Annotated in this window: 50 protein-coding genes and 1 pseudogene (1 of these 51 running past the window's edge); 31 read left to right on the top strand and 20 right to left on the bottom strand. The window is 39.3% G+C overall.

Features of this window, described 5'->3' with window-relative positions:
• The 3 genes from ACINWC141_RS06430 to ACINWC141_RS06420 all read left to right on the top strand — a co-directional run.
• Nucleotides 1–862 carry the 3' portion of an AEC family transporter gene (locus ACINWC141_RS06430; RefSeq protein WP_009389453.1) on the top strand. The gene continues 44 nt to the left of window position 1, outside the view, so 862 of the gene's 906 nt are visible here — the last part of the coding sequence; its start codon lies beyond the left edge, outside the window; the stop codon is at nt 860–862.
• A 127-nt stretch (nt 863–989) separates the two neighbouring features.
• Entirely contained in the window at nt 990–2,006 is a 1,017-nt protein-coding gene (locus ACINWC141_RS06425; RefSeq protein WP_034677879.1) for a molecular chaperone DnaJ, read from the top strand.
• Nucleotides 2,007–2,189: 183 nt separating this feature from the next.
• Nucleotides 2,190–2,792 (top strand): hypothetical protein, encoded by a 603-nt coding sequence (locus ACINWC141_RS06420; protein WP_005309970.1) that lies wholly within the window; start codon nt 2,190–2,192, stop codon nt 2,790–2,792.
• Nucleotides 2,793–2,979: 187 nt separating this feature from the next.
• Here the strand turns inward: ACINWC141_RS06420 and ACINWC141_RS06415 are convergent, their stop codons facing one another.
• Nucleotides 2,980–5,877, bottom strand: a complete 2,898-nt coding sequence (locus ACINWC141_RS06415) for a valine--tRNA ligase (protein ID WP_009389393.1) — start codon at nt 5,875–5,877, stop codon at nt 2,980–2,982.
• 196 nt (nt 5,878–6,073) lie between these two features.
• Between ACINWC141_RS06415 and ACINWC141_RS06410 the strand changes: the two genes are divergently transcribed.
• Genes ACINWC141_RS06410 through ACINWC141_RS06400 form a run of 3 tightly spaced genes read left to right on the top strand, consistent with a single transcriptional unit; the run spans nt 6,074 to nt 8,067 of the window.
• A complete protein-coding gene (locus tag ACINWC141_RS06410) occupies nt 6,074–6,745 on the top strand; it encodes a hypothetical protein (RefSeq protein ID WP_005049899.1) in 672 nt (223 codons plus the stop codon).
• Between the two features lie 27 nt (nt 6,746–6,772).
• Nucleotides 6,773–7,579, top strand: coding sequence for an SDR family NAD(P)-dependent oxidoreductase (locus tag ACINWC141_RS06405; RefSeq protein WP_009389478.1), 807 nt, complete (start codon nt 6,773–6,775; stop codon nt 7,577–7,579).
• A 53-nt stretch (nt 7,580–7,632) separates the two neighbouring features.
• On the top strand, nt 7,633–8,067 hold the full coding sequence (locus ACINWC141_RS06400; protein WP_009389374.1) for a nuclear transport factor 2 family protein: 435 nt from the start codon (nt 7,633–7,635) through the stop codon (nt 8,065–8,067).
• Here ACINWC141_RS06400 and ACINWC141_RS06395 read toward each other — a convergent pair.
• The 8 genes from ACINWC141_RS06395 to sdsA all read right to left on the bottom strand — a co-directional run bounded on the left by ACINWC141_RS06395 (nt 8,064) and on the right by sdsA (nt 18,745).
• Nucleotides 8,064–8,498 carry a YbjQ family protein gene (locus ACINWC141_RS06395; RefSeq protein WP_009389602.1) on the bottom strand — a complete coding sequence of 145 codons (435 nt, stop codon included), beginning with the start codon at nt 8,496–8,498 and terminating at the stop codon, nt 8,064–8,066. The genes ACINWC141_RS06400 and ACINWC141_RS06395 overlap by 4 nt on opposite strands.
• Nucleotides 8,499–8,505: 7 nt before the next feature.
• Entirely contained in the window at nt 8,506–8,856 is a 351-nt protein-coding gene (locus tag ACINWC141_RS06390) for a YbjQ family protein (protein ID WP_009389613.1), read from the bottom strand.
• A gap of 108 nt (nt 8,857–8,964) precedes the next feature.
• The gene (adeK, locus tag ACINWC141_RS06385; protein ID WP_005036452.1) at nt 8,965–10,419 is read right to left on the bottom strand and encodes a multidrug efflux RND transporter outer membrane channel subunit AdeK; all 1,455 of its coding nucleotides are present in this window, start codon (nt 10,417–10,419) and stop codon (nt 8,965–8,967) included.
• A complete protein-coding gene (gene adeJ / locus ACINWC141_RS06380; RefSeq protein ID WP_009389482.1) occupies nt 10,419–13,595 on the bottom strand; it encodes a multidrug efflux RND transporter permease subunit AdeJ in 3,177 nt (1,058 codons plus the stop codon). Before adeJ ends, adeK begins: the two co-directional genes overlap by 1 nt.
• 12 nt (nt 13,596–13,607) lie before the next feature.
• Nucleotides 13,608–14,858, bottom strand: a complete 1,251-nt coding sequence (adeI, locus tag ACINWC141_RS06375; RefSeq protein ID WP_009389667.1) for a multidrug efflux RND transporter periplasmic adaptor subunit AdeI — start codon at nt 14,856–14,858, stop codon at nt 13,608–13,610.
• A 23-nt stretch (nt 14,859–14,881) separates the two neighbouring features.
• Nucleotides 14,882–15,508 carry a phosphatase PAP2 family protein gene (locus ACINWC141_RS06370; protein WP_009389661.1) on the bottom strand — a complete coding sequence of 209 codons (627 nt, stop codon included), beginning with the start codon at nt 15,506–15,508 and terminating at the stop codon, nt 14,882–14,884.
• Between the two features lie 184 nt (nt 15,509–15,692).
• Complete coding sequence (locus ACINWC141_RS06365) at nt 15,693–17,753, bottom strand: site-specific recombinase (protein WP_009389417.1); 2,061 nt, start codon at nt 17,751–17,753, stop codon at nt 15,693–15,695.
• Nucleotides 17,754–17,767: 14 nt separating this feature from the next.
• Entirely contained in the window at nt 17,768–18,745 is a 978-nt protein-coding gene (gene sdsA, locus ACINWC141_RS06360) for an All-trans-nonaprenyl-diphosphate synthase (protein WP_009389487.1), read from the bottom strand.
• A 443-nt stretch (nt 18,746–19,188) separates the two neighbouring features.
• Between sdsA and rplU the strand changes: the two genes are divergently transcribed.
• The 7 genes from rplU (at nt 19,189) to ACINWC141_RS06325 (ending at nt 24,976) form a co-directional block, all read left to right on the top strand.
• Nucleotides 19,189–19,500 carry a 50S ribosomal protein L21 gene (gene rplU, locus ACINWC141_RS06355; protein WP_004639133.1) on the top strand — a complete coding sequence of 104 codons (312 nt, stop codon included), beginning with the start codon at nt 19,189–19,191 and terminating at the stop codon, nt 19,498–19,500.
• A gap of 18 nt (nt 19,501–19,518) precedes the next feature.
• Nucleotides 19,519–19,776: a 50S ribosomal protein L27 gene (gene rpmA / locus ACINWC141_RS06350; protein WP_002116037.1), complete on the top strand. Its 258-nt coding sequence runs from the start codon at nt 19,519–19,521 to the stop codon at nt 19,774–19,776.
• A gap of 240 nt (nt 19,777–20,016) precedes the next feature.
• Nucleotides 20,017–20,712, top strand: a complete 696-nt coding sequence (gene lolA / locus ACINWC141_RS06345; protein ID WP_009389642.1) for an outer membrane lipoprotein periplasmic chaperone LolA — start codon at nt 20,017–20,019, stop codon at nt 20,710–20,712.
• A 115-nt stretch (nt 20,713–20,827) separates the two neighbouring features.
• On the top strand, nt 20,828–21,628 hold the full coding sequence (locus ACINWC141_RS06340; RefSeq protein WP_034677872.1) for an RsiV family protein: 801 nt from the start codon (nt 20,828–20,830) through the stop codon (nt 21,626–21,628).
• A 118-nt stretch (nt 21,629–21,746) separates the two neighbouring features.
• Nucleotides 21,747–23,018: a serine--tRNA ligase gene (gene serS / locus ACINWC141_RS06335; protein ID WP_009389694.1), complete on the top strand. Its 1,272-nt coding sequence runs from the start codon at nt 21,747–21,749 to the stop codon at nt 23,016–23,018.
• 67 nt (nt 23,019–23,085) lie between these two features.
• The gene (gene cysG, locus ACINWC141_RS06330; RefSeq protein ID WP_009389396.1) at nt 23,086–24,459 is read left to right on the top strand and encodes a siroheme synthase CysG; all 1,374 of its coding nucleotides are present in this window, start codon (nt 23,086–23,088) and stop codon (nt 24,457–24,459) included.
• 43 nt (nt 24,460–24,502) lie between these two features.
• Nucleotides 24,503–24,976, top strand: a complete 474-nt coding sequence (locus ACINWC141_RS06325; RefSeq protein WP_009389653.1) for a tRNA (cytidine(34)-2'-O)-methyltransferase — start codon at nt 24,503–24,505, stop codon at nt 24,974–24,976.
• A gap of 57 nt (nt 24,977–25,033) precedes the next feature.
• On the opposite strand, the gene ACINWC141_RS06320 is transcribed toward ACINWC141_RS06325, so the two are convergent.
• Entirely contained in the window at nt 25,034–25,414 is a 381-nt protein-coding gene (locus ACINWC141_RS06320; RefSeq protein WP_009389462.1) for a winged helix-turn-helix transcriptional regulator, read from the bottom strand.
• Nucleotides 25,415–25,530: 116 nt separating this feature from the next.
• Here ACINWC141_RS06320 and ACINWC141_RS06315 point away from each other — a divergent pair, with 116 nt between their 5' ends.
• Nucleotides 25,531–26,091: a flavodoxin family protein gene (locus ACINWC141_RS06315; RefSeq protein ID WP_009389312.1), complete on the top strand. Its 561-nt coding sequence runs from the start codon at nt 25,531–25,533 to the stop codon at nt 26,089–26,091.
• Between the two features lie 37 nt (nt 26,092–26,128).
• Here the strand turns inward: ACINWC141_RS06315 and ACINWC141_RS06310 are convergent, their stop codons facing one another.
• From ACINWC141_RS06310 to rpoD, 6 genes are all read right to left on the bottom strand, one after another.
• Nucleotides 26,129–27,514 (bottom strand): APC family permease, encoded by a 1,386-nt coding sequence (locus ACINWC141_RS06310; protein WP_009389722.1) that lies wholly within the window; start codon nt 27,512–27,514, stop codon nt 26,129–26,131.
• 266 nt (nt 27,515–27,780) lie between these two features.
• Complete coding sequence (locus tag ACINWC141_RS06305) at nt 27,781–28,965, bottom strand: iron-containing alcohol dehydrogenase (RefSeq protein WP_009389415.1); 1,185 nt, start codon at nt 28,963–28,965, stop codon at nt 27,781–27,783.
• Between the two features lies 1 nt (nt 28,966).
• A complete protein-coding gene (locus ACINWC141_RS06300) occupies nt 28,967–29,500 on the bottom strand; it encodes a hypothetical protein (protein ID WP_009389372.1) in 534 nt (177 codons plus the stop codon).
• A gap of 80 nt (nt 29,501–29,580) precedes the next feature.
• On the bottom strand, nt 29,581–30,234 hold the full coding sequence (lipB, locus tag ACINWC141_RS06295) for a lipoyl(octanoyl) transferase LipB (protein WP_009389634.1): 654 nt from the start codon (nt 30,232–30,234) through the stop codon (nt 29,581–29,583).
• A gap of 204 nt (nt 30,235–30,438) precedes the next feature.
• Nucleotides 30,439–30,726, bottom strand: coding sequence for a YbeD family protein (locus ACINWC141_RS06290; RefSeq protein ID WP_002116017.1), 288 nt, complete (start codon nt 30,724–30,726; stop codon nt 30,439–30,441).
• Between the two features lie 97 nt (nt 30,727–30,823).
• On the bottom strand, nt 30,824–32,704 hold the full coding sequence (gene rpoD / locus ACINWC141_RS06285) for an RNA polymerase sigma factor RpoD (RefSeq protein WP_034677868.1): 1,881 nt from the start codon (nt 32,702–32,704) through the stop codon (nt 30,824–30,826).
• Nucleotides 32,705–33,062: 358 nt separating this feature from the next.
• On the opposite strand from rpoD, the gene ACINWC141_RS06280 reads away from it, so the two are divergent.
• Together ACINWC141_RS06280 and ACINWC141_RS06275 are read left to right on the top strand one after the other, a co-directional pair.
• A complete protein-coding gene (locus tag ACINWC141_RS06280) occupies nt 33,063–33,269 on the top strand; it encodes a PA3496 family putative envelope integrity protein (RefSeq protein ID WP_002116495.1) in 207 nt (68 codons plus the stop codon).
• A 74-nt stretch (nt 33,270–33,343) separates the two neighbouring features.
• The gene (locus tag ACINWC141_RS06275; protein WP_009389389.1) at nt 33,344–33,868 is read left to right on the top strand and encodes a YecA/YgfB family protein; all 525 of its coding nucleotides are present in this window, start codon (nt 33,344–33,346) and stop codon (nt 33,866–33,868) included.
• A gap of 125 nt (nt 33,869–33,993) precedes the next feature.
• Here ACINWC141_RS06275 and trhO read toward each other — a convergent pair whose 3' ends face one another.
• Nucleotides 33,994–34,926 (bottom strand): oxygen-dependent tRNA uridine(34) hydroxylase TrhO, encoded by a 933-nt coding sequence (gene trhO, locus ACINWC141_RS06270; RefSeq protein WP_009389636.1) that lies wholly within the window; start codon nt 34,924–34,926, stop codon nt 33,994–33,996.
• Between the two features lie 111 nt (nt 34,927–35,037).
• Here trhO and ACINWC141_RS06265 point away from each other — a divergent pair, with 111 nt between their 5' ends.
• Entirely contained in the window at nt 35,038–35,523 is a 486-nt protein-coding gene (locus ACINWC141_RS06265) for a DUF1289 domain-containing protein (protein ID WP_009389337.1), read from the top strand.
• A gap of 81 nt (nt 35,524–35,604) precedes the next feature.
• Here the strand turns inward: ACINWC141_RS06265 and gltA are convergent, their stop codons facing one another.
• Together gltA and ACINWC141_RS20705 are read right to left on the bottom strand one after the other, a co-directional pair.
• The gene (gene gltA, locus ACINWC141_RS06260; protein ID WP_004789414.1) at nt 35,605–36,879 is read right to left on the bottom strand and encodes a citrate synthase; all 1,275 of its coding nucleotides are present in this window, start codon (nt 36,877–36,879) and stop codon (nt 35,605–35,607) included.
• 364 nt (nt 36,880–37,243) lie between these two features.
• Nucleotides 37,244–37,324, bottom strand: a pseudogene (locus ACINWC141_RS20705) (hypothetical protein); the annotation flags it as partial.
• A gap of 497 nt (nt 37,325–37,821) precedes the next feature.
• Here ACINWC141_RS20705 and sdhC point away from each other — a divergent pair.
• From sdhC to sucD, 10 genes are all read left to right on the top strand, one after another.
• Nucleotides 37,822–38,223: a succinate dehydrogenase, cytochrome b556 subunit gene (gene sdhC, locus ACINWC141_RS06255; RefSeq protein WP_003655453.1), complete on the top strand. Its 402-nt coding sequence runs from the start codon at nt 37,822–37,824 to the stop codon at nt 38,221–38,223.
• Complete coding sequence (gene sdhD, locus ACINWC141_RS06250; protein WP_003655454.1) at nt 38,223–38,588, top strand: succinate dehydrogenase, hydrophobic membrane anchor protein; 366 nt, start codon at nt 38,223–38,225, stop codon at nt 38,586–38,588. The genes sdhC and sdhD overlap by 1 nt, the downstream gene beginning before the upstream one ends.
• Nucleotides 38,589–38,600: 12 nt before the next feature.
• Entirely contained in the window at nt 38,601–40,436 is a 1,836-nt protein-coding gene (gene sdhA, locus ACINWC141_RS06245) for a succinate dehydrogenase flavoprotein subunit (RefSeq protein ID WP_009389358.1), read from the top strand.
• A 14-nt stretch (nt 40,437–40,450) separates the two neighbouring features.
• Entirely contained in the window at nt 40,451–41,161 is a 711-nt protein-coding gene (locus ACINWC141_RS06240; protein ID WP_005310066.1) for a succinate dehydrogenase iron-sulfur subunit, read from the top strand.
• A gap of 283 nt (nt 41,162–41,444) precedes the next feature.
• Nucleotides 41,445–41,573, top strand: a complete 129-nt coding sequence (locus ACINWC141_RS06235) for a hypothetical protein (protein WP_002116082.1) — start codon at nt 41,445–41,447, stop codon at nt 41,571–41,573.
• Between the two features lie 157 nt (nt 41,574–41,730).
• Nucleotides 41,731–44,571 (top strand): 2-oxoglutarate dehydrogenase E1 component, encoded by a 2,841-nt coding sequence (locus ACINWC141_RS06230; protein ID WP_009389715.1) that lies wholly within the window; start codon nt 41,731–41,733, stop codon nt 44,569–44,571.
• Nucleotides 44,571–45,761: a 2-oxoglutarate dehydrogenase complex dihydrolipoyllysine-residue succinyltransferase gene (gene odhB / locus ACINWC141_RS06225; RefSeq protein WP_009389500.1), complete on the top strand. Its 1,191-nt coding sequence runs from the start codon at nt 44,571–44,573 to the stop codon at nt 45,759–45,761. Before ACINWC141_RS06230 ends, odhB begins: the two co-directional genes overlap by 1 nt.
• A 61-nt stretch (nt 45,762–45,822) precedes the next feature.
• Nucleotides 45,823–47,256, top strand: a complete 1,434-nt coding sequence (gene lpdA, locus ACINWC141_RS06220; RefSeq protein ID WP_004789427.1) for a dihydrolipoyl dehydrogenase — start codon at nt 45,823–45,825, stop codon at nt 47,254–47,256.
• A 147-nt stretch (nt 47,257–47,403) separates the two neighbouring features.
• Nucleotides 47,404–48,570, top strand: coding sequence for an ADP-forming succinate--CoA ligase subunit beta (sucC, locus tag ACINWC141_RS06215; RefSeq protein ID WP_003655470.1), 1,167 nt, complete (start codon nt 47,404–47,406; stop codon nt 48,568–48,570).
• A 14-nt stretch (nt 48,571–48,584) separates the two neighbouring features.
• On the top strand, nt 48,585–49,475 hold the full coding sequence (gene sucD, locus ACINWC141_RS06210) for a succinate--CoA ligase subunit alpha (RefSeq protein WP_003655479.1): 891 nt from the start codon (nt 48,585–48,587) through the stop codon (nt 49,473–49,475).
• A gap of 411 nt (nt 49,476–49,886) precedes the next feature.
• Here the strand turns inward: sucD and trpS are convergent, their stop codons facing one another.
• The gene (gene trpS / locus ACINWC141_RS06205) at nt 49,887–50,900 is read right to left on the bottom strand and encodes a tryptophan--tRNA ligase (RefSeq protein WP_009389683.1); all 1,014 of its coding nucleotides are present in this window, start codon (nt 50,898–50,900) and stop codon (nt 49,887–49,889) included.
• Nucleotides 50,901–51,107: 207 nt separating this feature from the next.
• On the opposite strand from trpS, the gene ACINWC141_RS06200 reads away from it, so the two are divergent.
• From ACINWC141_RS06200 to ACINWC141_RS06185, 4 genes are all read left to right on the top strand, one after another.
• The gene (locus ACINWC141_RS06200; RefSeq protein ID WP_009389619.1) at nt 51,108–52,037 is read left to right on the top strand and encodes a DUF808 domain-containing protein; all 930 of its coding nucleotides are present in this window, start codon (nt 51,108–51,110) and stop codon (nt 52,035–52,037) included.
• A gap of 26 nt (nt 52,038–52,063) precedes the next feature.
• On the top strand, nt 52,064–52,963 hold the full coding sequence (ypfJ, locus tag ACINWC141_RS06195; RefSeq protein ID WP_009389589.1) for a KPN_02809 family neutral zinc metallopeptidase: 900 nt from the start codon (nt 52,064–52,066) through the stop codon (nt 52,961–52,963).
• A 242-nt stretch (nt 52,964–53,205) separates the two neighbouring features.
• Nucleotides 53,206–54,708, top strand: coding sequence for a cation:proton antiporter (locus ACINWC141_RS06190; RefSeq protein WP_009389368.1), 1,503 nt, complete (start codon nt 53,206–53,208; stop codon nt 54,706–54,708).
• A gap of 457 nt (nt 54,709–55,165) precedes the next feature.
• Nucleotides 55,166–57,671, top strand: a 2,506-nt coding sequence (locus ACINWC141_RS06185) for an Ig-like domain-containing protein (RefSeq protein ID WP_155757886.1), incomplete at its 3' end; no start/stop codon positions are given.

The raw sequence follows: 57,671 nt of genomic DNA, 5'->3' as shown, positions 1-57,671 counted from the left end.
TGCATCGGGATACTTATTTAAAAAATATCGTTTTTTTAGCGATGGGTTTTGGGCTGGAGCAGAGAAGCTCAATTACTATATTCTATTTCCCGCTTTGCTTTTTAGTACGTTATCGACCGCAAAAATTGACTTACAAAGCTTGACTACAGCCATTATTGCGATGTTGATTGTGGTATTGGCAGTCACCGTCTTGTTATATATGGTTCGAGTATTTTGGCACATACCGCCTGCACGTTTTGGTGTGCACGTCCAAAGTATGGTTCGCTTTAATACTTATATTGGTTTGGCTTTAGTCACTTCGCTTTTTAAAAGTGAAGGAATGGCAATTCTGGCAATTTTATTGGCGCTTTGCATTCCACTGGTAAACGTTATTTCGGTGCTTGCTTTAACTTCTAAAGAACACATGGCAATTAAACCTGTTTTGATTGCACTCCTTAAAAATCCGTTAATTGCATCGTGTGTGGTCGGGGCAGCAGTTAATGCGCTTCATATCCCGATTTGGGAAGGCTTTACTCAGTTTATTAAGCTTTTTTCAGTGTCGAGTTTGCCACTAGGTTTGTTATGTGTTGGCGCAGCTTTACAGTTTATGCAAATTAAAAAGGACATTGTGGTATTGGCAGCAGACACATTTGCACGACTTTTAGCAGTGCCTGCCTTGGCTTACGCGGTCTGCATGTGGTTCGGTTTACCAAATTTGCAAACACAGATTTTAGTCATTTTCTTTGCGCTACCGACTGCTTCCGCTTCATACATTTTAACCAAAGTTTTGGGTGGCGATAGTCAGCTCATGGCAGCCGTGATTAGCTTTCAAACCTTATGTGCCGCCGTGACTTTGCCATTAGTAATTTGGTGGATTTCTTAAGGTATAACTTTAGTTAAGTCATCTTCTATTTTCTAAAAATGAATAGGCTGATTCTTATTTAAAGAATGCTTTGCTACCTTCCTCATCTGATTATTGCTACACTTTTTTCTTTTTCAGGTAGATGAGTATGTCCTTTGATCTCAAAGTGAGCTTGCAGCAAAGGTCTGAGCCATCTGCACAGCAGAAAAAACTGAATCGCCTGATTGATAAAATAGAACAGCAAAAAATTAGCCTAAGCACATGGCAAAATGCGCAAGCTGAAATTCAACAGCACATTCGGCAAAAACTAATGCCTGTATATGGCGATTTACATGAAGTGCTATTTCAACAGTTAGAGCAACTTTGGAATATGTTGCATAGCCATGAGTTTTCTAAAGCAGATATACAACAATTGGATGAAAAAATCGCTCAGTTTGCACAAATGTTGAAGCGCTCCAAAATGTTGCATGCTGAACAGTTGGACTTGGTGAAGCAGATCGATACCTTTTATCAGCAACATGCGGGGAAGTCGGTAAAACAGAATAGAAAAGCTCAGCCAATAAGATTTGAAGATGAAGAAAGTGCTGATCAAGGTTTAGAGTTAGAAGAAGACTTTGAACAATATGCAGCCGAGCAACAACAAGCGCGGGAACAAGCCAAACAGCAAAGACAGCAACAAAAACGTGAACAAGCCGAGCAAATGGCAGCACAGTCACTCAAAACAGTTTATTTAAAAATTGCCGCGATGATTCACCCAGACCGTGAGCAAGATGAAACAAAGAAAGAAGAAAAAACTGAGTTGTTTCAACAAGCAAGTCAGGCCTATGAAAAGCAGGACTTGTTCTATTTACTCAAACTCCAGTTACAGCTTGAACAGAATAAGGGGTTAGGTACTAAAGAATTATCTGCTGAGCAATTGCGGTTTTATAAATTGGCTTTAGATGCACAAAGTCAGCAGCTTGAAAGACAAATTGCTGAAATTTTGGATTCTTTTCAGTTGGCAAAGAATGTAAAAGCAGAGAATCTACATATTAGTGATGTTTATAAAGCTGTAGATGCTGATTGTGCTGAGTTAAAACAGCAGCTGAAGTGGGAGAAAGAACGTTTAAAGCATATGAAAAAAGTGAGTGGGGTGGAGATGTTGTTGGGGCATGGGGAGCTTTAGTTTCTTTGGCAAACTCTCTAAAATTATTAATTAATAACACCAATAATTAACTTTCAGAATTTATATGGTGCGGTGAGATTAGTAGTGATGATTTGGGGAATTTTAAAAAATTGGGGGCTATTTAATATAGCTGTAAGAAATTAGGCCTATGGGGGCCTTTTCTAGTTTTGAAGTTGAGTTTTTATGCTAAAAAATTTTTTAAGTATAATTTTAATGTTAGTAATTTATGTCTTTATTTCAATTGTAAGTTTTTTAATTGTAATAATTTTTTTAGTATGTATGGCGGATAATTTTTTTGAAGAGAGTCTAAATAAGAAAAGATTGAAAAATAGTATTTTATATGATCATAAAATCTTTCCTAATCTGACAAAATCAATATTTTTTTATCAAAGGCTAGATTCATCTGACGATGGTTATTGGATTGTAGTCTATCCCTTAGATAATAAAACTAAAGTAAATTTTTTATCTAAAAAGCAGTTGCAAGGCCAGAAGAAAATTACTTATTCAACAGTTGAATGTATTAAGCCAACTATAAAAAAACGTTGGAAAACATTTAACTCCAACATTCATTATGTTCAACCACCTGAATTGCTAAGGGATCATGATGATTTTGAAAGACATGATTCTTTTAATGTGTATGGTTCAGAAAAAAATATTGGTTTAGTTGAACAAGTTTGCCAACAAAATAAATTCATTATTTTAGAAGAAAGTCAGAAAAATGATCACTTATATTGGGCAATCTCTGCAAATGGAAAACTATTATTTAGTGTGTATAAAATTGATTGATATTTTTAAGACATTAAATTAATAGGTTAAGATTTTATTGAATTTATATTTTTGATCAATATTTGACTTGGTTATCTAATAGGTTTATATCAAAGCTTGAAAATATATGTCTTTCTGAACTGAGTTGTAATTATTTCCAACAAGAATCCCCTCACTAAGAGGGGATTTTTTGAATCAAACTACTGTATTAAAGCGCAGCAATTTGCTCCATATTTGCTTTAACTTTCTCTAGTTGAGCAGCAAACTCAGCAAGCTTCGCTTTTTCACCTTCAACAACCGCTACTGGTGCTTTAGATACAAAGCCTTCGTTTGCAAGTTTACCCGCGATTTGGTCGTGTTGCTTTTGGATTTTATCCAAGTCTTTTTGCAAACGAGCAAGCTCAGCTTTAGGGTCAATTAAGCCTTTCATTGGTACAAATACCGATGCGTGGCTTACAACGCTAGAGCAAGATAAAGGTGGTTCTTGATCTTTATTCAAGAACTCAATGCTTTCAACTTTAGCCAAGGCTTTGAACAATGCTTCAATACGAATGATTTGTTCACGTTCAGCGTCAGATGTATTTTGAAGTAATACTGGCAACAAGCGCGCATTACCTAAGCCTAACTCACCACGAATGTTACGTACTGCACCAATCAAGCCTTGAAGCCATTGCATATCTGCTTCAGCTTGTTCATTGATTTTTGCTTGCTCAGGAATAGGGTATTGAGCAGTCATAATCGTTGGGCCGCCTTGACCAAGCATTGGTGCAAGAGTTTGCCAGATTTCTTCTGTCAAATACGGCATTAACGGATGAGCTAAACGTAATGATGCTTCCATGACTGCAAGTAATACACGGCGTACTTCAGCTTTACGCTCTTCTGAAACTTCTGCATCGTTAAGAACTGGTTTAGTTAACTCAACGTACCAGTCACAGTATTCATTCCAGATAAAGTCGTAAATCGCTTGTGCAGCAAGGTCTAAACGGTAAGTTGCAAACGCTTGGTGTACAGCAGCTTCAGCTTTTTGCAGACGGCTCATAATCCATTGTTCTGGAAGTTCCCAAAGATCAGGGCGTGCTTCTTGTCCAACAGTTTGACCTTCAACATTCATCAGAACGAAACGAGTCGCGTTCCAGATTTTGTTACAGAAGTTACGGTAGCCTTCAACACGTTTTAAGTCGAACTTGATGTCACGACCAGTGTTTGCAAGCGCACAGAACGTGAAACGAACTGCGTCAGTACCATAAGCATTAATACCTTCTGGGAACTCTTTGCGCGTTGATTTTTCAATCTTCGCTGCATCTTTCGGGTTCATTAGGCCAGTCGTACGTTTTGCAACTAAGCTTTCTAAATCAATACCGTCAATCAAGTCTAATGGGTCAAGTACGTTACCTTTAGACTTAGACATTTTTTGACCTTCACCATCACGTACTAAGCCGTGAACATAAACAGTCTTAAATGGTACTTGAGATGAGCCATCTTCATTTTTCATGAAGTGTAGGGTCATCATGATCATACGGGCAACCCAGAAGAAAATGATGTCAAAACCAGTCACCAACACATCTGTTGGATGGAAAGTTTTTAAGAAATCATTGACTTCATCTTGCTTCGCATCGCCAGTCCAACCTAAGGTTGAGAAAGTCCAAAGTGCAGATGAGAACCATGTATCAAGAACGTCTTCGTCTTGTTTAAGTTCAACGTCAGCAGCGATGTTGTTTTTCTCACGAACTTCTTCTTCGTTACGACCAACATAGATGTTGCCATTCGCATCGTACCAAGCTGGAATACGGTGACCCCACCAAAGCTGACGTGAAATACACCAGTCTTGAATGTCACGCATCCACGCCATGTACATGTTGCTGTACTGCTCTGGAACAAACTTAATACGGCCATCTTGAACTGCTTCAATTGCAGGTTCAGCAAGCGGAGCAATTTTTACATACCATTGGTCAGTTAATAATGGCTCAATGATCACGCCTGAACGGTCGCCACGTGGAGCTTTTAAGTCATACGGTTGGATTTGATCTAACCAGCCTTCAGCTTCAGCTTGAGCAACTAATTTTTTACGTGCTACGAAACGTTCTAAACCAGCATATTCCGCAGGTGCAGTAATGGTTTTAGAAATTTGTTCACCAGCTTTTGCAATATATTCAAACTCACCTAAAACTTCGGCATTTTTGTTGAAGATATTAATGATTGGCAAGCTATTGCGTTTACCTAGGTCATAGTCGTTAAAGTCATGAGCAGGCGTGATTTTTACACAGCCAGTACCGAAGTCTTTTTCAACGTAGTCGTCAGCAACGATTGGAATTAAACGACCAGTAATTGGCAATACAATGTTTTTACCAACAAGGTGTGCATAACGCTCATCTTCAGGGTGAACAGCAACCGCAGTATCGCCAAGTAAAGTTTCAGGACGAGTTGTTGCAACGACTAAATAGTCTTTGCCGTCTTGAGTTTTAACTGATTTGTCTTCAAAGAAATATTTAAAGTGCCAAAGCGAGCCTTTTTCTTCTTTGCTTTCTACTTCAAGGTCAGAAAGCGCTGTTTGAAGTTTAGGATCCCAGTTTACAAGGCGCTTACCGCGGTAAATTAAACCATCTTCGTGCAAGCGAACGAAAACTTCTTTCACTGCGTTCGATAAACCTTCATCCATCGTGAAGCGTTCGCGTGACCAGTCTACAGACGAACCTAAGCGACGAATTTGTTTAGTAATCGTGCCGCCAGATTGTTCTTTCCATTCCCAAACTTTTTCGATGAACTTATCACGGCCCAAGTCATGACGAGTCACACCTTGCAAGCCAAGTTGACGCTCAACAACCATTTGAGTTGCAATACCTGCGTGGTCAGTACCCGGTTGCCACAAGGTGTTTTTACCCATCATACGGTTATAACGAGTGAGGGCATCCATAATGGCGTTGTTAAAACCATGGCCCATGTGCAAACTACCAGTGACGTTTGGTGGCGGAATCATGATACAGAATGATTCACCGTGACCAGAAGGTTTGAAGTAACCTTGTTCTTCCCACGTTTGGTACCACTTCTTTTCGATCTCGGTTGGATCGTATGTGGTCGCAATATTTTGAGCGGTTTGAGCGTCAGTCATAGTAGCTTAGATCGAATATGCATAAAAAATTGCACCTATTGTAGCAAAAAAATGCCTCGAAATTAATGTGCTGAAAACAGATAAACGGTTTTGTATTTTTTTCAAAAAACGGTAGATTTATGAAAGATGGATCACAATTTAATCGTGTAGACACACGGCACAAAAATTACAAAAGAATTGAAAAAGGATGTTGCTCATGAGTTATGAAGTTTTTTTGAAAATTTCCGATTCAACTTATACCCAATTCGAGACCATTCGGCAGAAACTGCATGATGGGGTAAGCCAAAGTCAGGCAAAACCCTTAGGGGATGTATTGTCTGACCTTTCTTGTGAAATTATTGAGCAGGTTTTTTCTGTACTTTTACAGTCAGGGAATACAACCATGTCCCCAAAACAGCAAGCTGAGTCTGAAAAAGTGGTTCAGCAGGTTTTGGAAACTTTTCGAAAATACATGCCTTGGTCGGTTTCATTCTTTGGAAATGAACGTCTTTTACCTTTAGTTGACTACATGACATCTCTAATGAAAGAACAGGGGCAGCAAGTTTATATTACCTATCCGGTTACGCTTCAACTCGTGCAACAAGCTGAAACTCTGACTCAGCAAATTCGTGATGGGAATATGCAGAGTGTTGCAGCTGCTTTTGAGACCCTCATTCAAATTGTAGATTTAGGCGTAACAAGCCTAGTACGTGAACCTAAAAAGCGTTTAAAATTTAATTTAGTTGTCGATAAAACCCTGAATGGGGTGATCAACATGACGACGCATTTAGGCTATAAACGTTTAGAAAAGTTAGGTACTCAGGTCGATCAGACCACAGCAACTCATTATATCAACCACTTTTTGGCCTTCATGCATCAAGCAGCATAATTTAAAAAGATAATAGGAACATAAAGCATGGCCAAACTTGATACTTTAAAAAATAAGGTGGTATGGATTACGGGTGCATCTTCTGGTTTAGGTAAGGCCTTGGCAGGGGAATTAGCCTTGCAAGGGGCAGAAGTGATTTTGACCTCCCGTCGTTTTGAAGAATTAGAAGCAGTTCGAGTTGGTTTATTAAATCCAGAGCAACATTTGTCTGTGGTTACAGATATCACCAATGAAAAACAAGTTCAAGAGGCTTATGAGCAGATTTTAAAAGCGAAAGGGCGAATAGACTGGCTCATTAATAATGCAGGTTTGAGCCAACGTGCATTAATCGAAGACACGACCATGGCAACCGAACGGGCCATTATGGAAGTTGATTATTTCTCGCAAGTGGCTTTAACCAAAACCGTATTACCCACCATGCTAAAACAAAAGTCTGGCCGAGTTGTGTTTGTGTCGAGTGTGGCTGGTTTATTAGGAACACAGTACCGTGCAAGTTATTCGGCTGCTAAAGCGGCAATTCATATGTGGGCTAATAGTTTACGTGCTGAGGTCGCTGATCAGGGCGTTGAAGTTTCCGTTATTTTCCCTGGTTTTGTAAAAACGAACGTTTCTTTTAATGCACTAAATGGTGCGGGGCAGCCTCAAGGCCATCAAGACGAAGCAATTGAAAATGGTTTAGAGGCAGATACTTTTGCAGAAAAGTCGGTTAAAGCTTTAATGCATGGTCAAGAATATATAGTAATAGGTGGTACTAAAGAAAAACTTGGAGTAATGGTTTCTCGGATGTCCCCAAAACTTCTCTATAAAATGATTCGGAAAACAAAAGTAAAATAAAAAAGAGATTTCGCCGTGCTAAATTGGTGAAAAACCTGCATAGAAGGTTCACCATGGATCAAGATTATCACCGTGTTTTAGAGGTCATCACACGTTTTCAATTGGTCTTTGACCAGAAAAATTGGGACGCTTTTGATGAGTTATTGGCCGATCAACTTGAGGTGGACTATTTCCAGTTTAGGGGAGAGCCTTTATGTGTCGTGTCTTGTCATGAATATAAAGGTTCTCGGCAACAGGCGTTGTCGCATCTTCGGTTGCAACATAACTTAAGTAATCCGATCATCCGTATTGAACAAGATCGGGCATGGTTAGAATGCAATTATCAAATTTATCGTTTTTCAGAAAATGATTATTTTCATTCATTTGGTCGTTATTATTTTACTTTGGCAAAACAACAGGACAGTTGGAAAATTACCGGAATTTGCCAACATTTAACTAAAAATATTGGCAATCCACGCATTCATTTTTCTAGTGTAGGGCAGTATTAATCTTTTACTGCTGTGCCGTAGGCAAAGACTTCAACCATTCCACCTTGCATGCCAAGTTCGGTTGTACTCAGCCGAACTCCCATAATATGGTTAGCGCCTGCAGTATGGGCTTGTTGTTTTAAACGGACAATCGCTTCACGGCGAGCACGCTCAACCACACTCTCATAACTGGTGAGGCGACCACCCAAAACATTCTTAATGGATGCCAATACATATTTAAAGTAGTCATGAGAAATCACCACATTACTGCTAATGAAATGGCCTAGCTGATCACTCGTTGCAAAACGGTTGGTATCAATTCTGATATGGGCCAGTCGTTGCTCTTTTTCTAAAAGTTCTTTCAAATGTTTACGTTCAATATGACGCCCAAAACCCCAACCAATACTGAACAAAATAAGAAAAATCGTAAGCTGAAAAATAAGATTTTCCATTTTCTACCTATGCATTAAAAGGGTCTGGTAGGTGGGGTGTTTGTGGTTGCACAACCACTGCTGTGCCATAGACAAATAGTTCCGAAGCACCTTGAGCAATATTTGAAGTTGAAAAACGAATACCAACAATTGCATTTGCACCAAGTTGCTGGGCTTTGGCAATCATACGATTCATGGCTTCTTGGCGAGATTCTTCTAATAATTCGGTATAACCTGTAAGTTCACCACCCACAATATTTTTTAAACTCGCCATCAAGTCACGGCCAACATGCTTACTACGGACTGTACTTCCATAAACAACATCAAGCTGTTTTAAAATCTGGTGGCCCGGAACGCTTTCTAAATTACTCAGTAACATTATTTTTTATCAATCTAAATTTATAAAGGTTCAAGATAAGAAATATTCACATGAGATGCAATAAAAAAGCCCACCGAAGTGAGCTTTTATGAATAAGTTATTTAAAACTTATTGTTTTTTTAGTTCAGCACTTGATGGTTGATTAACCACTGTATCTGAAGAGTTTGCTTTTAAACCGCCACCTAGAGTTTTGTATAACTCAATTTGGTTGTTTAAGTTAGCTTGTTGAAGCAAGAGTAGACCTTGTTCTGCTGAATAAGATGAACGCTGTGCATCAAGAACGGTCAAGTAACTATCAATACCTGCACGGAAACGGGCATTTGAAAGTGTGTAGTTGCGGTTAGTCGCTTCTACCAGACGTTGTTGAGCTGTTAAACGTTCACCAATATTAGCACGCGTTGCAAGCGCATCATTAACTTCGCGGAATGCAGACTGAACTGATTTTTCATAATCAGATAATGCAATTTTCTGATCGGTTTCAGAAATTTTTACATTGGCACGACGTGTGCCCCAGTCAAATATTGGTAAGTCTAGGCTTGGCCCAACTGACCACACAAATCCACCCGACTTAAATAGATCACTTAAGTCAGTCGATGCGTAACCTGCAGAACCCGTTAAGCTAATTGTTGGGAATAAACGTGCTTTTGCAGCACCAATATTCGCACCAGCAGCGCTTAAGTTATATTCGGCAGCTTTTACATCTGGACGGTTGTTAAGCAAGTCGCTTGGTAAACCAGCTGTATATACATTCTGTTGAGTAATGCGTTTTACAGGTTGGTTTGGCAACAAGTTTTGCGGAATCGATTGACCTGCTAACAAGTTCAACAAGTTTTGTGCTTGAGCCATCTGAGTTTTGTAGTTCGCTACATCGTTACGCGCAGTTTCTACAGAAATCTGTGCCTGACGTAGTGGAACTTCACTGTCGATACCTACATCAAAACGTTTTTTGTTGAGGTTGTAAGAGTCTTGCTGTGCTTTTAGAGTTTGCTCTGCAAGCTTTAGATTTGCCGATGCAAAAGAATAGTTCAACCATGCTTGAGCAACCTGACTAATCAGACTGATTTGTGTCGAATCACGTGCACTTTGCGTTGAAAGATAACTATCTAATGCAGCATCTTTCAAGCTACGAACGCGGCCCCAAAAATCAAGCTCATAGGCAGTTACACCCAAACCCACCTGATAGGTAGAGTAGGGGTTATTCGGATCACGGCTTTGAGAAACCTGACGAATTGCACTGCCACTTGCTCCGATGGTTGGAAGCTGGTTGTTTTGAGTAATTCGATATTGCTGTTGAGCACGTTCAATATTAAGCGTTGCTGTACGTAAGTCACGGTTGTTGGCAAGAGCCAAATCAATCACTTCGAGCAAACGAGGGTCAGAAAAGAACTGTTTATAACCCTGTTCTGCAATAGACGTACCAGAAGCACTGTTATATCCATAGCTTTGTGGTATATCGGTTTTCACGACTGGTTCTGGGCCGCGCATGCTTTGACAAGCTGCCAAAGCAAGCGCAAGTGCAGATACCGCAATGCTACGACCTGAAATAGACCATACTTTTTGCATCACGATTTATGCTCCTGAGTGTTTATGGTTTTTGGTTTGTACTTAAAGATACTACGAATCCACACATAGAATACAGGGATAAAGAAGATACCTAAGAACGTTGCACTGAGTACGCCACCGAGTACACCGAAGCCGACTGAGTGCTGACTTCCTGCACCAGCACCTGTTGAAAGGGCAAGTGGAAGTACACCAAAACCGAAGGCAAGGGTGGTCATAATAATTGGACGTAAACGCATTTTTGAAGCATGTAAAGTTGCATCAAGTAGGTCTTCGCCTTTTTCCTGCAACTCTTTTGCGAACTCAACAATCAAGATCGCATTTTTTGCAGAAAGACCAATTACCGCAATCATCGCTACCTGGAAGTAAATGTTATTTGAGAGATTTGGATCTCCTTTAATAATCATACCCAAGTAAGTCAAGACGATTGCACCAATAATACCAAGTGGTACTACAAGTAAAACCGAGAACGGAATAGACCAGCTTTCATATAATGCAGCTAAGCAAAGGAAAACGATTAACAATGAAAGAGCATAAAGGAATGGAGCTTGAGCACCAGACTCACGTTCTTCAAGTGATAAACCTGTCCATTCATAGTCGAAACCTTGTAAGCCCATAGATGGTAGCTTAGCAATAATTTCTTCCATGGCTTTCATAGAATCACCAGAACTTACGCCCGGTGCAGGTGTACCTTGAATGTTAACCGATGACACGCCGTTATAACGTTCAAGACGAGGAGAACCATATGTCCATTCGCCTGTAGCAAATGCAGAGAACGGTACCATTTCACCTTTGCTATTACGTACATACCACTTGTTTAAGTCTTCAGGCATCATACGGCTACCCGAATCACCTTGAACATAAACTTTTTTCACACGACCGCGGTCAACGAAGTCGTTAATGTATGAGCCACCCCATGCAATACGCATCGTGTTGTTAATGTCAGCAATGCTAACGCCCATAGCACCAGCTTGAGCCTGATCTACATTAATTTGATACTGAGGCGTATCTTCTTGACCATTAGGACGTACCCCTACAAGACGCTTATCTTGTGAAGCCAAACCTAAAATTGTGTTACGTGCGGCAATAAGTTTCTCATGGCCTTGACCACTTGAATCTTTAAGTTGCAAGTTAAAACCAGCAGTTACGCCGAGTTCAGGCATTGCTGGAAGCTGTAATGGCATGATGTAAGATGCGTCTTTAACGATCATATTCAATGCCATACCACGTTGAATTAACGCACCAATTTGAGACTCTGGTGAAGTACGTTCACTCCAGTCTTTCAATTTAACGAAGCCAATACCAGCATTTTGACCAACACCTGTGAATGAGAAACCTGAAACGGTGAAAATAGATTCCACTGTGTCTTTTTCATTCATGAAGAAGTTTGTCATGGTATCAACAACTTTATTCGTACGATCAAGTGTTGCATTCGGTGGTAATTGAACAAGTGTCATAACCACACCCTGATCTTCTTCTGGTAAAAATGAAGATGGGAGTTTCTGGAATAAGAACACCAATAGCGCAATCACTACAGCGTAAAGTACGCCAGAGAAGATTTTGCCTTTAAGCATGCGACTAACACCATTTTGGTAGCTATGCGACATGCGGTCAAAACCGTTGTTAAAGCCTCTGAAGAAACGAGCAAAAATATTATTGCTTGGTTCTTTGTTTGGATCATGCTGTTTTAAAATTGTTGCACAAAGTGCTGGCGTAAAGGTTAACGCTACAATTAACGATAGAACCATTGCTGTTACAAGGGTAATCGAGAATTGACGATAGATCACACCAGTTGTACCGCCAAAGAATGCCATTGGTACGAATACCGCTGTCAATACGCTTGTGATACCAATTAACGCACCAGAAATCTGTTGCATTGATCGTGAAGTCGCCGTGACCGGATCGGTATGCTCTTCACTCATGACACGTTCAACGTTTTCGACCACAACAATAGCATCATCGACCAGAAGACCAATTGCCAATACCATAGCGAACATGGTTAAGGTGTTAATTGAGAAGCCAAAGATATTGATGACAGCAAATGTACCTAATACAACAACAGGTACAGCAAGTGTTGGAATAATCGTTGCACGCCAGTTCTGCAAGAACAAGAACATAACAATGAACACTAAAATTACCGCTTCAATTAATGTGTGTACAACACTTTCAATTGAAAGACGAATAAATGGAGTAGTGTCATAAGCCAGTTTATCTGCAAGGCCTGTTGGATAGTTCTTACGTAATTCAGCTAAACGGTGTTCAACAGCTTCAGCGGTATCAAGTGCGTTGGCACCAGTTGCAATTTTAATTGCAAGACCACCAGCAGGTTTACCATTAAACTTCGAATCGAACTGATAGTTATCAGAACCTAGTTCTACACGAGCAACATCTTTTAAACGAACCTCAGCACCTGATGCTGTGTTCTTTAAGAAGATATTTTTAAACTGCTCAGGTGTTTGCAACAAACTTTGCGCATTCACTGTTGCGTTAAGGACTTGACCTTGTACCGCTGGTGCACCACCTAATTGACCTACAGCAACTTGTGAGTTTTGCGCTTGTAAAGCAGTCGCAATATCACTTGGTGTTAACTGATAGTTGGTTAGTTTTGCAGGATCGAGCCAGATACGCATTGCGTATGAACCACCAAAGACTTGTACCTCACCCACACCAGCAACACGGCTAAGAGGTTCTTTAATTGATGAGTTTACGTAGTCTTTAATGTCTGAGTCTGAAAGGCTATTATCTGGCGAATAAAATGCAATAACTTGCAAGAAGCTTGCACCAGATTTGGTAACCGTTACACCTTGGCGTTGAACGTCTTCAGGTAAAAGAGCAGTTGCAGATTGCAGTTTGTTTTGAACCTGAACCTGTGCAATATCCGGATCAATACCTTGTTCAAAGTTTAATTGAATAGAGGCTTGACCGTTACCCGCACTGTTAGATGAAATATAACGTAAACCATCTAGACCATTCATTTGTTGTTCAATGATCTGGGTTACGGTATTTTCAACAGTCTCAGCCGATGCACCAGGATAAGTTGCAGCAATTGTAACTGTCGGTGGTGCAATCGTCGGATACTGTGCAATAGGCATTTTTGTGAGCGTGAGAATACCCGCCAACATAATGACTAATGCAATCACCCACGCAAAAATGGGGCGATGAATAAAAAATTGTGCCATTCAATCTACCCCTTATGCATTTGAAGATGCTTTCTGTTCTGCTTGAGGTTTACCTGATTGAGCCGGTTTTGTAGCATTTGGAGCTGCACCTTGAGGGTTTGCTGGTTGAGCTTGGTAAGGTTTTGCTGAAACTTCTTGCCCTTCTTTAACTTTGGCAACACCATCAACAATCACTTTATCACCAGCTTTAAGACCGTTAGTCACAATCCAGTTTTGTCCTTGAACACCAGAGGTTTCAACAGGACGACTCTCAACAGCACCTTTTGCATTCACAGTCATCGCCATGGCTTGACCTGTCGGTAAACGGGTAATTGCAGCTTGAGGAATCAGATAAGCATTTGGAACTACACCCTGAACAATCTGTGCAGTGGTATACATGCCCGGAAGTAACAGATGATTCGGGTTCGAGAATACGGCACGTAAAGTAACTGTACCTGTATCCTGGTTCACAGAAGCATCAGAGAAAGCAAGTTGTCCTTCGATTGGATAGGTTGAACCATCTTCGAGCTTCAATTTCACTTTCGTGTTGTTACTGTTGTTTAAACTGCCTTTGCTGAGCTGTTGACGTAAACGTAATAACTCGGCACTAGACTGGTTAATATCAACATAGATCGGGTCTAACTGTTGAATCGTCACTAATGGATCTGTTTGGTTTGCAGTGACTAAAGCACCAGCTGTTACAGAAGAACGCCCAGACTGACCAGAAATTGGTGAGCGAATTGTAGAGTAACCAAGATCTACATTTGCATTCGTTACTTGAGCTCTCGCAGCAGAAACTTGTGCTTCGGCAACATTAACCTGACCAAGTAAGTCGTCATATTCTTGTCTAGATACAGCATTACTCGAAACAAGTTGCTTATAACGGTTGAGCTTGGTACGTAGTGAAGCTAGATTTGCCTGTTGTTGTAAAAGTGATGCTTTTGCATTTTCAAGCGTTGCACGGTTAGTTCTAGAATCAAGTTCATAAAGAGCCTGACCTTCACGAACATAACTTCCTTCAGCAAACAAGCGTTTTAAAATTACACCACTTGTTTGAGGGCGAACTTCAGAAATTTGATATGCTGAAGTACGGCCAGAAAGCTCAACGCTTTGTTCAACACTTTGTGGTTGAGCAACAATAACACCTACTTCAGCAGGCGGCATTTTCTGAGCAGCAGCAGCTTGCTGTTTCTCATCGGAGCCTTTGCCACAACCAACAAGTGCGATACTTGTTGCTAATGCGCAAGCAGTAAGGGCAGGAGCCCAAAGCTTAGCCGACATCATTGTTCCACCTCGTTAGATAAAATCTAAAAATATATTTGTTTTTTACTTAACCTACTTTGTGTTTGTAATAACCAGAGCCAAAGCAGTGCAATCCAAATAAAACCTATGCCCCAACCGGCGAGTACATCTGTTGGAAAATGAACTCCAGCATATATTCTTGAAAGCCCCATGCAGATAAACCAAAGACAGGAAATCAAAATGATATAAGGAGAGTTAGTGTTGGGCTTATGGCATAACATTATCATTGCCAGACAAGCCAGTGTTGATGCATAAACACTGTGTGCACTTGGGAACGATGCACCGTAACTTTCGACAATATGATATACCTGTGGGGGTCTTGGGCGGTCAACACACCATTTGAGCAGCCAACCCATGGTGATACTGCCAATAACTCCCACGCTAATGAAAATAACAGTAATATATTTTTTATACCATGCCTGATAAATACACACCAGAAAGGATAAAAAACATACAAAAGGCATACCACCTATCCGTGCTAGAAAGATCGTAATAGAGTTAAGATAATCTGAACGATATTCACTCAATATTTGAACGCTGAGAAGATCCAAAGATTGAAGACTTGGTACAAAAAGACCAAGCACACCTAATCCTAAAAAAATACAACCAATAAAAAGCAACATATAGGGCATGTATATACCTTTGCTTAATTCAAGCAGTGTCCACTACTGAAAGCCGCTAAAAGTGTACTTGTCAGTACACTTTTTTTCAAGCCTGATAGATCATCGTAAATTCATTTTGAAAATTTTTTAACATTTGGAAAAACAATCACAACAAAATTGACGGAATTCACATTTTGTGTACAAAGCAAAATTATTAGTGTTCCGTCTTTTTTCCACTATTTGTTGTCGTGTTTTCTTCAAGCTCTAGCGGTTTTTTTGGGGGCCAGAAAAAATCGCTTGGTCGAGTCAGAAAATGAGTCATCACCAGTTTGGCTAAAGGTTTCCATTGTTCAAAGCGAACTCGGCGGGCCCGTAGTGCCACAATAATGGTTAAGGTGAAACTCACGAATAAGTTAGTGAGACCAATACATAACACGCCTAAAAAGGACACAATAATCAGTCCAATATCTGGGCTGCCGTTAATTGTCATTAAACCTTGAATAAAGTTAGCCGAAGCAAAGGCAATATGGCGGATATCTAAAGGTAAACCTAAAATAAAGCCTATGGTGCCCATACTCCCTAACATAATCCCGAATAAGAAATTACCAGCTAAAGCGCCTAAGTTACGCTCAATATATTCAGCAAAACGATTGAGACGATCTTGACCAAACCAGTTTGCTAAACGGCGATGTGCTCTTAAGCGTGGACCAACTTTCCGGTAAACAGCCATGTTATCGAAGTATCCAGCAATGAGGCCGGACAAAAATAAGCAAACTCCGGCTACGGCTGCGTGTGGAATTGCCAAAGAGGTGAAAGGATTTAAGCTGTGCAATAAATAAGTTGCTTTAGTATGAGTTAATAAAGGCTCATCAAGATAGAACTGCCAAGCAAAAGTAATAAGAGCGGCAGTAGGAATCGCAATTGAAATATTGCCTAAAATCGCAATGAACTGTGTTCGAATAATATTAATAATAAGCGCTGCCAACTCTGCAATTTGAGCTGTTTTAGAACCTTTACGCTGTTGTACTGTTGCAGCAAGGGCGGCAGCAGTCATTGCAGGTTGTTTGGTTGCAACGGTGAAATGCAGAACATGAATTAGAATGAACCCTAGAGAATAATTCATACTGAAAGTAAAGGCCTGCATGAGCGGAGCCATTGTCATTCTTGCTGCAAGAATTTTTAAAGATGCCATACAAGCAATAATGACGCCCGCTCCAGCAGCAGCTTTATACATGCCCAAGAAACCTTTTGTATCAGTACTTACATAATGTTCACCTGTTCGGCTAGCATTTTCAGTCACTTGAAAGGCAATCAGTTCACTTGTTGTGCTTAATAAAGAGCGAACACTTTTTTCACTGTAGTGTGCTTTGGTCAAATCGGAAATAAGATGTCCTAAAGAGACATATTTTCCTTTAGTGTTATCTACAACTAGATAAAGTAGTAATTCAATTCGGTCCAGACACTGCTCAAGTAATGACAATAAATAAGTCAAACTTAAGCTGACACCAATTCTTTTAGTAGCGCGGCGAATCTTTAAAACCACATCCCGACACTGTTCCAGCATAACAAATGCTTGTGATGCATCCGGAGGGGAAGTGACCGCAATTTCATGTTCAAAAAGTTCTTGTTTTTTGTATTTCTCGATAAACTCAATAATTTCACGGTTCTGAACTAAAAATGGTGATTCATATTCAGTTAGTTCCGGTTGGGCATTAATAAATTCAGGATAAAGGCCGATTCCGCTAATTCGATAAGATAAGACGGTAATTGCTTTAATCATTTCACTTTGAATGACAAGCTTTTCGTCTACATTACTTTGGCTTTGCCCAATAAGACTGAATAAATTTGCCCAATCTTCATCATCAATATTATTGAGCCAGATTTTGTCACTTTCTAAATAGAAAATTCTACCAATCAAAATTTTAAGTTGGCTTGCATCTTCGATTAACGGTAGAAAATGTGCTCCGAGTCTTTGCCCCAGCTGATTCCAGAAACCATCTAAAGACAAAATTCCGCTGTCGGCATATAAGCTAACTTGTTTATAGCGATTAATCAGACTTAATAAAAAAGTTTGTAGTAGGAAGGGAGCTGTAGGTATGCGTAATAGGCTTTCAATTAAAGCCTGTATTTTTTGCTTAATCTCATCCGTATTATGAGGATCAGATGGACGAATATCATTGACTAACTCAATGAGTAGATTTTCGTCAATGACAGCTTGAGTATCCTCAAGCTGTTTCTGTATTTTTAAAAAATGATCTGAAAAATTTATATGCATAGGCAAAATAATATCTATTGTATTCGATGTAACGCAAGCTGAGTTAAGTTAATCAAAGCCTGACGATAGGGTGTATCGGGTAAGTTTGATAAAGCTTGCAGTGCTGCTTCTGTTTCTTCTTGGGCACGTTGGTGGCAATAATCTAAAGCACCAGACTTTTGTACAATTTCGATGACCTGAGATAATTGGTCCACTCCACCAGTTGCAATACTGCGACGAATAATCGCATGTTCTTCACCTGTTGAGTGTGCTAATGCAGAAATTAACGGTAAAGTTGGCTTACCTTCCATTAAATCATCACCGATATTTTTACCTAATGTTTCAGCATCTGAAGTGTAGTCTAAAATATCATCAATAATTTGGAATGCATTACCAAAATGACCGGCAAACAATCTTAATGGTTCACGGTATGCTTCTTGTCCAGCCAGAATAGCAGCGCCTTCTGTAGCCAACTCAAATAGGCGAGACGTTTTACCGTGAATAATTTTTAAATAAGTTTCTTCTGTTGTATCAGGTTGATGTTGCGATTGAAGTTGTAGTACTTCACCTTCAGCAATTTCACATGTACCTGTTGAAAAGTCTTTCAATAAAGTGATGTTGTTTAAATCGACCAATAAATCAAAAGCACGTGCAATGAGGAAATCCCCGACTAGTACAGCTGTCTGATTGTTCCATGTCGCATTTGCTGTAGGTCGACCACGACGAAGCCCGGATTCATCTACTACATCATCATGGACTAATGTCGCGGTATGCAACATTTCAATGATTGCGGCCAGACGCTGTGCGTTTGCCATGTTTTCTAAACCACATGCGCGAGCTGCGAGTAAACACATGATTGGGCGCATACGTTTTCCGCCAGCCTCAACAACATGTTTGCTGACAGACATGACTAAACCGACTTTTGAGCTAATTCCTTCATTAATCAAGTGATCCATCGCAGCAAAGTCTGAGGCAACAGGCGCAAGAATATCTTGCTTGAAATCGATGACCATATGAAGAAAAACCCCGTATTGGTAGATAAGTGGCGTTAGTGTATCAACTAAAGATGTGTTGCACAGGTTAACAAGTGGCTGATATTAATCATTTCTATTGTCTTTTAGCGTTCTTTGTTTTTTATTTAAGCAAAACATGATATTTCCGGCAAAACAATAAATTTAATGACATCAGCATTAATACAACTTGTTCTTGTCGCAATTTGTGTCTGGAACTGTATTTTAATTTTCATTCAGAATCAATGAAAACTGCTAATTTCCAATCTAAGGTGTCTGTTGATTTTGTAAAAATAGGGGAATAGACGTCACTGATAAATAGAAAATACTTGTCGTTTGATCAAATTTCACTTAAAATATGTCGCCTTATATAACCCCAGTGGCGATCGTTTTAAGATCGATATATCCCTTATCGGCACGACGACACGGGCTAATTGGAGTACATTATGTACGCAGTAATCCAAAGCGGTGGTAAACAGCACCGTGTAGTTGAGGGTGAAACCCTTAAAGTTGAATTATTGAAAGCTGAATCTGGCGCGACTATTACATTTGATGATGTATTAATGGTTGTAAACGGTGACAGCATTCAAATCGGTGCTCCAGTTGTAGCTGGCGCTAAAGTAACTGCAGAAGTGGTTGGCCATGGTCGTCACGACAAAATCCGTATTATCAAAATGCGTCGTCGTAAACACTACCGTAAACAACAAGGTCACCGTCAATGGTTCACTGAGTTGAAAATTACTGGTATTTCAGGCTAATCACGAGGAGTAAGAGACATGGCAACTAAAAAAGCCGGTGGATCGACGAAGAACGGTCGTGATTCAAACCCAAAAATGTTAGGTGTTAAAGTTTACGGCGGTCAAGCTGTAACTGCTGGTAACATCATCGTTCGTCAACGTGGTACTGAGTTCCACGCTGGTGCAAATGTTGGTATGGGCCGTGACCATACTTTATTTGCTACTGCTGACGGCGTAGTAAAATTCGAAGTGAAAGGTCAGTTTGGCCGTCGCTACGTAAAAGTTGAAACTGTATAAGTTTTAGCTTCAAAAAAAGCCCACATTTTGTGGGCTTTTTTTATGGAATCTAATCTGGTCTATCTTCATCATGATGAATGAAATTCTACAAACAACATGAATAACATAACAAAATATCTTATTTTCTCAATGATTAGCACAGAGTTTGTCGGTTAATATGAGTCTTGAATTAAGAGCTTGCTAAGTTTCATAACTTTGAAAGATGGCAAGTTGTCTTACAGCAACTAAAAAGGTGATGACATGAATATGCTTCGTAAAACTATGTGTGCTATTACACTCAGCGCGTCAGTGCTTGCTCCTGTAATGAGTACTACAGTGTTTGCTGCGCCTGTAGCAGCACCGGAGCAACAGGCGATTGGGAACCTGGTTAATCAGTTATCAGGATTACAGCGTTTGACTGCCGATTTTGAACAAACAACTAAAGCCAATACAAAAACTGTGGCACAGAAAAAGAGTTTAAGTGCTCAGCATATGAACCAGACATTTAAAGGCTCAATGAAAGTTGAACGTCCGGGGAAATTTTACTGGGAAACAGTAAGTCCGTCTAAACAAACAATTGTAACGAGCGGGAAAACAGTTTGGATTTATGATCCAGATTTACAACAAGCGGTTCGCCAAAGCTTAGATGATCAGGTTGCAGATACACCAGCGCTATTGCTCTCTGGTAACACCAATCAAATTATGAAGTCTTATCGTGTAACGCAACCCGATAAATCAAAGCTCTATTTCACATTATTTCCTAAAAAAGAAGATGGTGCTTTCCAAAGTTTAACCATTAGTTTTGGAGCAAATAAAGCCCCTACGCTTATGGTGTTACAAGACTCATTGGGTCAGACCACCTATGTGCGCTTTAATAACGTGAAAGTAAATGCTTCAATTCCAGCATCAGTCTTTAACTTTACGCCACCAAAAGGCACAGATGTTATTGACCAATAATTAATCCTTCTCAAAAAAGCTACCTTTCACGGTAGCTTTTTTTATATAAGAGAAATAGATACATTTTTTAACCCCGTCTTATTCTTACGCTTTGTATAGTGATAGAGGTAAATTCATGGGGATTATTATGCGACTTTACGATAAAAAAATTATTTGTATTCTTCCATTAATAGCGGCAATGGCAATTGTGAGTGGTTGCCAACCAAAGTCGGCAGCTAAAGAAGAGCCGGCGGCTTCGACTGCAAAAGTTAAAGAAACTAAAGAGGCTGGTGTTCCTGTAATTCAGGCAAAAGTAATCCCAGTAAAATTGCCGAAAACAAAAGTTTGTTTAGAAGATGGTTGTACTGAGTATGACTTTCAAACAGTACAAACCAATCAAAAGTGGATTAATGATTACTTTACCAATCGTATAAAGAAAGCAGATCCGAATGCTTTTGCAAATTTAGCTGATCAGCCGGTTGATGTACCTGAGGGTGAACCGCGTTCAAGTCAAAGTGCAATTTATGTTCGCTATTTAGGGCAAAATTATAATCTTGCAACCTTTGCATTCCAGACTTATTCGTACTCTGCTGGCGCAGCACACGGTATGTCTCATCAAGAATTTGTGAATTTTGATTTATTAAATAAAAAACACATTACTGTTGCTGAACTGATTCAGCCAGATGTCGAAAAACAGTTAGTCGATGCACTTTTTGATGCGAATACAAATTGGCTTCAAGAGCACAATATCAGCCGTGAAAAACTGCAACTCAGCGATAATTTCTACTATGGCGCAAATGGGGTTGTTTTTGTTTACCCAATTTACGAGTTGGCTTCTTATGCAGAAGGGATGACTGAATTAACATTGCCATATTCTGAGGCAGCTAAGTTCATTAAATCTGAGTATTTGCCAAGTGTGCCAAACTATAACTTATAAAATAGGTGATCTATTCTAACAATTGTGTGAAAGCTATTCGTTATGAAGATGATCACTATATTTTTTAGTGTTAAGGCCTTACACTATAGCCAGTTTTTTACCCATATTATGATTGATTATGATCGACCCTAAGTTACTCAGAAATAATATTGAAGCTGTTAATGCGGCTTTGGCAAAACGTGGTGTTCAATTAGATGTTCAAGAATGGGCTTCTTTAGAAACTCGCCGTAAAGAATTGCAATCAAAAACTGAAAAATTGCAGGCAGAACGTAATGCCGGTGCAAAACAAGTGGGTCAGATTAAAAAATCCGGTGGTGATGCATCTGAAATCATGGCGCGTATGCAAGCGATTGGTGATGAAATCAAAGCTGCTGAAGTTGCCTTATCAGAGCTACAAAACGAGATTGAGCAAAAAGCGCTTAGCATTCCTAACTTACCAGATGAATCTGTTCCTGCTGGTAAAGATGAAGATGATAACGTTGAAATTTTAAAATGGGGTACACCTCGTCAGTTTGATTTTGAAATCAAAGATCACACTGATTTAGGCGAGTGGATGGGCGGTTTAGAGTTTGAAACTGCAACCAAATTAACTGGTTCACGTTTTAGCGTATTAAAGGGCTCTTTAGCGCGTCTACAACGTGCCTTAACGCAGTTCATGCTTGATACCCATACTTTAAAGAATGGCTATACTGAAGCTTATGTGCCTTACTTGGTAAATGCTGATTCACTTCGTGGTACAGGTCAATTACCAAAATTTGAAGAAGATTTATTTAAACTTCAGGGCGAAAAAGAATATTACCTCATCCCGACAGCAGAAGTTCCTGTTACTAACTTCGTGCGTGATGAGATTATTGATATTGAGCGCTTGCCATTAAAATATGCAGCGCATACACCATGTTTCCGTAGTGAAGCTGGTTCTTATGGTCGCGATACTCGTGGTTTAATTCGTCAGCATCAGTTTGATAAAGTTGAAATGGTGCAAATCGTTAAACCTGAAACTTCTATGCAGGCACTTGAAGACCTTACTGCACATGCTGAGGGCATTTTGCAGGCACTTGGTTTGCCATACCGCAAAATTTTGCTCTGTGGTGGTGATATGGGCTTCGGTGCGACTAAAACTTACGACTTGGAAGTTTGGGTTCCAAGCCAAAATACTTATCGTGAAATCTCAAGCTGCTCTAATATGGGGGATTTTCAGGCACGCCGTATGAAAGCACGCTACAGAATGGATCAAAAGAAGACCGAATTGGTGCATACTTTGAATGGTTCAGGTCTGGCAGTTGGCCGTACTTTGCTTGCTGTAATGGAAAATTACCAACGTGAAGATGGTTCTATCGAGATTCCAGAAGTATTACGCCCATATATGGGTGGTTTAACATTTATTGATTAAGCTTTGCATCTAAATTGTGCACGGTTTTTGCTTAACCAAAATCAGATGATTAATGTAGAGGCTTAAGGTGGATATTTTTCCAATCTCTTTAAAGTTGCAAAAGCAACGTTGTCTGATTGTGGGTGGTGGGCATATTGCGCTGCGCAAAGCAAATCTATTAGCCAAAGCAGGGGCAGTAATTGATATTATTGCTCCAGCAATTGAAGATCAACTTTTAGAGTTGGTTCAGGCGACTGGAGGGCAGTATTTTGCCGAGACCTTTGCCGAAAATTTTTTAGATACACCTTATAGATTAGTCATTGCGGCAACCAACGATGCACAGGTCAACAAAGCTGTTTTTGAGCAATGTGAAGCGCGTAATTTACTGGTAAATAGTGTAGATGATATTCCACACTGCCGTTTTATGGTTCCAGCGATTATTGACCGTTCTCCATTGATCATTTCTGTTGCCTCAAATGGCGCATCACCAGTTTTATCCAGACAACTTCGTACTCAAATAGAAACGATTGTCCCGCACGGTATGGGTAAGTTGGCTGAATTTTCAGGCCAATGGCGTAAGCAAGTAAAAGAAAAAATTATTAACCCAGACGAGCGTCGAATCTTTTGGGAAAACTTATATGCCAGTCCATTAAAAGAACAAGTCTTTAATGACAATCTGGATGTAGCAAATGATTTGATTCAGCAAGCCTTAACAGAATGGACGGCACCCAAAGGTGAAGTTTATTTGGTAGGTGCTGGACCAGGTGATCCTGAACTACTGACATTAAAAGCATTGCGTCTTATGCAGCAAGCCGACGTTGTGATTTATGATCGTTTGGTGTCTGCACCGATCTTAGAGCTTTGTCGGCGTGATGCGACCAAAATTTATGTAGGTAAAGCCCGTTCAAATCACTCTGTTCCACAAGATGGGATCAATGCTTTACTGGTTGAATATGCTCAAAAGGGCAAGCGTGTCTGCCGTCTAAAAGGTGGTGATCCGTTTATCTTTGGGCGTGGTGGTGAAGAAATTCAAGAGTTAGTTGAGGCAAATGTCACTTTTCAAGTTGTGCCGGGTATAACCGCAGCATCAGGCTGTTCAGCTTATGCGGGTATTCCGCTAACACATCGTGATTATGCACAAAGTGTTCGTTTCTTAACTGGGCATTTAAAGGAAGGTTCACCTGAGCTCCCTTGGAATGAACTGGTTTATGAAAATCAAACTTTAGTTTTATATATGGGATTAGTTGGCTTGGAACGCATTTGTGAGCAACTTATTGCTCATGGACAACGCGCTGATATGCCAGTTGCTTTAATCTCTAAAGGAACTACACCAGAGCAAAAAGTTATTGTTGGAACATTAGCTGATATTGCAACTAAGGTGTCTGAACATCATATCGTAGCGCCGACTTTAACCATTATTGGTGAAGTGGTAAGTTTACGTGAACAGTTAAAATGGCAATAAGTTCATCTGAACTTATTGTTTGCTATTAAAGTCGAGAAAATTTGTGATTCATGTTGTCCTATACGAGCCTGAAATTCCTGCCAATACAGGCAATATCATTCGTTTATGTGCTAATACGGGCGCACAGTTGCATTTAATCAAACCTCTAGGTTTTGAATTAGATGATAAAAAGCTCAAAAGAGCAGGCCTTGATTATCATGAATGGGCGCGTATGCAAATTTGGGCTAACATTGAACTGTGTCTTGCAGATCTAAAAGCCAAAGGCGTTGAGCATGTTTTTCCACTCACCACTAAAGGTTCTGCAACTCCGCATACAGTTGATTTAAATCGACCTGTAGCTTTATTGATGGGGCCTGAAACGCGCGGTTTACCAGAGCATGTTCGTCTAATGTTTCCACAAGAACAGTGGATTCGTTTGCCGATGGCAGAAAATTCAAGAAGTTTAAATTTATCTAATGCAACAGCCGTTATTGTTTATGAAGCATGGCGTCAGCAAGGTTTTAAAAACTTGGGATAAGTTGTTAAATTTCTAAATAAAAATAAGGCCAGTAAGGGCCTTATTTTTTTAATTTACTTAAGCTTGTTCTAGTACCTTTTCATCATAAACGATTTGAGCTGCTAAAACCTGTTCAATATTGGTTTCGGCCCATTCCTTTAATTGGAACGCCATCGCAGCTACATTTTGTCCTAAGGCAGTGAGTGAATAATCAACACGAATCGGGGATGTATTTTGAATTTTTCGCTCAATGAAACCGTCTCTTTCCAGCATTTTTAGCTTCTGTGATAAGACTTTAGGGGAAATACCTTGAATATTCTTTTTGAGCAAATTGAAGTGCTGAGTTTCCTCTTCAAGAACATTTAAAATTAATAAAACCCATTTATCTGCAATTTTTTCAAAAAATAGACGAGCAGGGCAATGTTGTTGAAAAATATTATATTTTAGACATTCATTCATACCATTTACCTATAATTTTTCGAAAAAATACACTAGTTACCAACTAGTAACTAATTGACACCTAGTTTCTAAAATATATCATAAAGTGGAATTTAATAAAACAAAGGTTCTCTCCCATGTCTAACTCTAATATCGCGGTTGTATATTTCTCTGGTTATGGCCACACCAAAGTAGTGGCTGAAACTTTTGCAAACGAAATTAATGCTCAGCTCATCCAGATTGACCAGGAAGGTAATATTACTGAACAGGATTGGCAGACATTAAATGATGCGAAGGGGATTGTTTTTGGTGCTCCAACATATATGGGTACAGCGCCTTGGCAGTTTAAAAAGTTTGCTGATGCAACTTCTAAAGTGTGGTTTACGCGTGGCTGGCAAGATAAAGTATTTGCAGGTTTCACAAATAGCGCGAGCTTAAATGGGGATAAGCAAGTAACGCTTATTCAATTACAAACTTTAGCATCGCAGCATGGTGGGATTTGGGTAAGTCTTGGTTTATTACCTGCGAATACAAAAACTGCAACACGTGAAGATGTAAATAACTTGGGTGGTTCAGTAGGGCTTTTAGTTCAATCGCCTTCAGATGCAAGTGTAGAAGAAATACCGACAGGTGATCTTGAAACAGCAAAAGTTTATGCTCAACGTGTACAAAGTATTGTGAATAAGATTTACGGTTAATTTGACCATAAAAAAGGCGCTTAAAGCGCCTTTTTTATTACTCATGCTCGTTATGTTGCGGAGCATTATATTTGAAGCCTTTGGTTTTATAGGCAAGATAACCTACACCAATCACGGCCCAAGCTAAGCCAATTTGTAAGGCAAGCTTATCAATCTCTAACCACATCATAAACACACTGGCAAAACCAAGCGTTGGTATAACAATATAATTAATGATGTCTTTAAGCGATTTATTCTTACCATCTCTTAGAGCATAGCGAGAAACCACAGAGAAGTTAACGAAACTAAAAGCAGTTAAGGCACCAAAACTAATTAAGTTAACAATATGCTCAAGATCTAAAAAGCCAGCAGATAAAGCAACTACACCAACAATAAGAATGTTGTAAGTTGGAGTATGCAATTTTGGACTAATATGACCAAATAATTTCTTGTTGATAACGCCATCGCGTCCCATCACATACATTAAACGTGATACACCCGCATGGGCAGAAATACCTGATGCCATCACAGCGACTACAGCAAAATATAAAACCAAAGTTTTAAACATCAAACTACCAATCGCAGCGACCATCACAGGTTGTGATTCATCTAAAGGATTGAAGTAAGTATTTGGGTTACTTGGGAAATATAATTGGATGAAGTAAGTACTTACAATGAAAATAATACCTGCAAGTAATGCTGTCGAAAAAATAGCTTTTGGTAGCGTTTTTTCTGCATCTTTTGTTTCTTCAGCAAGAGATGATAAAGCATCAAAACCGGTAAAAGAGAAGCAGAGTACGGTCGCGCCAGCAATTAAAGAACTGACAGACGTCATATCGTTCCAAAAAGGAGTGAGTGACCACAATGCAGCTTTATCTGGATTTAAAGTTCCATCTGCATATACACCTTGAGTAAGTAAAATATATACTTGATAAACAAAATAAAAAATTACGCCAAGCTGAATAATAACAATCGTACTGTTAAAACGTGCAACGAACCGTGCACCAAATAAATTAATAACAGTCATAAGCGTTGTTAAACCAATCACCCATAACCAGTTATTTACTTCTGGAAAAAGAGCTCTTAGGTAAATATCTGCCAAGATAATATTAACAAGCGGTGACAGTAAATAGTCTAACCAAGAAGACCAACCCACCATAAAGCCAACATTAGGGTGAATTGATTTTTGAGCATACGTATAAGCTGACCCAGAAGAAGGGTAGCGCTTAATCATATGTCCATAACTGATCGATGTTAATAAAATTGCGACTAATGCAAAAATGTAGGAAGTTGGTACATGACCACCACTTCGCTCTGATACTAAACCAAAAGTATCAAATAACGTTAATGGCTGAATGTAAGCTAAACCAATAATAACAATATGCCAAAGCACAAGATTCTTTTGAAGCTTAGCTGTTGGTTTAGTCCCAGATAAATTTGTCAACGGCGTTATCCTCATAATCGTTGATCAAGGATCAGCTTGGTGTTAAGGATCGTTTGAGACGAACGATCCCCCCTACAGAAAAAGATAAAGTGCGCCAATCTATCCTAAATTGATATAAATTGTCAGTACTTTCATCTATTTTTTAGCAAATTTTTTGCCATATATTCCAAATAAAATAATGACTAAAAATTCTTAGTCATAAAAAAGGTCTGATTTAATATATAAATCAGACCTTTATAGATTTTCTTGAAGTTTGGCTTATCGAATTACCAAGCTTTTTGTAAGATATCTCGGATATCTTTTAAGCTTGCTTCTTTCGGGTTGTAAATAATTGAGCCATCATTTAGTGCTTTTTCTGCCACTTCATCAAGTTGTGCTTCAGTTACTTTGCCTGTTTCACGTAAGGTGCGTGGTAACTTGGTTAAACTAAATAGGCGATCACGCATTGCCAAAATTGTCGCAATTGCTCTATCTGCACGCTGGGTTGCTGGAGTTTGTGCATAAATATCCGCACCAGCGAGTGGTAATAATAACTCACCAATTTTCTGACCATTCACTTGTTTGTTATATTCAAGTACATAAGGTAAGAATAAGTTCATGCATAAACCATGGGGGAGGTGAGCAACTGCACCTAAAGCATGTCCTAAAGAGTGTACAAGCCCTACCATTGAATTAGAAAATGCAATGCCCGCCATAGTTGAAGCTTGTGCTAACTCTAAGCGGCCTTGTGAGTCATTTGGGTTATCTAAGACATGAAATAGATTTTCACTGATCTTTTTAATTCCAGCACTTGCATAAGCATCACTTATTGGATTCGCGCCTAAACATGTATAAGCCTCCACACAATGCGTTAAAGCATCCATTCCTGTCATTGCGGTTAAATGCGGAGGTAGGGTAAGCGTCATACGTGGATCTAAAATTGCAGCATGTGGCATTAAATATGCAGAAGTGAAAGCTAATTTCACATTTCTTTGTATATCGGAAACAACTGCAACCATTGTAACTTCTGAACCTGTGCCTGAAGTTGTTGGAATTACAAAAAATGGTTTTAATGGTTTTGGTAAGTTATGCGCACCAGAATATTGCAGAAGATCATCTCCACCTTCTGAGACTAAAATATTCGTTGCTTTAGAGGTATCAATAACAGAACCACCACCTACAGCAATAATCGCATCACATTTATTGTTACGATAAGCTTCCGCTGCAAGACGAACGACTTCTAAACTTGAATCTGGTGGAACATCATCAAAGATATGACCAATTACAGCATCAGTCGTACTAAATGCAGCTTCAATAGGGTTTAGTAGGCCATTTGCACGGACACCTTTATCGGTAATGATAAGAGGACGCTTTGCACCTAAAGACGCAAGTTCAAACGGAATATGTTCTAACGCAGTATTGCCAGCAATGACTTTTACAGGACAAAAAAATTCGTAATATGGTTTGGCCATGTTATGCGCTCCGCTTGAAGTAAGACTTGGCTACTTTTAAATAAATATTGGCAGCTTCGTTAAATTTTTCTTTTAGGGTGAGTTCGGTTGGGTATTCTTTAACTGCGAGTGATGCTACCAATTTTGGTAAAATAAGAGATTCCATTCTATTTAAGCAACGAACAAAGCGAATCCCTGCTGATACATCTCCATCTGCAATCATACGGTCATGAGCATATGCTTGAGCTGTACTTTCCTGAAAAGAGAAAACCAGAAATGCATGAGTTACATGCTTAAAAGTAATCGTTAAGTCAGGTTTTCTTTCAGCTCTTTTAAGTAGCTCTAACTGTTTGTCTTCTGTCACTCGCGCAAAAAATGCTGGTCCATTAGGGAAAACATTCATTGAAATTACAAAGTGAACTGGAAATTTAGAGATTTCCTCTTGTATTTCACTATCTACTTGACTTGCCATGACTAAGCCACGCCCGATGACATCCATCATCAGCTTCACGTAGGCAAGTTGCAGAGTGGGCTTTACAGCTTTTGTTGAAATCACTTGCTATCCCTTCTTAAAATTATGCAAAAGTAATTTTAGAGTAATTACTCTAATCCATTTTTATTTCATCGCAAAGCGATTTATTCATATTTGACTTTAGGGTCATTAAAGTACCCAGTGCTATTAATATACTCAATAAAGTCTTGGCAAAGTTGACCAAATGATGGATAGGGAGTCACTAAATCTTGTATACGCACCATTTCTAAACCTGCATAACCACAAGGGTTGATAGTTTGGAATCCATCTAAGGCACAGTCCAGATTTAATGCTAATCCATGGTAACTACGGCCACGACGAATTTTAAAACCTAAGGAACCAATCTTACGGCCATCGACATAGACGCCGGGTGCATCGGGCTTGGCGTAAGCCTCAATTTCATATTTTTTCAAAATATCTATCATAAATTGTTCAGCAAAACTGACCAATGTACGTACGTTCCACTTTAGACGATTAAGATCGAACATGAAGTAGGCCACGAGTTGACCGGGGCCATGCCAAGTCACTTGTCCGCCACGGTCGGTTTGTACTACAGGAATGTCTGATGAAATTAGAATGTGTTCTGGCTTACCGGCTTGACCTTGTGTTAGGACATTATGATGTTGAAGTAACCATAACTCATCAGGCGTATCTTGATCGCGCTCATTTGTTAAGAGTTTCATGGTTTCAAATTTGCTTTGATAATCTTGTAAATCGTTCCATTGCCGAATAATCAAGTTTGGTTTATCAAGGCTCATCACAATATATTCCTATAAGTTAGTTTATGCGGCACCCAGTTAATAGCTGCAAGATAGAAACCGAAAACCTTGTAATTTTAAAGGATTTTATAATAGGAGTTCTAAATATTTATATTGTTTTTTACTGTTGAATTGCTTAAAAATTTCCCAAAAAAATACCACAGTAAGAATATCTGACTGTGGTATTGATTGAAGAACTTAAAATTAAAGCGCAGTTCTAATCTGCGGACAAGCAGCCAAGTCAGCATAAAGTGCGTGAACTTGTTCTAATTCTTCAAAGCGCAATTGTGCTGTTAAAGAATGATACTTGCCGGTGCGAGATTCTTGAACTTTAAGTGTTGAGTGGTCGAAGTCTGGAAAATGTTTTACCAAAATATCAACTACAGCAACACGTAATTCTTCACCCGCATCGCCAATAAGTTTAATTGGATAATCCATCGGAAATACCCAAAGATGTTCTTGTAGTTCGCGAGATGGAGTGCGGTCTAACATAAGTTACCTCATGATTTGAAACGCCTGCATTATCGCAGGCGTTTATAGCTCTTTCTATTAAATGGGGCTTGGTTTTGAAATTTCAAGCTTTCAAAACTTAGTCATTTTCCAAGAAAGAACGTAAGTGTTCAGAACGAGAAGGGTGACGCAATTTACGCAACGCTTTCGCTTCAATCTGACGAATACGTTCACGTGTTACGTCAAACTGCTTGCCCACTTCTTCTAGTGTATGATCGGTTGGCATATCAATACCAAAACGCATCTTCAATACTTTTGCTTCACGTTCAGTTAAGTTTTCAAGTACTTCGCGTGTTGCTTCTTTTAAGCCTTCTGAAGTCGCAGCATCAATTGGAGAAGTGATGTTTTGATCTTCAATGAAATCGCCAAGATGCGAATCTTCATCATCACCAATAGGTGTTTCCATCGAGATCGGTTCTTTGGCAATTTTAAGTACCTTACGAACCTTCACTTCGTCCATTTCTAAACGTTCACCTAATTCTTCAGGTGTCGGTTCACGGCCCATTTCTTGTAACAATTGACGAGATACACGGTTGATCTTGTTAATCGTTTCAATCATATGTACAGGAATACGAATTGTACGAGCTTGATCTGCAATCGAACGGGTAATCGCCTGACGAATCCACCAAGTTGCATAAGTCGAGAATTTATATCCACGACGATATTCAAACTTGTCTACAGCTTTCATCAAACCAATGTTCCCTTCTTGAATCAAGTCAAGGAACTGTAAACCACGGTTGGTATATTTCTTCGCAATCGAAATTACCAAACGAAGGTTGGCTTCTACCATTTCTTTCTTAGCGCGGCGTGCTTTCGCTTCACCAATCGCCATACGTTTAGAAATATCTTTAATTTCAGCAACGCTTAAACTAAGTTCTTTCTCGATATCTGCAATCTTTTGCTGGAATGCTAAAACATCCGGACGAACCTTTTCTAAATGCACCTTGATTTCAGCAGGAGCTTTAGCAATTTGTTCATCTAACCAAGCTGGATTAGATTCTTGCTTAGGGAAAGAAGTACGGAATTGAGTACGATCCATACGGCCACGACGTACTGCATAACGCATAATTTCACGTTCGTTGGCACGAATTTGCTCATGTGTACCACGAATCATTTCAGAGATAATGTCAAATAAACGTGGTGTAAATTTAAACATCATGAATACAGTGGCTAAAGATTCTAAAGCTTCATCTGCTTCTGGGCTGTTACGGCCATGTTTCTCAATAACAGCTTTTGTTTTAGTCCATGCAGATTCAAGTTCATTAAAACGAACTTTTGCAACTTCAGGGTCTGGACCAGACTCACCTTCAGAGTCGTCATCGCTTTCTGACTCTTCATCTTCTTCGTCATCGTCAAGCTTAACTTCTTTTGCTGGTGTTGCTGGTGCATCTTCCTCAAGTTCTGTTTCTTCTTCTAGAACCTCAGGAATATCTTCGTCAGTTTCCGGATCAAGATAGCCAGATAAAATATCGGCAAGGCGGCGTTCGCCAGTTAAGAAATCATTATATTCTTTTAATACAACTTCAACAGCATTTGGCCAGTACGCAATTGAATTAAGGACATCACGAATCCCTTCTTCAATACGTTTAGCAATGCTGATTTCACCTTCACGGGTTAACAGTTCAACTGTACCCATTTCACGCATGTACATACGTACAGGGTCTGTCGTACGTCCAGGCTCATTTTCAACCGATGCAAGTACGGCAGCAGCTTCTTCTTCAGCAACTTCATCGGCTGTGTCAGTTGACTCACCGAACATGGTATCGTCAGATTCAGGTGCACGCTCGTGTACAGGAATACCAACGTCTTGAAGCATTTGAATAATGTCTTCAATCTGTTCGCTTTCAGTAATCGAGTCCGGCAGATGATCGTTAACCTCAGCGTAAGTTAAGTAACCTTGTTCTTTGCCTCGGCTAATCAGAGCCGCTACTTGAGAAGTAGGGGAATGCATATCGCTCATCTTTGCTTACTCTTCGTTGAATCTGTGGCAGTGAAAAACCGTGCATGATAGCACAATTTGCTTGAAATGTTTTGGCTTTGGTCGGTAACCGTTAAATAAAAAATATCTTTGAATTCACGTCTGTTTTTTGAATATTGGGCTAAAATCATTTTTTTCAAGCTTAAATCATCGAAAAGATCATAGAATTTTTTCTTGATCAAAAAAATAGTTCAGTTTTATAAATACACAATTTTTCGGGTGAAAAAAAGTACAAATATGCAGTTTAATGAAAAAAATATAAATAAAACTTGACATGATTCTGTAAGAGCGATAAATAGCGCCTAGACCCATTCACATTTTTTCATTAGAGGTAGTTTTAGTGTCTTCTACAGATTTTGAACTAGATGATAACTACGGTGATGATGATGATGTCGGTTTTGATGAGTCATCAGGCAAAATCACTGCAAAAGAATCATTAGAAAAACGTAGATTAATTGATGATCTATTAGCTCAACGCCGTTTAGAGCGTGAGTTGAAAGATTTTGATTATGATTTAGACGATGATGATCTTGATGATGAAGACTAATCAAATCTGAATAGGGCATCGTCAGCTTAAATGCTATGCTATCGTAGATTTCTTTTTTATAGTCAGGTAACACAATGAGTGCGTTAGTTTTAGACCAATTAAGTGAATATCTAGATGGAGACCACAATGAGTATGGTCTAGATTTCGCTGCGACTCATGGTTTTCTGTGTGCAATTGCAGTAGGCCCTAAGTTTGACCGTTGGTTAGATGAGCTGTTTGATAATAACCATAAAAAGGTTCCTGCTGAAATTATTCAGCAAATCAAGGCATGGTTAGAATCAATTCGACAAGACTTAGCAAATGAAAATGGAATTGCATTTCCATTTGAAATTGAAGAAGCTGATGTTGAATCTAGCTTAGGCGACTGGAGTGTGGGATTTGTTGATGCAATGTTCTTAAATGAAGAGGCATGGTTTGCCCCTGAATATGAAGAACAATTAATTGATTTAACTTTGCCAATGATGGTATTTAGTGGAATTGATGAAGAAGATCCACAGATGGAATCTTTCCGTCGCAATGGACAGTTAATGGATGAACTGGCAGAAGAAATTCCAGATAATTTGAATGAATTATACTTGATGTATCATACGCCAAATTAAACTTTAAAAATTTAAGTAAATAACGTCCTTTCTAGGGCGTTTTTTATTTAGAAAAATTTAATTATATAAAGATAAAAAAGGCATTTAGAAATCTAAATGCCTTCTGAAAACTTCCTAATAGTGTCTTACAGACGTTTACGCTTTGCAGCAGCAATTTGTGACTGGCGCATACGGAAACCCGCTTTTTGTTTTTCAGTGGTCTTGTTGATGCAATATACGCAAGAAACACCATGTTCATAACTTGGTAAAGCAGACTCTTCTGGAGTTAATGGCCAACCACAAGCATGACATTTAATATTTACGCCTTCTTCAACGCCATGAGTTACAGCAGTACGTCCGTCAAAAACGAAACATTCGCCTTCCCATAAACTTTCATCGGCAGGGGTTTCTTCTAAATATTTAAGAATTCCGCCTTTAAGGTGATAAACCTCTTTAAAGCCTTCTTGCAGAAGTAAAGACGTAGATTTTTCACAGCGAATACCGCCTGTACAGAACATGGCAATTTTTTTATCTTTATGTTGCTCTAATTCTTTCTTAACATATTCTGGAAACTCGCGGAATGTCTCAGTTTTAGGGTCGATTGCCCCTTTGAAAGTACCCGCTTTATATTCATAATCATTACGCGTATCGATTAAAATTACGTCATCACGTGCAATTAAATCATTCCATTCTTTTGGATCAAGATAGTGACCAACTAAGTCACGAGGTTTAACTTCAACACCTAAAGTCACAATTTCATCTTTAAGTTTAATTTTCATTTTGCGGAAAGGCTTGTCAGAGCTATGGGATTCTTTATATTCCATAGAGGCAAAACCTTCATTGAGTAAAAATTGATAAAGGCTATCAATCGCTACACGGTCGCCTGCAACAGTACCATTAATTCCTTCACCTGCTACAATCAGAGTTCCACAAAGGTTAATTGTTTTCACTAAGTCTAAGAGACGTTGCTGAAGATCTTTAGGATCTTGAACTTCTTTAAATTGATATAGTGCGGCAACAACCCAACCTGTGGTCGCTTGCTGTTCTACAGGTGCAAGCTGTTCTACAGTAGCGTTCATGGAAAACTCCAAATGTATTAAGATATAAATTTAAGGCGCATATTTTAGCGCGAAAATGTGTAATAAGCGAGAAAACCATAAAAAGTATATGGTTTATTTAAGGAGTTTGTTTTGAGTAATGATCATCGAATGCTCTCTCTCACCCCATGTGCAGGGCGTTGTTCAACAGTTTTTGGTGATCAGGTTTGCCGTGGTTGTCGTCGTTTTAACCACGAAGTGATTCAATGGAATACTTATACAGCAGAGCAACGCTTGGCTGTGTGGAAGCGCTTAGATGATCAGTTGAATCAAATTTTAGTACCTATGTTACCTCATGCGAACTTACAGCATGTAGAGGGATTTATTTTAAGTAAGCGTGTTCGGTTGATGGAAGGGGCGAGTAAAGGCCGCAAGCTTTATCATGCTTTGAAAATATGTGAAAAAAATAAGCATCTGGCAACAGAAAGTGGTTTGGGTATTTCAGAGTCTCAAGTCAAAACAATATGGGTTGAATTTGAAAGACGTGTTCTAGCTTTGGCCAAAGCGAGTTATGAGTTGGCTTGGTTGAGGGCTGATGGAATTAGTCATCATTTACTAAGCGTGTTTGACGAAGAATAAGTTTGTAAATTGAATTGAAAATACCACAATAAAAAAAGCTGCCAGAAGGCAGCTTTTTTATCATTAATTTTCTTTCGAATATTAACGTTTGATGTCGCGCTGAGTCGGGCCAGTGTAAAGCTGACGAGGACGACCGATTTTGTATGGTGCGCTGTGCATTTCTAACCAGTGGCTGATCCAACCTACTGTACGTGCAAGTGCAAAGATTACCGTAAACATTTCTGTTGGGATACCAATCGCTTTAAGGATGATACCTGAGTAGAAGTCTACGTTAGGGTAAAGTTTACGTTCAACAAAGTACGGGTCGTTCAATGCAATACGTTCAAGTTCCATAGCAAGCGCTAATTGAGGATCATTGATATTTAATGCTTCAAGAACTTCGTCACAAGTTTGTTTCATGACTTTAGCACGTGGGTCGAAGTTTTTGTACACACGGTGACCGAAGCCCATGAGCTTAACTTCTTTACGTTTTACTTTTTCCATGAACTCAGCAACGTTTTCTACACTGCCGATTTCATCAAGCATCTTAAGAACAGCTTCGTTTGCACCACCGTGAGCAGGTCCCCAAAGCGCAGAAATACCTGAAGAGATACATGCGTATGGGTTTGCACCAGTAGAACCAGCAAGACGTACTGTAGATGTCGAAGCATTTTGTTCGTGATCAGCATGAAGCGTGAAGATACGATCCATTGCGCGAGCAAGAACAGGATTTACTTTGTAATCACGGTCAGCAGGAGTAGCAAACATCATGTGTAAGAAGTTTTCCGCGTAATTTAAGTCATTACGTGGATAGATGAATGGTTGACCTACTGTGTATTTGTAACTCCAAGCAGCAAGTGTTGGAATTTTTGCAATTAGACGAATCGCAGTGATTTCACGGTGATTGATGTCTTCAATGTCAAGATTGTTGTGATAGAACGCAGATAATGCACCAACAACACCAACCATGATTGCCATAGGATGAGCATCACGACGGAAACCATTGAAGAAACGGCTAACTTGATCGTGAACCATCGTATGAGCACGAACTTTGGCATCAAATTCTGTTTTTTGTTCAGCAGTTGGGAGCTCGCCATTTAATAATAAATAACAAGTTTCAAGATAGTCTGCTTGAGTTGCTAACTGATCAATTGGGTAACCGCGGTGTAATAAAATACCTTTGTCGCCATCAATGAACGTAATTTTAGACTCGCATGCAGCTGTCGCCATAAAACCAGGATCGAAAGTAAAATGACCTTCTTTCAATATGCTGCTGACATCAATTACATCTGGACCTAAAGTGCCACTGTAGATTGGTAATCCAATTTCTTTGCCATCAAGATGTAATACGGCTTTTTTGCCATTTGCTTCAGACATTCAATAGATCTCCTGTCCTGGTGAATGTTGATCTGACCCGAAATCCTAATGTTCTCATGTGCGAATCAGACGGTGTCAAAATTTGCTATAAGATTAGTGAGTACTGAAATTTTGTCAATTATACTTATGGATAAAAAATGACGATCCCACAGAGAGTTAGTCATCAAGACCCGAGAAAAAAAGTCAGTAAAATCACTGCATCGGGATGGTATAATAAGTCAATTCAACAACAACGTGCAGAAAAAAAATGAAGTATGAGTACAATTGTAAGCAAATTTTAAAATTAAGATGAGAAATGATAAGGCGGTAGAAAATGCCAATCCAATTAAAAAAATCATAAAACTCATGGTGTAATTTCAAATTGCTAATCAAAAAAAACTCTGTTTTTATTTAGTTGTAACAAAGAATATTGCTGTTTTTTTAAGTTTAATTGTATAAAAAATAGCTAATTGAACGGCGTTAAAATAATAATTACTCTTATTTTTGGTAAAAATTGCTTTCCCCATCGTATTTTAGATTGACTGATTTGAGTTGAATATAAGTACCTTCACTTATTCGAATTGTAGCTTTTATTGAAAATATGAGGTGTTACTAACATTTTTTTATTTATATGATGAATTTATAACTTTATCTTTAGTCTAAAACTTACTTATTTAAAAGAAATTTCAGAAAAAATGAAATTAAATAAAAAGTTATTTTAAACAATAACATGATAGAACTATGTGTAGCTTTTTAATAGGGTTAATAGGGTGATATCATTGTTAATGATTCTTATTTAATTGTTTTTTGCTTAAATGGTAAAGTGGATTGTTTGTATTTTGATACTTCGCGTTTTATAATTCAGTGTCGTTTATAGGTTAGGCATGAGCTGTGCTTGCCTAACAATGCCAGCTTTCCTTGGAATTAATTCAACAAACTCCGGTCGGAGTTTCTACCTACAGGATGCCCGCTGTGAAAAGCAACAGACCTGTCAATTTGTCCATGGGTCAGGTGTTAGCGGTAAATTTACGCTCACCCGTGGCTATTGCATCAATTTTACACCGTTTATCAGGTGTCATCGTTTTCTTATTAGTACCAGTTCTCTTATGGATTTTAGATAAATCATTATCTTCACCAGAAGGATTTGACTACGTTAAAAATGTCGTGTTTGGAAATATCCTTGTACGTTTTATCGTTTGGGTATTTGTAGCCGGCTTGCTATTCCACTTTATTGCTGGAGTGAAGCACTTACTTGCAGATTTAGGTTTTGCTGAAGAACTGCAAAGTGGTCGTATTGCAGCGACAATTTCATTGATCTTATCTGTGGTAGCTATTATCGCAGCCTTTGTATGGATTATGTTCTAATGAAAAGTGCTACAGGTTTAACTGGTTCAGGTTCTCGTGATTGGTTTATCCAGCGTGTAAGTGCGGTTGTACTAGCAGCCTATACTGTTGTTCTTTTGGGTTGGATTCTCTGCAAAGGTGGATTTGACTATCAACAATGGGCTGGTTTCATGATGACATTACCAATGAAGATTTTTTCTTTATTGGCAATTTTATCGCTTATCGCACACGCATGGATTGGTATGTGGCAAGTTTTTACTGACTATGTCACTACTCGTCAAATGGGTCCTTCAGCGAAAGGTTTACGCCTTGTACTGACGACGGCTGTCATTATTGCAGTGTTTGTGTACGCAATCTGGGGTATCCAGATTTTCTGGGCGAATTGATAGGAAGACATCATGGGCGCGATAACCCCTAAAGAAGATTATTCAAATATTCAAAACCTCACTTTCGATGCAGTTATCGTTGGTGGTGGTGGTTCTGGTATGCGTGCATCTTACCAACTCGCTCAAGCGGGTTTGAAAGTTGCAGTACTCACTAAAGTTTTCCCTACACGTTCGCACACTGTAGCTGCTCAAGGTGGTATCGGTGCGTCGTTAGGTAATATGCAAGAAGATAACTGGCATTTCCATTTTTACGATACAGTAAAAGGTTCTGACTGGTTAGGTGACCAAGACGCAATTGAATTTATGTGTCGTGAAGCACCAAAAGTTGTGTATGAACTTGAACACATGGGTATGCCGTTTGACCGTAACGCCGATGGTACAATTTACCAACGTCCGTTCGGTGGTCACTCTGCTAACTATGGTGATAAGCCAGTTCCACGTGCTTGTGCTGCTGCTGACCGTACAGGTCATGCGTTATTGCACACGCTTTATCAAAGCAACGTGAAAATGGGTACACAGTTCTTCGTTGAGTGGATCGCTCTTGACTTGATCCGTAACGAAGCTGGTGATGTGCTTGGTGTAACAGCGATTGACCAAGAAACTGGTAACATTTCAGTATTCCAAGCAAAAGCGACATTATTTGCTACTGGTGGTGCTGGTCGTGTTTACCGTGCATCAACAAATGCTTATATCAACACTGGTGATGGTCTTGGTATGGCTGCTCGTGCTGGTATTCCATTACAAGATATGGAGTTCTGGCAGTTCCACCCAACGGGTGTTGCGGGCGCTGGTGTATTGTTGACTGAAGGTTGTCGTGGTGAAGGTGCAATCCTTCGTAACAAAGACGGCGAACCGTTCATGGAACGTTATGCACCGACTTTAAAAGACTTGGCTCCACGTGACTTCGTTTCACGTTCTATGGACCAAGAAATTAAAGAAGGTCGTGGTTGTGGTCCAAAAGGTGATTATATCTTACTTGATATGACTCACTTGGGCGCTGAAACAATCATGAAGCGTTTACCATCTGTATTTGAGATTGGTAAAAAATTCGCGAACGTTGATATTACAAAAGAAGCGATTCCTGTAGTACCAACAATCCATTATCAAATGGGTGGTATTCCTACGAATATGCATGGTCAGGTGTGTTTACCTGAAGTGGGTACAGACAACTACACTAAACCTGTAAAAGGTTTCTATGCAATTGGTGAATGTTCTTGCGTATCTGTACATGGTGCAAACCGTTTAGGTACTAACTCACTTCTTGACTTGGTTGTATTTGGTAAAGCTGCTGGTGAGCACATTATCGATTACGTAACTAAGCATCATGGTGATGAATATGCACCACTTCCAACAGATGTATTAGAGCAAACACTAGCTCGTGTACGTAAGTTGGATGACTCAACTTCTGGTGAAAATGCTCAAGAAGTTGCTGATGCAATTCGTGATATCGTTCAAGATCACGCTGGTGTATTCCGTACTCAAGCATTGCTTGATAAGGGTGTAAAAGAGATTCTTGCTCTTGAGCCACGTGTACGTAATATTCACTTGAAAGATAAATCTAGAGTATTTAACACTGCACGTGTTGAAGCGCTTGAAGTTGAAAACTTGTATGAAGTTGCAAAAGCAACTCTAATTTCAGCTGCTGCGCGTAAAGAGTGTCGTGGTGCGCATACTGTAGTTGATTATGAATTACCAGCTGATCACCCAACTTATTCATACGGTCGCCGTGATGATGAGTGGATGAAACATACGTTATGGTATTCATCAGACAACCGTTTGGAATATAAGCCAGTGCGCTTCAAACCGTTGACTGTTGATGCAATTCCGCCAGCACCACGTACATTCTAATCGGGAGTATAAAGATGAGTAGAGGTACTCGTACATTCGAAATCTACCGCTATGATCCTGATAAGGATAAAGCGCCGTACATGCAAACTTTCAAGCTTGAATTGACTGATAAGCACCGTATGTTGCTTGATGCATTGCTTGCATTGAAAGTTCAGGACGAAACGTTAACATTCCGTCGCTCTTGCCGTGAAGGTATTTGTGGTTCGGATGGTGTGAATATCAATGGTAAAAATGGTTTGGCTTGTTTAGAAAACCTAAATGATTTACCAGAGAAAATCGTAATTCGTCCTTTACCAGGTTTGCCGGTAGTTAAAGATTTGGTTGTTGATATGAACCAATTCTATGATCAATATGACAAAATTCAGCCATTTTTGATCAATAACCAACCAGCTCCACCTAAAGAACGTTTACAATCTCCAGAAGAGCGTGAACACTTAAATGGTTTGTATGAATGTATTCTTTGTGCATGTTGTTCAACTTCATGCCCATCATTCTGGTGGAACCCTGACAAGTTCTTGGGTCCTTCAGCATTGTTGAATGCATACCGTTTTATTATTGATTCTCGTGATACTGCTACTGCAGATCGTTTGGCTCGTCTTGATGATCCATTCAGTTTGTTCCGTTGTAAAGGTATCATGAACTGTGTGTCAGTATGTCCTAAAGGTCTAAATCCTACAAAAGCAATCGGTCACATCCGTAATATGCTATTAGATCAAGCGGGTTAATTCTGCACAAATAGAAAACGCACATCCTTGATGTGCGTTTTTTTTTAACTTTATAATGTAAACTTTAGACTTTGGTCGAAAAAGATGAGTTTTTTATATATTGCACCATATATTAAAAGATAAAATCGCATATGTATTTCGCCAATTTATAGATGGTATGTGTCAAAAAAATCAATCGTTCGTTAAGAACATGATACGATTTGCCACAAAGTTATAGGTGAAAAAAGCGTATACTAGTGAAATTAATTTAAGTAGCACGATCTTAGATCTGTGCTTAATTTTTATGGTTAAAGTCATTTTAGAAAAGTTAATTTTAAAGTTAATTTTTCTAAAAAGATTTGCAAAAAATTGCTCGGTTTTAATCGAGTATAAGGTGAGTGATGATGCCATTGAGGGTGTTGTGATTCATTAATTACCTATGGAGTTTTCTCTCTAGGTAGTATGACGCCCCATGGTCGTAAAGACCTGTTGGGTAAGTAATGCCTTTTTTACCAATTCGGCATTATGCATCATGGGTGTGCTTAAAAGGCAGCCTGTAATATTTTTTGCAATAGGAAATGGGTCCACAAATGCAAGAAGTTGCTGACGCATTGCGTCTTGACACTGAACTTTCCGCTGATAGTGCAGCGTATATTGAAGAACTTTACGAGCAGTACCTGACTTCCCCAACCTCTGTAGCTGAGGACTGGCGCCAATATTTCGATAAATATCCAAAGGGTGACCAACCACACAGCGCTGTACGTGAGCAATTCCTATTACTAGGACGTAATGCTAATCGTGTTCAACCTGTTGTACAAAGCACTGTAAGTACTGAGCATGAACGTCGTCAAATTGGCGTTTTACAACTCATTGCGGCTTATCGTAATCGTGGACATCAAAAAGCTAAATTAGATCCATTGGGTCTTGCTAAGCGTGAAGATATTCCCGATTTAGATCTTTCAGCACATGGTTTAACCAAATCAGATTTAGACACAGTATTCAACACTGGCAATCTTGAGATTGGCAAAAGCGAAGCAACGCTTGCTGAAATGATTGAAGCAATGGAAGCAATCTATTGTGGTTCAATCGGTGTTGAATATATGCATATCGTGGACACTAAAGAAAAGCGTTGGATTCAACAGCGTCTTGAAAGTGTTCGTGGTCAGCTTAATTTTACAAATGATCAAAAGAAAGGGTTCTTGGAGCGTTTAACCGCTGCAGAAGGGCTTGAAAAATACCTAGGTAATAAATACGTTGGTGCTAAGCGCTTTGGTGTAGAAGGTGGTGAATCTTTTATTCCTATGGTGAATGAAATCATTCAACGTGCTGGTGCGGTTGGTTGTAAAGAAGTTGTTATTGGTATGCCACACCGTGGCCGTTTAAACCTTCTTGTTAATATTATGGGTAAAAACCCTGCAGACTTGTTTGGCGAGTTTGAAGGTAAGGCTATTCATAAGAAAGGTTCTGGTGACGTTAAATACCATCAAGGTTTCTCAAGTAATGTAATGACCCCAGGTGGCGAAGTTCACTTGGCATTAGCATTTAACCCATCTCACTTGGAAATCGTTGGTCCTGTAGTTGAAGGTTCTGTGCGTGCACGTCAAGTGCGTCGTAGAGACATCGGCGGTGATGATGTATTGCCAGTGATTGTTCATGGTGACGCTGCATTTGCAGGTCAAGGTGTGAACATGGAAACCTTCCAAATGTCACAAACTCGTGGCTATACGGTTGGTGGTACTGTACACATTATCGTAAACAACCAAGTTGGTTTTACAACTTCTGATCCACGTGATGCACGTTCTACTGAATATTGTACTGACGTTGCAAAAATGATTCAGACGCCAATCTTCCATGTGAATGGCGATGATCCTGAAGCGGTAATCTTTGCTACTCAATTAGCACATGATTTCCGTCACGAATTCCGTAAAGATGTTGTGCTTGACTTGTTCTGTTACCGTCGTCGTGGTCATAACGAAGCAGATGAGCCATCTGGTACTCAACCATTGATGTATCAAGTGATTGCTAAAAAAGCAACAACTCGTACTCTTTATGCAGATCAACTTGTTCAACAAAAAGTAATTGATCGTGCTGAAGCAGACCAAATGGTTGAAGATTACCGTGCAGATTTAGAAGCCGGAAACCATGTGGCAAACGCTTTAGTACTTGAACCAAATACAAAAATGTTTGTTGATTGGACGCCTTATTTGGGTCATGACTATACAGACGATTGGGATACTTCATTTGACTTAAATCGCTTAAAAGAATTAGGCGAGGGCATGAGCAAACTTCCGGAAGGATTTGTTATGCAGCGTCAAGTGCAAAAAGTAATTGAAGATCGCGTGAAAATGCAAACTGGTGAAATTGCATTGAACTGGGGTGCTGCTGAAACTTTAGCTTACGCAACCTTAATTGATGAAGATTACCTTGTTCGTATTACTGGTGAAGACGTTGGGCGTGGTACTTTCTCACACCGTCATGCAAAATTGCATAACCAAGTAGATGGTTCAACGTATATTCCACTTTGTCATGTCAAAGAAAATCAACCACGTTTCGCAATTTACGATTCTTTGCTATCTGAAGAAGCTGTTCTTGCATTTGAATATGGTTATGCGACTACCATTCCTAAGAGCTTAATTATTTGGGAAGCACAATTTGGTGACTTCGTAAACTGTGCTCAGGTTGTAATTGACCAGTTCATTGCTTCTGGTGAGACTAAGTGGGAACGTGTTTGTGGTTTAACAATGTTGTTACCACACGGTTTCGAAGGTCAAGGTCCAGAACACTCATCAGCTCGTTTAGAACGTTTCTTACAGTTATGTGCTGAAGATAACATGCAAGTGATCACTCCAACGACACCTGCACAGATTTTCCATGCTTTACGTCGTCAAGCTGTACGCCCAATTCGTAAGCCATTGATCGTAATGTCACCGAAATCTTTACTTCGTCATAAACTTGCAACTTCTACTTTAGAAGAACTTGCAAATGGTTCATTCCAAACTGTAATTGACGAAATCGATCAAATTAATAAGTCAGATGTAACTCGTCTTGTACTTTGTGGTGGTAAAGTTTATTACGACTTACTTGAAAAACGTCGTGAACAAAACTTAACTAACGTAGCAATCGTACGTATTGAACAGTTATATCCATATCCAGAACAACGTCTTGCGGAAATCTTGGCTGCATATCCAAACGTGAAAGAACTTGTTTGGGCACAAGAAGAGCCGAAGAACCAAGGCGCTTGGTTATTTATCGCACCGCGTTTATATGACGATATCTTAAAATCTGGCAAACAAATCCGTATCAGTTTTGCAGGTCGTGAAGCTTCTGCTGCACCAGCTTGTGGCTCACCGTACTTGCATGCAAAACAACAAGCTCAGCTAATTAATGATGCATTGGCAATCGAAGCTGAACAATCAGGAGATTCTCAATAATGGCAACCGAAATTAAAGCACCGGTATTCCCAGAGTCTGTTGCAGATGGAACCATCGCAACTTGGCACAAAAAGGTGGGTGAACCTGTATCACGTGATGAAGTGATCTGTGATATTGAAACCGACAAAGTTGTTTTAGAAGTGGTTGCTCCTGCAGATGGTAGCTTAGTTGCAATCATTAAAGGTGAAGGCGATACAGTTCTTTCTGACGAAGTGATTGCTCAGTTTGAAGCTGGTGCTGGTGCAGCGGCTGCTCCTGCAGTAGAGCAAGCAGCAGCTCAAACTCAAGCTGGTGCAGCTCCTGTTGTTGAGCGCACAGAAACTGTATCTGATCAAGCTCCTGCGGTTCGTAAAGCTTTGTCTGAAACTGGTATTGCTGCTGCTGACGTACAAGGTACTGGTCGCGGTGGTCGTATCACTAAAGAAGATGTAGCAAACCATCAAGCTAAACCAGCTGCTAACGTTACTCCGTTAAGTGTAGCTGTTGGTGAGCGTATCGAAAAACGCGTTCCAATGACTCGTTTACGTAAGCGTGTAGCTGAGCGTCTTCTTGCTGCAACTCAAGAAACTGCAATGTTAACTACATTTAATGAAGTTAACATGAAGCCAATCATGGAATTGCGTAAGCAATATAAAGATGCGTTCGAAAAACGCCATGGCGCTCGTTTGGGCTTCATGTCATTCTTTGTTAAAGCTGTAACTGAAGCACTTAAGCGCTATCCTGCGGTAAATGCTTCAATTGATGGCGATGATATTGTTTATCATGGTTACTATGACATCGGTGTTGCAGTATCTTCTGATCGTGGTCTTGTTGTTCCAGTATTACGTGATACTGATCGTATGAGCTATGCAGAAGTTGAAGCTGGTATTGGTGCTTATGCTGCTAAAGCGCGTGATGGTAAATTATCTATCGAAGAAATGACTGGTGGTACTTTCACTATTACTAATGGTGGTACTTTCGGTTCATTACTTTCAACTCCAATTTTGAATCAGCCACAAACTGGTATCTTGGGTATGCATAAAATCCAAGAGCGTCCTATGGCAGTAAATGGTCAAGTTGAAATTTTACCAATGATGTATTTAGCGCTTTCTTATGACCACCGTATGATCGATGGTAAAGAAGCAGTAGGTTTCTTGGTAGCAATCAAAGAATTGTTAGAAGAACCAGCTAAACTCATCCTTGATCTTTAATTTCTTCGAATAATATTACCGAGATAGAGTGATCCTCTATCTCGGACCATGGAGATAAACAATGTCTCAACAATTTGATCTTGTTGTTATTGGCGGTGGTCCTGGTGGTTATGAAGCTGCAATTCGTGCTGCTCAACTAGGTTTTAAAGTCGCTTGTATCGAAAAACGTATTCACAACGGTAAGCCATCTTTAGGTGGTACATGCTTAAACGTAGGTTGTATCCCTTCTAAAGCATTACTTGACTCTTCACATCGTTATGAAGATACAGTGCATCATTTAGCTGATCACGGTATTACTACAGGTGAAGTGAATTTTGATCTTGCTAAGCTTCTTGCTCGTAAAGACAAAATTGTTGACCAATTAACTGGTGGTATCGATCAATTGCTTAAAGGCAATGGTATTGAGTGGTTAAAAGGTACTGGTAAATTACTTGCTGGTAAAAAAGTTGAGTTTGTTTCACACGAAGGTGAGACTCAAGTTTTAGAACCTAAATACGTAATTCTTGCGTCTGGTTCTGTACCTGTAAATATTCCAGTAGCTCCTGTAGATCAAGATATTATTGTTGATTCAACTGGCGCATTAAACTTCCCAGAAGTACCTAAACGTTTAGGTGTTATTGGTGCTGGTGTAATCGGTTTAGAGCTTGGTTCAGTTTGGCGTCGTCTTGGTGCTGAAGTTGTTGTATTTGAAGCAATGGATGCATTTTTACCAATGGCTGATAAAGCTTTGGCAAAAGAATACCAAAAACTTTTAACTAAGCAAGGTCTTGATATTCGTATTGGCGCTAAAGTTGCTGGTACTGAAGTTAATGGTCGCGAAGTGACTGTTAAATACACTCAAGGTGGCGAAGAAAAAACTCAGACTTTTGACAAATTAATCGTTTGTGTAGGCCGTAAAGCTTATGCAGAAGGTTTATTGGCTGATGATTCAGGCATTAAATTGACTGAACGCGGTCTAGTTGAAGTAAACGATTACTGTGCAACTTCTGTAGAAGGTGTATATGCAATTGGTGACTTAGTTCGTGGTCCAATGCTTGCTCATAAAGCAATGGAAGAAGGTGTAATGGCTGTTGAGCGTATCCACGGTCATGCAGCTCAAGTGAACTATGACACAATCATTTCTGTTATCTATACACATCCGGAAGCGGCATGGGTTGGTTTAACTGAAGAACAAGCTAAAGAAAAAGGTCATGAAGTTAAAACTGGTCAATTCGGTTTTGCTGTAAATGGTCGTGCTTTAGCTGCGGGTGAAGGTGCTGGTTTCGTTAAGTTTGTTGCTGATGCAAAAACTGACCGTTTATTAGGTATGCATGTCATTGGACCTGCTGCATCTGATATCGTACACCAAGGTATGATCGCACTTGAATTTGTATCTTCTGTTGAAGATCTTCAGTTAATGACATTTGGTCATCCAACATTCTCTGAAGTTGTTCATGAAGCTGCACTTGCTGTAGATGGTCGTGCAATTCACGCGATTCAACGTAAGCGTAAATAAAATAAAGAGCGGTTCTCCGCTCTTTTTCACATTTGATGGTGTGATTAAAAAAACATCAAGGTGATAGAGGTAGACAGCAATTTGCATATACAACATGAGAATGTTGCGCAAATTGAAGACAACAAACAAAGTTAAGTAGGTAACTAAATGAACTTACATGAGTATCAAGCTAAAGCGTTATTGAAAGAATATGGTATGCCGGTACAAGAAGGTATCTTGGCAACCAATGCAGACGAAGCAGTTGCTGCATTCGAACAGCTTGGTGGTAAATTCGCGGTAATGAAAGCGCAAGTTCATGCTGGTGGTCGTGGTAAGGCTGGTGGCGTTAAAGTTGCAAAATCTAAAGAAGATGTTATCGAGTTTGCAAATAACATTATTGGTACTCGTCTTGTAACGTATCAAACAGATGCAAATGGTCAACCAGTAAACAGCATTATTGTTGCTGAAGACGTATACCCAGTTGAGCGTGAGCTTTACTTAGGCGCGGTTGTAGACCGTTCTAGCCGTCGTATTACTTTCATGGCTTCTACAGAAGGTGGTGTAGAAATCGAGAAAGTTGCAGAAGAAACTCCAGAAAAAATTATCAAAGTTGAAGTTGATCCATTAGTTGGCTTACAACCATTCCAAGCGCGTGAAGTTGCGTTTGCTTTAGGTTTGAAAGACAAGCAAATCAGTCAATTTGTTAAAATTATGGCTGCTGCTTACCAAGCATTTGTAGAAAATGACTTTGCATTATTTGAAATTAACCCACTTTCAGTTCGTGAAAATGGCGATATTTTATGTGTAGATGCAAAAGTTGGTATCGACTCTAACGCGCTTTACCGTTTACCTAAAGTTGCTGCTTTACGTGATAAATCTCAAGAGAATGAGCGTGAATTAAAAGCATCTGAATTTGATCTTAACTATGTTGCTTTAGAAGGTAACATCGGTTGTATGGTTAACGGTGCTGGTCTTGCAATGGCAACAATGGACATCATTAAACTTTATGGTGGTCAGCCTGCAAACTTCCTTGACGTTGGTGGCGGTGCAACTAAAGAACGTGTAATCGAAGCGTTCAAAATCATCCTTGCTGATACATCTGTACAAGGTGTTTTAATTAACATCTTCGGTGGTATCGTACGTTGTGACATGATTGCTGAAGCGATTATTGCAGCGGTTCAAGAAGTAAACGTAACTGTTCCAGTTGTTGTTCGTTTAGAAGGTAACAACGCTGAGTTAGGTGCTAAATTACTTGATGAATCTGGTTTGAAATTAATTTCTGCGAACGGCTTGTCTGATGCCGCAGAAAAAGTTGTAGCTGCAGTTAAAGCGTAAGGGGAGTATCAATCATGAGCGTATTAATTAATAAAGACACTAAAGTATTGGTACAAGGTTTTACTGGTAAAAACGGTACTTTCCACTCTGCACAAGCTTTAGACTACGGTACAAAAGTTGTTGGTGGTGTTACTCCAGGTAAAGGTGGTACTACTCACCTTGACTTGCCAGTATTCAACACAATGAAAGAAGCTGTACGTGAAACAAATGCAGATGCATCTGTAATTTATGTACCAGCTCCATTCGTTTTAGATTCTATCGTTGAGGCGGTTGATTCAGGTGTTGGCCTAATCGTTGTGATCACTGAAGGTGTTCCAACAATTGACATGCTTAAAGCAAAACGCTACTTAGAAACTAACGGTAACGGTACTCGTTTAGTTGGTCCTAACTGCCCAGGCGTAATCACTCCGGGTGAATGTAAGATTGGTATTATGCCTGGTCACATTCACCAACCAGGTCGTATTGGTATCATTTCACGTTCAGGTACATTGACTTATGAAGCTGTTGCTCAAACAACTAAGCTTGGTTTAGGTCAGTCTACTTGTATCGGTATTGGTGGTGACCCAATCCCAGGTATGAACCAAATCGAAGCTCTTCAATTGTTCCAAGACGATCCAGATACTGATGCAATCATCATGATCGGTGAGATCGGTGGTACAGCTGAAGAAGAAGCTGCTGAATTCATCAAATCTAACGTGACTAAGCCTGTAGTAGGTTACATTGCTGGTGTAACTGCACCTAAAGGTAAGCGTATGGGTCACGCTGGTGCGATCATTTCTGGTGGTCAAGGTACTGCTGAAGAGAAATTCGCAGCGTTTGAACGCGCGGGAATGGCTTACACTCGTAGCCCAGCTGAACTTGGTTCAACAATGTTGCAAGTTTTAAAAGAGAAAGGTTTAGCTTAATCGCTTTATCCTGAATCTTAAAAAGCACCGCATCTGAAAATGATGCGGTGTTTTTTTATCTATTAAATAAAAATAATTAATCAAGAAAATAAAATTTCTAAAGAAAACAAAATATTTAAGCAAAAAAATACGCAATGATTGGGGTGATCATTGCGTAGAACAACGAATCTGTAAAAACAGTTTCGGTTTAAGGAGAAATGTCGTGAGGTTCATATAATGTAACCTACACGATGAATAATAGAGATAGTTAAGAAATTCTTCATCGCTATTAGCGTTAATAAGTGTTACTTCACGTTAATAGGGTAAAAGCATGTGAATGATAGTAAATATATTAGTTATTCTAAAAAAAATAATGTGATGAATTAAACAAGCATAAAAAAAGCCCCGAAGGACTTTTAATTTATAAGAGAATTAGAATTTGAATAATCCTAAACCATCTTTAACTTCATCTAAAGTTTGCTGAGTAATAAGACGACACTTATCTGTACCTTGGCGTAAAACATCCATAATGTAGTCAGGATCTTTAGCAAGTTCTTCACGACGTTCACGGATAGGGCTGATCAATTCTTTCAGAACACCTTCAAGGCGTTTTTTAACCGTTCCATCACCTAGACCACCGCGACGATAATGCGCTTTTAATTCTTCAACTTCTTCTTTATTTGGATCAAATGCATCTAAGTAAGTAAATACAATATTTCCTTCCACCTGACCTGGATCTTCAATACGAAGATGATTTGGATCGGTATACATTGCGTTTACAGCTTTTTTGATGTCTTTATCAGACGCATTTAAAACAATAGTATTACCTAATGATTTAGACATTTTTGCCTTACCATCAAAACCAGGTAAACGTGCCATATTTGAAAGCAAAGCTTTACATTCAGGCAAAAGGTCTTGGCCAATCTGACGGTTTATTCGACGTACAATTTCATTGGTTTGTTCAATCATTGGAATTTGATCTTCACCCACTGGAACCACTGTCGCTTTGAAAGCCGTAATGTCGGCAGCTTGTGCAACAGGGTAGCAGAGGAAACCAGCCGGAATGTCACGCTCGAAACCACGCATTTGAATTTCAGATTTAATGGTCGGGTTACGTTCTAAACGTGCAACCGTCACGAAGTTAAGATAGAGCATGGTGAGCTCATTCAGTGCTGGCAAGCATGATTGTACGCAAATCGTGGTTTTTGATGGATCAATGCCTACAGCTAAATAATCTAGAGCAACTTCCAAAATATTGCGACGGACTTTATCTGGATTATCTGCGTTGTCTGTTAAGGCTTGAGCATCTGCTAACAAGAGATGTTGATGATGGCTATCCTGTAAACCTACACGAGAACGCAAAGAACCGACAAAATGCCCAAGGTGAAGTTGTCCGGTTGGGCGGTCGCCTGTCAAAATAATTGGACGCTGATCAACATTACTCATTATTTATTCCACTGTCTTATTGGCTTAATCAGGGGTAGTAAGCCCTGCAATATAAAAGATTGGCATTATTGTACGGGAAATAAAAAAAATTCGTCAGCGATTGGGTAAACTTTTCTTAAAATAATATTGTGAATTTATTCAGTAAAATTACAGAAATTAAAAAAATTCATCTTACAATAGCCTTATAAATACAAACTTGGATAAGAAATGGCAAGTGGCTTACTTTTACTACTAGATGATATTGCATCAATTTTAGATGATGTTGCTTTAATGAGCAAAATGGCAGCAAAGAAAACTGCTGGTGTGTTAGGTGATGATTTAGCTTTAAATGCGCAGCAAGTCACAGGCGTTCGTGCTGATCGCGAACTACCCATTGTTTGGAAAGTGGCTAAAGGCTCATTTGTTAATAAACTTATTTTAGTTCCTTTAGCATTGTTAATTAGTGTGATTGCCCCGTGGTTGATTAATCCACTATTAATGTTGGGAGGCTTATTTTTATGTTATGAGGGAGTAGAAAAAGTTCTTCATACCATTATGCATAAAAAGCCCTCTACATCAGAAGAAGCGAAAGCAGAATTTGATAGTGAAGAATTAGATTTAGCAAATTTTGAAAAAGAAAAAGTCAAAGGAGCGATTCGAACAGATTTTATTTTATCTGCTGAAATTGTTGTTATTTCTTTAGGTACAGTAGCAACAGCGACTTTAATGACCAAGGTTAGTGTACTTAGTATTATTGCAGTCATCATGACAATTGGCGTTTATGGCATCGTTGGCATGATTGTTAAAATTGATGATTTGGGATTATATTTAACTAAGCAAACTGCCTCATTTAAGCAAACTATAGGTCGAGGCTTATTAGCTTTTGCACCTATTTTAATGAAATTACTTTCGATCGTGGGCACTATTGCAATGTTTTTAGTTGGGGGCGGGATTATTAATCATACGATTCCGTTACTTCATCACTTAACTGAAAACACAGTGGACCATGTTGAGACGATACCAGCGGTAGGAAATATCATTGGTGCTTTAACACCAACACTGATTAACTTTGGAATAGGACTAGTTGCGGGTGCAATTGTTTTATTAATCGTAAGTTTAATACAAAAAATGTGGCCCAAAAAAGCATCGGGTTCATGATGCCATACTAAAATAAGAGGGAAATTATGCGCTGGAAAGGTCGTCGAATTAGTACCAATGTGGAAGACCGTCGAGGTGGTGGCGGTGTTAGAGCAGGTGGTATCAGTATTATTGGTTTGGTTGTTGCATTTGTTGCGTGGAAGTTTTTTGGGGTTGATCCACAACAAGCTTATCAGGCAACTCAGCAGGTCACTGCATCACAGCAGTCAAATGCAACTGCACCAGAAAGTTTAACAGCCGAGCAAAAAGAAGCCTCTGATTTTGTTGGAACTGTTTTGGCTGATACAGAAGATACGTGGACACCTATATTTAAACAGTTAGGTAAAACATATACACCACCAAGATTGGTGTTATTTAGTGGAATGATTCAGTCAGGATGTGGTACTGCCCAATCTGCAATGGGACCATTTTATTGTCCAGCAGATCAGAAGGTTTATATTGATACAGAATTCTTTAAAGATATGCGTCAGCAAATGGGAATTTCTGGTGAACAAAACCAAACTGAACTTTCAAGACAAGATCAGGCGGGTGATTTTGCTCAAGCTTATGTTGTCGCACACGAAGTAGGGCACCATGTTCAGACCTTACTTGGTATTTCTTCACAAGTGCAACAAGCTCGTGTGCAAGCGAGCCAAAGAGAAGGTAATCAATTATCTGTTCGCCAAGAATTACAAGCCGATTGTTTAGCTGGTATTTGGGCGAGTCATAATCAGCAACGTACTCAATTTTTAGAGCAAGGTGATATTGAAGAAGCAATGGATGCTGCTCAAAAAATTGGAGATGATTATTTGCAGAAGCGCTCTACTGGTCAGATTGTTCCCGATAGCTTTACGCATGGTAGTAGTGAACAGCGTATGCACTGGTTTCAGGTTGGTTTAAAAACTGGCGATATTAACCAATGTGATACTTTTAACAATCCAGTTTAGGATTTTATAGGATGAGTCTTGTTAAATATAAATTAATAAGCTCATCCTTTTTTCTTTAACTCATAACTATAAATAATGTTAAGAAATTTAACAGAGTGATAGATTGTTCATTCAATTCGTTAAACTTGTGTCCTAATTTCTGTTTTTATGATTATGGCGTTCTTCATGCCAGTTTTTTATTAACTTTGGTCGATCTAACAAAGTTTCTCTTATTTGGTCGTTGACCCAGAAGAAGGGTATTCATGGGTAATTTTTTTCTACTACAAGCATTCACAGTGGTTTTTGCGCTATCAATAGCAACCACGATCTTTAATAAGCGAATTTTAGGCTTTCCACAGGCTATTGGTGTGCCGCTAGTCTCAGCAATTTTTGTCTTTATATTGCAATGGGGCGCAAGCCTCTTAAACGGTAACCAGTTTATTACCATTAATATTCATAATATTGAAGAAGCCGTGCGCCATATCGATTTTTATGACTTTTTAATTAATGGCGTTATTTGTTTTATTCTAACCTCTTCAGCACTTAAATTTAAAATTTCTGATTTAAAAAGTTACTGGAAGCAAATTAGTATTTTGGCCACCATTGCATTAGTCATTTGCGCCGTTTTATTTGGTGGATTGCTCTATGGGTTCCAACTGCTGGTTGGATATCATGTGCCAATTCTGGTGCTGTTACTTTTAGGTGCAGCTTTAGGGGCAACAGACCCAATTGGAATCAAAGGTGTACTTAGTTCGATACGTGCACCGCATCATTTGATCGTTAAGCTAGAAGGCGAATCACTCTTTAATGATGCAATGTGTATTGCATTATTTATGACTCTGCTCAATGTTTTACAGGGTGAACATTTCTCGTTGATGGCGACGTTAGAAGCTTTACTCTATGAAATTGTTGTTGCTGTCGGCATTGGTTGGGCATTTGGGGTAGGGGTGTTACGTCTATTACGTGGTAAACATGAAATGGAATCCCTAATTTTGACAACAGCTTTGCTTGCGAGTGGAGCATATTTAGTGGCTTTGTTTGCACATGCATCAGCACCAATTGCTTGTGTAATTGGTGGTTTGATTGTTGGAAACAAATGGAAAGAGATACGCGAAGAGCGTGAGATTCAAGAAGTTAATCATTTTTGGCATACCGTAGAAGGAATCATCAACTCATTCCTGTTTACTTTAATTGGTCTAGAGTTATTTATTCTTGATTTAAACTTTAGCCTAATTTTAGGCGGTATTGTTGCGTTCTTTATTCTCCATATCTCTCGTTTTGCAGCCAACTTCATGGCTTTTGCCTTTTTCCCGAACATGCGGAAAATGAAAAGTTATAATGGTAGCTTGACCATTTTATCTTGGGGTGGGGTGAGAGGGGGGATTTCACTTGCATTGATTTTGGCCGTTGCCAATATTCCTGCCTTAAGTCCTTATAGCAGTATCCTGATTGGCTATACTTTTATTAGCGTGTTGTTATCAGGCATTGTTTGTGGTTTAGGTCTACCAGCTGTGATGAATGCTTTTTATTACAATCCGAATGAAGAAACTGAGGGCTTAAAAGGTTTCTATCAGAGATTGTGTCATAAAATGAACCGAAGAGGCTTTCAATATATTGTGGGTGAAGATGCACTGGGTAGAGAGACAATCACTGTTTTTAACCCAGATATTCTGGTAGACCAAAAAACTGAAGATGGAATTGCAACGATGCATGACCCTAATAAGTTACAAGAAGTAAAACGATTTGAGAGTCCCGATAATTTCTAAATATAAACAGTTTTAAATTTTATAAACCATTTAAAAATTAGGTTTTAGTGTAATAGTAAAATATTACCTAAAGCCTTTTTCATCTATATATATCATTAATAATATATTTTATTTTATTAAGATATTAATAATTGTTATATGAATATTTTAATTAAATGACATTTCAACAAATGGTAAATAACAAAATATTAAATTTGTTTTATATATAAAACGTTTAATGCGATTTTTCATTAAATTAACACAAGAAAAACCTAATAAAGACTTATATATAATTTGTATTAATTAAAATTTTTTCTATAGGTACTTTAGTATTTGTTTTTTTTATTTTAAAGTGGTTAATGTAAAAATGATCACATTACTTAATGTTTTTAAGTTGTAGGTCAAAAACTTGAAAACATTAAGTAAAAAGAATTATACATAAAATCATTTAAATCAATAATATAAAAGGAATACAGATATGCCTGAAATACAAATTATTGCTAAGGACAATCATAAAACCTTAGTAACAACAGAGGGAACTTCCGCATCGCTTACAGAAGCATCGGTTGTATTGGTAAAAGTGGCTGCCAGTGATGTATTGGTAGTGAATAGGGAGGGAACCAATGCAGTCATTCGCCTTAAAAATGGCGAGACTATTGTTATTGAAGGCTTTTTTAGTGGAACAGCTGAGCCTAAAGATAACAGCCTTGTTTTTCAAGACGAAAATGGACAGTTAATCTGGGCAAAATTCAAAGATGCTGAAAATGATGCAGACGCCGATGCAGACGCTGATGCGGATGCTGACAGTGATGTTGAGCCACAAGCACTTGTAGCTGAAGATTTACCAGCCGCTTTACCTGCAGAGGCACCACAAGAGTTGGTGTCTGATGTTATTTATCAGCCTATTTCTTCAATTGAACCATTGCTTTACCATGATGGGGGCATAAATCCATGGTTATGGGCTATCCCATTAGTTGCGGGTGGTATTATCGCAGCAGCATCAAACCATGATAGTAATAACGACTCTTCAACGCCTGCCGATACCACTCCACCAAATACGGATGGCGTAACTTTCTCTGTTAATTCCGTTACATCTGATAATGTATTAAATGCATCAGAAGCAGCAGGTAATGTCACCATTACTGGTATTTTGAAAAACATTCCAGCAGATGCGGCAAATACAGTGGTTACTGTCCTTATTAACGGGCAAACATATACTGCAACAGTAGATAAGGTAGCAGGCACTTGGACAGTAAGTGTACCTGGTAGCGGCTTAGCTGCAGATGCAGATCAAACAATTGATGCAACTGTAACGTTTACAGATGCAGCAGGTAATAGCAGTACTGTTAAAGATACACAAACTTATACAGTTGATACTACTGCACCAAATGCCCCAGTGATTGACCCAGTGAATGGGACAGACCCAATTACAGGTACAGCAGAACCAGGTTCAACAGTGACAGTGACTTATCCGGACGGAAGTACGAAAACTGTTGTAGCAGGACCAGATGGTAATTGGTCAGTAGATAATCCTGGTCTTAATGATGGTGATAAGGTAACAGCCGTAGCAACTGACCCTGCAGGTAATACATCAGGACCAGGAACTGCTATTGTCGATGCCGTTGGGCCAAATACAGATGGTGTCAACTTTGCAGTTGATTCAGTAACTGCTGATAACGTAATTAATGCCTCAGAGGCATCAGGCAATGTCACCATTACAGGTGTCTTGAAAAATGTTCCGGCAGATGCGACGAATACAGTGGTTACTGTCCTTATTAATGGGCAAACATATACTGCAACAGTAGATAAGGTAGCAGGCACTTGGAGTGTAAGTGTACCGGGTAGCGGCTTAGTTGCTGATACAGATAAAACCATTGATGCGAAAGTAACGTTCACTGATGCAGCTGGTAATAGCAGTACTGTTAACGATACACAAACTTATACGCTTGATACATCAGCACCGACAGTAGCCCTTGATGATGTATCAACTAACGACAGTACGCCTGCGTTAACTGGCACAGTGAATGATCCAACAGCAACTGTTGTGGTAACTGTCGATGGGGTGGATTACCCGGCAACTAACAATGGTGACGGTACCTGGACACTTGCAGACAATACACTGCCTGCATTAACTGATGGCTCACACACTATTACCGTGACTGCAACAGATGCTGCAGGTAATGTGGGTACCGATACAGGTGTGGTGATAGTTGATACTGCAGCACCAAATACAGGATCAGTAAATTTTGCGATTGATTCAGTAACATCTGACAACGTGATTAATGCCTCAGAAGCATCAGGTAACGTTACCATTACTGGTATTTTGAAAAACGTTCCGGCAGATGCGGCAAATACAGTGGTTACTGTCCTTATTAATGGGCAAACATATACTGCAACAGTAGATAGTACATCCGGTACTTGGACAGTAAGTGTACCTGGTAGCGGCTTAGTTGCTGATACAGATCAAACCATTGATGCGAAAGTAACGTTTACAGATGCAGCAGGTAATAGTAGTACTGTTAATGATACGCAAACTTATACAGTTGATACCACTGCACCAAATGCGCCAGTAATTGACCCAGTGAATGGGACAGACCCAATTACAGGTACGGCAGAACCAGGTTCAACAGTAACAGTGACCTATCCTGACGGCAGTACAGCAAGTGTTGTAGCAGGGCCAGATGGTGACTGGTCAGTACCAAACCCGGGTGATCTTAAAGATGGTGACAAGGTAACAGCAATCGCAACAGACCCAGCAGGTAACCCATCGTTACCTGGAACAGGTATTGTTGATGCAGTTGGGCCGAATACAGACGGTGTGAACTTCACGGTTGATTCAGTAACATCTGACAACGTGATTAATGCCTCAGAAGCATCAGGTAACATTACCATTACTGGTGTGTTGAAAAACGTTCCGGCAGATGCGGCAAATACAGTGGTTACTGTCCTTATTAATGGGCAAACATATACTGCAACAGTAGATA

This window comes from Acinetobacter sp. WC-141, from assembly GCF_000313935.1.
Lineage (GTDB): Bacteria > Pseudomonadota > Gammaproteobacteria > Pseudomonadales > Moraxellaceae > Acinetobacter.
The sequence above is the reverse complement of the archived record's forward strand: the minus strand, read 5'-3'. Positions and strand labels throughout refer to the sequence as shown.

Excerpts from the sequence above, each read along its gene's own strand:
- ACINWC141_RS06425 (WP_034677879.1), top strand. The coding sequence starts at position 990 with ATGTCCTTTGATCTCAAAGTGAGCTTGCAGCAAAGGTCTGAGCCATCT.
- ACINWC141_RS06420 (WP_005309970.1), top strand. The coding sequence starts at position 2,190 with ATGCTAAAAAATTTTTTAAGTATAATTTTAATGTTAGTAATTTATGTC.
- ACINWC141_RS06415 (WP_009389393.1), bottom strand. The coding sequence starts at position 5,877 with ATGACTGACGCTCAAACCGCTCAAAATATTGCGACCACATACGATCCA.
- ACINWC141_RS06410 (WP_005049899.1), top strand. The coding sequence starts at position 6,074 with ATGAGTTATGAAGTTTTTTTGAAAATTTCCGATTCAACTTATACCCAA.
- ACINWC141_RS06405 (WP_009389478.1), top strand. The coding sequence starts at position 6,773 with ATGGCCAAACTTGATACTTTAAAAAATAAGGTGGTATGGATTACGGGT.
- ACINWC141_RS06400 (WP_009389374.1), top strand. The coding sequence starts at position 7,633 with ATGGATCAAGATTATCACCGTGTTTTAGAGGTCATCACACGTTTTCAA.
- ACINWC141_RS06395 (WP_009389602.1), bottom strand. The coding sequence starts at position 8,498 with ATGGAAAATCTTATTTTTCAGCTTACGATTTTTCTTATTTTGTTCAGT.
- ACINWC141_RS06390 (WP_009389613.1), bottom strand. The coding sequence starts at position 8,856 with ATGTTACTGAGTAATTTAGAAAGCGTTCCGGGCCACCAGATTTTAAAA.
- adeK (WP_005036452.1), bottom strand. The coding sequence starts at position 10,419 with ATGCAAAAAGTATGGTCTATTTCAGGTCGTAGCATTGCGGTATCTGCA.
- adeJ (WP_009389482.1), bottom strand. The coding sequence starts at position 13,595 with ATGGCACAATTTTTTATTCATCGCCCCATTTTTGCGTGGGTGATTGCA.
- adeI (WP_009389667.1), bottom strand. The coding sequence starts at position 14,858 with ATGATGTCGGCTAAGCTTTGGGCTCCTGCCCTTACTGCTTGCGCATTA.
- ACINWC141_RS06370 (WP_009389661.1), bottom strand. The coding sequence starts at position 15,508 with ATGCCCTATATGTTGCTTTTTATTGGTTGTATTTTTTTAGGATTAGGT.
- ACINWC141_RS06365 (WP_009389417.1), bottom strand. The coding sequence starts at position 17,753 with ATGCATATAAATTTTTCAGATCATTTTTTAAAAATACAGAAACAGCTT.
- sdsA (WP_009389487.1), bottom strand. The coding sequence starts at position 18,745 with ATGGTCATCGATTTCAAGCAAGATATTCTTGCGCCTGTTGCCTCAGAC.
- rplU (WP_004639133.1), top strand. The coding sequence starts at position 19,189 with ATGTACGCAGTAATCCAAAGCGGTGGTAAACAGCACCGTGTAGTTGAG.
- rpmA (WP_002116037.1), top strand. The coding sequence starts at position 19,519 with ATGGCAACTAAAAAAGCCGGTGGATCGACGAAGAACGGTCGTGATTCA.
- lolA (WP_009389642.1), top strand. The coding sequence starts at position 20,017 with ATGAATATGCTTCGTAAAACTATGTGTGCTATTACACTCAGCGCGTCA.
- ACINWC141_RS06340 (WP_034677872.1), top strand. The coding sequence starts at position 20,828 with ATGGGGATTATTATGCGACTTTACGATAAAAAAATTATTTGTATTCTT.
- serS (WP_009389694.1), top strand. The coding sequence starts at position 21,747 with ATGATCGACCCTAAGTTACTCAGAAATAATATTGAAGCTGTTAATGCG.
- ACINWC141_RS06320 (WP_009389462.1), bottom strand. The coding sequence starts at position 25,414 with ATGAATGAATGTCTAAAATATAATATTTTTCAACAACATTGCCCTGCT.
- ACINWC141_RS06315 (WP_009389312.1), top strand. The coding sequence starts at position 25,531 with ATGTCTAACTCTAATATCGCGGTTGTATATTTCTCTGGTTATGGCCAC.
- ACINWC141_RS06305 (WP_009389415.1), bottom strand. The coding sequence starts at position 28,965 with ATGGCCAAACCATATTACGAATTTTTTTGTCCTGTAAAAGTCATTGCT.
- lipB (WP_009389634.1), bottom strand. The coding sequence starts at position 30,234 with ATGAGCCTTGATAAACCAAACTTGATTATTCGGCAATGGAACGATTTA.
- ACINWC141_RS06290 (WP_002116017.1), bottom strand. The coding sequence starts at position 30,726 with ATGTTAGACCGCACTCCATCTCGCGAACTACAAGAACATCTTTGGGTA.
- rpoD (WP_034677868.1), bottom strand. The coding sequence starts at position 32,704 with ATGAGCGATATGCATTCCCCTACTTCTCAAGTAGCGGCTCTGATTAGC.
- ACINWC141_RS06275 (WP_009389389.1), top strand. The coding sequence starts at position 33,344 with ATGAGTGCGTTAGTTTTAGACCAATTAAGTGAATATCTAGATGGAGAC.
- trhO (WP_009389636.1), bottom strand. The coding sequence starts at position 34,926 with ATGAACGCTACTGTAGAACAGCTTGCACCTGTAGAACAGCAAGCGACC.
- gltA (WP_004789414.1), bottom strand. The coding sequence starts at position 36,879 with ATGTCTGAAGCAAATGGCAAAAAAGCCGTATTACATCTTGATGGCAAA.
- sdhC (WP_003655453.1), top strand. The coding sequence starts at position 37,822 with ATGCCCGCTGTGAAAAGCAACAGACCTGTCAATTTGTCCATGGGTCAG.
- sdhD (WP_003655454.1), top strand. The coding sequence starts at position 38,223 with ATGAAAAGTGCTACAGGTTTAACTGGTTCAGGTTCTCGTGATTGGTTT.
- sdhA (WP_009389358.1), top strand. The coding sequence starts at position 38,601 with ATGGGCGCGATAACCCCTAAAGAAGATTATTCAAATATTCAAAACCTC.
- ACINWC141_RS06240 (WP_005310066.1), top strand. The coding sequence starts at position 40,451 with ATGAGTAGAGGTACTCGTACATTCGAAATCTACCGCTATGATCCTGAT.
- ACINWC141_RS06235 (WP_002116082.1), top strand. The coding sequence starts at position 41,445 with ATGGTTAAAGTCATTTTAGAAAAGTTAATTTTAAAGTTAATTTTTCTA.
- ACINWC141_RS06230 (WP_009389715.1), top strand. The coding sequence starts at position 41,731 with ATGCAAGAAGTTGCTGACGCATTGCGTCTTGACACTGAACTTTCCGCT.
- odhB (WP_009389500.1), top strand. The coding sequence starts at position 44,571 with ATGGCAACCGAAATTAAAGCACCGGTATTCCCAGAGTCTGTTGCAGAT.
- lpdA (WP_004789427.1), top strand. The coding sequence starts at position 45,823 with ATGTCTCAACAATTTGATCTTGTTGTTATTGGCGGTGGTCCTGGTGGT.
- sucC (WP_003655470.1), top strand. The coding sequence starts at position 47,404 with ATGAACTTACATGAGTATCAAGCTAAAGCGTTATTGAAAGAATATGGT.
- sucD (WP_003655479.1), top strand. The coding sequence starts at position 48,585 with ATGAGCGTATTAATTAATAAAGACACTAAAGTATTGGTACAAGGTTTT.
- trpS (WP_009389683.1), bottom strand. The coding sequence starts at position 50,900 with ATGAGTAATGTTGATCAGCGTCCAATTATTTTGACAGGCGACCGCCCA.
- ACINWC141_RS06200 (WP_009389619.1), top strand. The coding sequence starts at position 51,108 with ATGGCAAGTGGCTTACTTTTACTACTAGATGATATTGCATCAATTTTA.
- ypfJ (WP_009389589.1), top strand. The coding sequence starts at position 52,064 with ATGCGCTGGAAAGGTCGTCGAATTAGTACCAATGTGGAAGACCGTCGA.
- ACINWC141_RS06190 (WP_009389368.1), top strand. The coding sequence starts at position 53,206 with ATGGGTAATTTTTTTCTACTACAAGCATTCACAGTGGTTTTTGCGCTA.